Origin of the sequence: Parapusillimonas granuli, from assembly GCF_013416525.1 — a bacterium.
GTDB lineage: Bacteria > Pseudomonadota > Gammaproteobacteria > Burkholderiales > Burkholderiaceae_B > Parapusillimonas > Parapusillimonas granuli.
The window spans coordinates 455,986-512,550 of the sequence record NZ_JACCEM010000001.1 but is presented as its reverse complement, the minus strand read 5'-3'; the positions used below and the strand labels follow the sequence as shown (position 1 = coordinate 512,550).

The following is a 56,565-nucleotide window of genomic DNA, read 5'->3' as shown; positions in this document are numbered from 1 at the left end:
AACACCGCGGACGAAACCCGCGAGGCGGTCGAGGTCGCGCGCCGCGTCTTCGGCGCCGAGAACGTGCAGCCGGACACCGAGCCGCTGATGGGCAGCGAAGACTTCGCCTACATGCTGCGGGAAAGGCCGGGCTGCTACCTGCTGATCGGCAACGGCGTGATCGGCGCAACCGACCCGGGCACCGGACTCAGGCATTGCATGGTCCACAACCCCGGCTATGACTTCAACGACGCCTGCCTCGCCCCCGCCGCCACCTTCTGGGCGGCGCTGACGGAGTACAGGCTCGGCCCGCAATAACCCAACGCATCACAAGAAAACATCGGAGACACCATGCTCAAAAGCAAACTCATCCTGGGATCGGCCTGCGTCGCGCTGGCCTGCCTTGCCTTGCCCGCCGCCGGCCAGTCCAACGGCCAGATCAGCCTGGTCGTGCCCTATCCCGCCGGCGGCGGCTCGGACTTCATCGCCCGGACCATCGCACCCGCCCTGTCCAAGGCGCTGGACCGCATCATCATCATCGAAAACCTGAGCGGCGCCGGCGGCGCGGTGGGCAGCAACCGCGTCCTGCAGCGCCCGGCCGACGGCAGGACCCTGCTGCTGGGCTCCCCCAATGAAGTGATCCTGGCGCCCGCTGTCAACCCGGCGCTGGAATACAAGCCGGATGCCTTCCGCCTGGTCGGCCCCGCCACCCAGACCAGCCAGGTCCTGGTCGGCCGCCCCAACCTGGAAGCGGCGGACGTGCGCGCCCTCATCGCCCGCAGCAAGGCGCCGAACACGGACGCCGTCAGCTATGGCAGCGTCGGCATCGGCTCGCTTTACCACGTGACGGGCGCCGTGCTGGCGGCCGAGACCGGCGGCAACATGTTCCACGTGCCCTATCGCGGCGCCGCCCCCCTGGTGCAGGACCTGATGGGCGGGCAGGTGGATGTTTCCTTTCTGCCCCTGGCGGGCAACGTGCTGGGGCTGATCCGCGAAAAGAAGCTCAAGGCCTACGGCGTCGCCCAGGCCGAACGCAACCCGCTCGCGCCCGAGATCCCCACCCTGGGCGAAGTGGCGCCGGAACTGAAGAGCTTCCAGTACCCCACCTGGGCGGGGCTGCTGGTCAGGGCGGAAACGCCCGACGACGAAGTGCGCAAGCTGCAGGCGGCGCTCAAGCAGGCCTTGTCCGACCCGCAAGTGCGGTCCGCCATCGAGGCCAGCGGCTCGGCCGTGGCCGAACCGCTGAGCCTGGAACAGGCCAAGGACCAGTACCGGCGCGAGACCGAGCAATTCCTGAAGATCGTGGCGGACCGGGCGATTTCCGTGAACTGATCCACGGTTCGGGGCCCGGCCCCGGCCGCCGCCGGCCGAACACGGGAAACCCCGGGGATACGAAAGTGCCGCAAAACGTTAGCATGTCGGCTATTCTTTCAAGCTTGCTCGTTTTCCCGTATTCCAATGCCACATGCCCATGACAAGGCCGCCGACGATTCCGATTTCGTCGTGGCCGTGCCCAAAGATCCTCCCGTCAAAGTGCCGCTCAAGATCGAAGACTGGATCTCGGTGCTGATCATGGCGGCGCTCGCGCTCATCACCTTCGCCAACGTGCTCGTCCGCTACTTCACGGACGGCTCCTTCGCGTGGTCGGAGGAAATCTCCGTCTTCCTGCTCATCGTGCTGACCATGACCGCCAGCGCCACCGCCTTCGTGCGCAACCAGCACATCCGCATCGAAGCCTACGCCGACAGCGGCGCCGAATCCCGCCAGCGCAGGCTTGCCATCGTGGTCAACGCCCTGGTCCTGCTCTTCTTCCTGCTGCTCACCATTCTTTCGGGCCGCATGGTCTACGACGACTACACCTGGGGCGACACCTCGCCGGCCATCGGCATCCCCAACTGGTGGTATACGGTCTGGATGCCGGTGCTGGCCCTGGGCATCTCCCTGCGCATCGCGGGCATCCTGCGCCGCCTGCTGCATTCCCGCACCGGCGAGTCCCGCACATGATCGTCGCCACGCTGTTCGTCGTCTTCATCGTGCTGATGGTCGTCGGCATGCCGGTGGGCGTGGCCCTGGGCATCGCCGGCACACTGGCCATCGTGCTGTCCAACCTGGACACCCAGTGGTTCGGCCTGTTGGCGGTTCCGCAGAACTTCTACGCCGGGCTGGCCAAGTATCCGCTGCTGGCCATCCCCATGTTCGTGCTGGTCGGGTCCATTTTCGACCGCTCTGGCGTCGCCAGCCGCCTGGTCAACTTCGCCATTTCCATCGTGGGGCGCGGGCCGGGCATGCTGCCGCTGGTCGCCATCGCCGTCGCCATGTTCCTGGGCGGCATTTCGGGTTCGGGGCCGGCCTGCGCCGCCGCCGTGGGCGCCGTCATGATCAGCGCCATGAGCCGCGCGGGCTATCCGCGGCCTTTCTCCGCCAGCATCGTCGCGGCGGGGGCGGCCACCGACATCCTCATCCCGCCTTCCATCGCCTTCATCGTCTACTCCATCCTGGTGCCCCAGGCCTCGGTGCCGGCCCTGTTCGCGGCGGGCATGGTGCCCGGCATCCTGGCCGGCATCGCGCTCATCGTGCCGGCGGTGTGGCTGTCGCGCCGCCACGACATGGGCGGCCATGAAAGATCCCTGCCGCGCCCGCCGTTCTGGCGCAGCCTGTTCGAGGCATCCTGGGGCCTGGCCGCGCCGGTGCTGATCCTGGGCGGCATGCGCATCGGCCTGTTCACGCCCACCGAAGCCGCCGTCGTGGCCGTGTTCTACGGGCTGTTCGTCGGCATGGTGGTGCATCGCACCATCAAATTCCGCGACCTCTTCATCATCCTGCGCGAAGCCGCCGAGCTGTCCGCCGTCATCATGCTGGTGGTCACGCTGGCCGGCATCTTCGCCTGGGCGCTGTCCACGCTCAGCGTCATCGACCCCATCGCCCATGCCATCGTCAATTCCGGCCTGGGCGAGTACGGCGTGCTCACCCTGCTCATCGCGCTGATCATGATACTGGGCATGTTCCTGGACGGCATCTCCATTTTCCTGATCTTCGTGCCGCTGCTCATGCCCATCGTCAATGCGTACGGATGGGACCCGGTCTGGTTCGGCGTGCTGCTCACCCTGAAGGTCGCCCTGGGGCAGTTCACGCCGCCCCTGGCGGTCAACCTCATGGTGGCCTGCCGGATCGCCCAGGTGCCCATGGAAAGCACCGTGCGCTGGGTGGTCTGGCTGCTGTGCTCCATGTTCACCGTGCTGGTCCTGGTTATCATTTTCCCCGAGCTGGCCCTGTGGCTGCCTCGATACCTAGGGTACTGACCCGACGGCCGCCCGCGCGGCCATACTCACCACTGACGCATCCGCGAAAAGGAGACCCCATGAAAATCCGCACACTGCTCGGCGCCCTCGCCTGCTCCATCGCAGCGCTGGGCCTTGCCGGCACCGCCCAGGCGGCCAACTACAAGTCCGAATACAAGCTTTCGCTCGTCGTCGGCACGGCCTTCCCCTGGGGCCAGGGCGCCGAAATCTGGGCCAACAAGGTCCGCGAGCGCACCAACGGGCGCATCAACATCAAGCTGTATCCGGGCGTATCGCTGGTGCAGGGCGACCAGACCCGCGAGTTCACCGCCATCCGCCAGGGCCTGATCGACATGGCGCTGGGCTCCACCATCAACTGGTCGCCGCAAGTCAAGCAGCTCAATCTGTTCTCCCTACCCTTCCTGATGCCCGACTACGCCGCCATCGACGCCCTCATCCACGGCGAAGTCGGCAAGGTCTTGTTCAAAGACATCGAAAAAGCGGGCGTCGTGCCCTTGGCCTGGGGCGAGAACGGCTATCGCCAGATCAGCAACTCCAAGCACGAGATCAAGTCGCCCGACGACATGAAGGGCCTGAAGCTGCGCGTCGTCGGCTCGCCGCTCTTCATCGACACCTTCACCGCCCTGGGCGCCAACCCCACGCAAATGAGCTGGGCGGATGCACAGCCCGCGCTCGCCACCGGCGCCGTCGACGGCCAGGAGAACCCGCTGTCCATCTTCGCCGCCGCCAAGCTGCACGACGTCGCCCAGAAGAACCTGACCCTCTGGAACTACGTCGCCGACCCGCTGATCTTCGTGGTGAACAAGCAGGTGTGGGAATCCTGGACGGAAGAGGACCGCAAGATCGTCCGCGAGGCCGCGATCGAATCGGGCAAGGAACAGATCGTGCTGGCGCGCAAGGGCGTCACCCCCGAGGACCCGTCCCTGCTCAAGGCCATCGAAGGCCATGGCGTGAAAGTCACCTCCCTGACGCCTGAACAGCACGAGGCCTTCGTCAAGGCGACCAAGCCGGTCTTCGACAAATGGAAGAAGACTGTCGGCGAACAGCTCGTCGATCAGGCCCAGAAAGACATCGCCAATCGCAAGAAGTAAGCCAGTAAGCCGCGCGGCGGGGCGGGGCGGGCCGGCCGGGCCGCGCCTACTCCGCCAGTTCCGCCAGGCAGTCCTCGGCCGAGCCGATCACCACTTTCGCCGAGCAGGCGATCATGAGGTTCAGATTCAGGCCGAAATCCTCCACGGTATAGCCCTGCGCATCGATGTGGCAGCGCCCCGCCGGGGTGGGCATCACCGCCGTCGCCACCTGCTTGACCAGCGGCCGGGCTTCGCTGGTATAGACCCACACGGGCTTGCCCAGCGCGGCCGCGTAGCCCACTTCGAACACGGTGCCCGAATCGGGTTCGGCCCCGCGGAAGGGGTTGACGTTGGCCATCACGATATCGGCCCGCTGGATCAGGGCGATGTTCGCCTTGCAGATCCAGCGCGCCTGCTCGTGGCCCGACATGCCCGAGGGGGTCTCGTTGTCCAGCGGGTACAGGCCTTCGTAGCCGTATTTGCTGCAAAGCAGCTTCAGCGTCGAGCCCCAGGCGCGGGCATCCGGGCGGAATACGTCGAAGCCTGCGAGATAAATGGTTTTCACGTGCTGCTCCCGGGCGGGCGGCGCGGACCGGGCCCCGCCGCTCCATCCCTCGTCTTTATTTGAAAGCGGTTTCTATGAAGCTGCGCAGCTTGCGGGAATGCAGGCGCTCGCGCGGCATGTCCCGCAGCAATTCCAGCGCCCGGATCCCGATATGCAGATGCCGGTTGACCTGGGTGCGGTAGAAATCGCTGGCCATGCCGGGCAGCTTGAGTTCGCCGTGCAGCGGCTTGTCGGACACGCAGAGCAACGTGCCGTAGGGCACGCGGAAGCGGAAGCCGTTGGCCGCGATGGTGGCGGATTCCATGTCGAGCGCGATCGCCCGCGACTGGGACAGGCGCTGCACGGGTTCGTGATGGTCGCGCAATTCCCAGTTGCGGTTGTCGATCGAGGCGACCGTGCCGGTTCGCATGATGCGCTTCAAGTCCCAGCCTTCCAGGCCGGAGACGTCGGCCACGGCCTGTTCCAGCGCGATCTGGATCTCGGCCAGCGGCGGCACGGGCACCCACAGGGGCAGGTCGTCGTCGAGCACGTGGTCCTGGCGCACGTAGCCGTGGGCCAGCACATAGTCGCCCAGGCGCTGGGTGGTGCGCAGCCCCGCGCAATGGCCCAGCATGAGCCAGGCCGACGGCCGCAGCACCGCGACGTGGTCGGTGATCGTCTTGGCGTTGGACGGGCCCACGCCTATGTTGATCAGGGTGATGCCGTTGTGCTTGTCGCGCAGCAGGTGGTAGGAAGGCATCTGCGGGTTGCGCATCAGCGGCTGGCCTTCGCGCTCGGCGTCCGGCCCCGGCCGGGTGATGATGTTGCCCGGTTCGACCAGGGCGGTGTAGCCGCCCTCGGCCTGGGCCAGCGTCTCCTTGGCCCATTGGTAGAACTCGTCGACGTAGAACTGATAATTGGTGAACAGCACGAAGTTCTGGAAATACGCCGGCGCCGTGGCCGTGTAATGCTGCAGGCGGTGCAGGGAATAATCCACTCGCGGCGCCGTGAACGGGGCCAGCGGCAATGGGTCTTCGCGCCTGCCCTTCCAGGTGCCGTTGACGATGGCGTCGTCGGTCACGGCCAGGTCGGGCACGTCGAAGTGGTCGCGCAGCGCGTCGCCCAGCAGGGATTCGGAATACACGCCCTCGACGTTCTGGCCGTCCACATAGGAAAAATGCAGAGGGATGGGCATGTCGGACTCGCCCACTTCGACCGGCACGCCGTGGTTCTTGATCAGCAGGCCGATCTGCTCCAGCAGATAATCGAAATACAGGGCGGGCTGGGTGACGGTCGTCATGTACACGCCCGGCTCGACCACGTGCCCATATGACAGCCGGCTGTCGACTTCCTGGTAGGTGGCGACCTTGATCCGGATGGCCGGATAGCAGGCGCGGATGCGCCGCTTGCCCGGTATGCCGCTTTTCACGTATGCCGCGAAGCCGTCGCGGATGAAAGCGGTGTTCCGGTCATAGATTTCCACCAGGCGCTCCACCGCCGCCCGGGCATCGGTATAGCTGGTGAACGGCATGACCGGTGGGAGCGCGATCGGGTTGACCGCATCCTGTGAATCAAACATGTCTGTTACCTGAAAGAGAGTTCGGCTGCCCTGCCGCCACAGTATATAAAGCAACCATGACAAAAAGGGCGGATATTGGTTTAATACCCCCGAACCCGAAAACGACGGGCCGTGGCCCGCCAACTTAAAAGGCCGTATCGAGCGTGATCATCAACGCCGTCTTCCCGCTGTTTGCGCTCATTCTGCTCGGCTACCTCAGCGCCCGCAACCGCCTGCTGGGGCCCGCGGCCGTCGAAACCCTGAACAAATTCGTGGTCTGGATGGCCTTGCCCGCGCTGCTGTTCCAGGCCATGGCGAAGATCAGCTGGGAACAGATCAACCAGCCCGGGTACCTGGCCGCCACCGCCCTGGGCATCGCCATCGTGTTCGCGGTCTCGTACTTCACCGATCGCCAACGCCGGGGGCGCCTGGCCGACGCCAGCATAGAAGGCCTGGCCGCCTCGTATTCCAATGCCGGGTTCATGGGCATTCCGCTGTGCCTGATGCTGTTCGGCGAAGCGGGGCTGCCCGCCGTCGTGCTCGCCACGCTGCTGACGGCCTGCGTGCTGTTCGCCTTCGCCATCGTCCTGATCGAAATCGACCTGCAGGGTTCGCCCAATCTGCTCCATACCCTGGCCAAGGTGAGCCGGTCGCTGAGCCGCAACCCGCTGGTCGTGTCGCCGCTGCTGGGCCTGATCGTGGCCGCGCTGGAATGGCCGCTGCCCTACGCCCTGGAGCAGTTCACCGCCCTGCTGGGCGCGGCGGCCAGCCCCTGCGCCCTGATCACCATAGGCCTGTTCCTGGCGCAGGACCAGCCCCGGGCCCGCCACGGCGCCGTCTGGCGCATCGTCGGGCTGAAGCTCGTCCTGCACCCGCTGGTCACTTTCATTCTGGCGTACTGGGTCTTCAGCATGCCGCCGCTATGGGCCGGCACCGCCGTGCTGCTCGCGGCGCTGCCGGTGGGCACCGGCCCCTTCATGCTGGCGCAGCTGTACCAGCGCGAACCCGCCGTCACCTCGCGGGCGATACTGATTTCCACCGTGCTGTCGCTGGCGACCGTTTCGGTGCTGGTCGCGCTGCTGGAAGGCGCCTGACGGCATCCTGGACGACGGCGATCGGCTCGCGCGTCAGGCCAGCTGGTCCATGAACAGGGCCAGCGCCACGTCGCGCTCGGTCACGCCCTTGGCGTCGTGCGTGGTCAGCGTCACGCTGACCCGGTTGTACACGTTCGACCATTCCGGGTGGTGGTCCAGCTTCTCGGCCTGCATCGCCACCTGCGCCATGAAGCCGAACGCCTCATTGAAATTCTTGAAGATGAAGGTTTTGTGAATGGCGTCGCGCCCTTCGACGGCGGCCCAGCCTTCGAGCAGCAAAAGGGCCGAGGGCGCTCCTATCAGTTTCAGTTGGCTTTTCATCGCGATGTCCTTGTCCTTGAGTCCGGTAGGAACTTTAAGTTGCAAGTCCTTTGACTGGGGCGCGGTTGAGGTCTTGCTCCCCGCAGTCCATACTACCTTGTATTATCAACCTCTTACCATGGAAGCGTGATGACGGAAAGAACCTCATGCAAGCGGCTTCAAGTTGCTACGGAGCTTTATCAATTTGTCGAGCGCGAAGCGCTGCCCGGCACAGGCGTCGCCCCTGAAGCGTTCTGGTCCGGCCTCGACGAACTCGTACACGACCTCGCGCCGCGCAACCGCGAACTCCTGGCGGAACGCGACCGCCTCCAGGCCGAAATCGACGACTGGCATCGCCGCAACCCGGGCCCCATCCGGGACCAGGCCGCCTACCAGGCTTTTCTGCGCCAAATCGGCTACCTGCAAGACGCCCCCGAGCACGTGGCCGTCAAGACCACCCACGTCGACGCCGAAATCACCCAGCAGGCGGGGCCGCAGCTGGTCGTGCCCATCACCAACGCGCGCTACGCCCTGAACGCGGCCAACGCGCGCTGGGGCAGCCTGTACGACGCGCTGTACGGCACCGACGCCATCCCCGAAGACGACGGCGCCACCCGTGCCGGCGGCTACAACCCCGTGCGCGGCGCGAAAGTCATCGCCTACGCGCGCCGCTTCATGGACGACAGCATACCGCTGGCACAGGGCTCGCACGCCGACGCCACGGCCTACGCGGTCGCCGACGGCGGGCTCCGGGTCGCCTTGCGCAATGGGCAGGACACCACGCTGGCCGATCCCGCCTCGTTCGTGGGCTATCGCGGGCAGCCCTCCGCGCCCGAGGCCCTCGTGTTCCGGCACCACGGGCTGCACTTCGAAGTCCAGATCGACGCCACCCACCCGATCGGGAGGCAGGACGCCGCCGGCATCAAGGACCTGGTGCTGGAATCGGCCGTCACCACCATCATGGATTGCGAAGACTCCATCGCCGCCGTCGACGCCGAAGACAAGGTGGCCGCCTACCGCAACTGGCTGGGCCTGATGGACGGCAGCCTCACGGAAGAAGTCTCCAAGGGCGGGAAATCCTTCACGCGGGCCCTGAACCCCGACCGCGAATACACCGACCTGAAGGGCGACAAGCGCACCTTGCACGGCCGCTCGCTGATGTTCATCCGCAACGTGGGCCATCTCATGACCAATCCCGCCGTGCTCGACGAAGCCGGCCGGGAAGTCCCCGAAGGCATACTCGACGCGGTCTTCACCTCGCTCATCGCCATGCACGACCTCGCGCGCAAGGGCAATTCGCGCGCAGGCTCCATCTACATCGTCAAGCCCAAGATGCACGGCCCGGCGGAGGTCGCCTTCGCCAATGAATTGTTCGCGCGCACCGAAGCCCTGCTCGGCCTGGCGCCCAACACCCTGAAAATGGGCATCATGGACGAAGAACGCCGCACCAGCGCCAATCTCAAGGCCTGCATCGCGGCGGCCAGCCAGCGCGTGGCCTTCATCAACACCGGCTTCCTGGACCGCACCGGGGACGAAATGCATACCTCCATGGAGGCCGGCGCCATGGTGCGCAAGGGCGACATGAAGCGCAGCGTCTGGATCGACGCCTACGAGCGCAACAACGTGCAGACCGGCCTGGAATGCGGGCTGCGCGGCCAGGCGCAAATCGGCAAGGGCATGTGGGCCATGCCCGACCTGATGGCCGACATGCTGGTCCAGAAGATCGGCCACCTGAAGGCCGGCGGCAACACCGCCTGGGTGCCCTCGCCCACCGCGGCCACGCTGCACGCCCTGCACTATCACCAGGTCGACGTCCAGGAAATCCAGCGCGGCATGGAAGGCAAGTCCGAACCCCTGCTGGAAAAAATCCTCACGATTCCCGTCGCCGCCGACACCAGCTGGTCGGCCCGGGAAATCCAGGAAGAGCTCGACAACAACGCCCAAGGCATCCTGGGCTATGTCGTGCGCTGGATCGACCAGGGCATAGGCTGCTCCAAGGTGCCCGACATCCATAACGTCGGCCTCATGGAAGACCGCGCCACCCTGCGCATCTCCAGCCAGCACATGGCCAACTGGCTGCGCCACGGGGTCGTCAGCAAGGAACAGGTCATGGAAACCATGCAGCGCATGGCCGCCGTGGTCGATTCCCAAAACGCGGGCGACCCGGCTTACCGGCCCATGGCGGGCAATTTTGACACCTCGGCCGCGTTCAAGGCGGCCTGCGACCTGGTCTTCAAGGGCCTGGAACAGCCCAACGGCTACACCGAGCCGCTGCTGCACCAGTGGCGGCAAGTGGTCAAGGCGCAAGCCCGCGCCTAGCCGCGCTCCGCTTCGGGCCCGCACGCGCAAGCGCTGCGGGCCGGCAGGCGCCCGGCTACCCCGGAAACGGCCCGCGCAACGTGGAACCGCGCATTCTGACGCCCAGGTCCCTCGCCACGCTGCGCAAGGCATCCACCATCAAATCCAGGCGCTGCTCCACGCGGGGCGTCAGCGTGGATACGCTCAGCGCGCAGATGCCGTGCCCGTATGCATCGCCGAGCGCGACCCCCAAGGACCGCACGGGAAGATCGGGCGCGTCCTTGGTGGAATAACCGTCTTCCCGCGCGCGCCGCACCATCTCCATGAAGCGCGCGGTGCAAGGTTCGTCGCGCGCCCGCAGCCTGGCGGCATTGCGCTCCAGCAATTCCTCCACTTGCTGGTCCGGCATCAGGCTCATCAACGCAATGCTGCCCGCACCGCAGCCCAGCGGCCGGCGCTGGCCGACGCCAAGCACCAGCACCTTGATCGGAAAATGCCCTTCCTGGCGATCCATGCACACGGCGTCCAGGCCGCTGCGCACCGTCAGGAACGCGCTGTCGCCCGTGATTCTCGACAAATCCCGCAGGGCTTCCGAGCACCATTGCAAAGCCGGCACCGAAGGCTGGGCCGCCAGGCCCAGCTCGTATAGCAAGGGCCCCAGCCGATAGACGCGGCTCGACGGGTCCTGGACCAGCAAGGATTCGTCCACCAGACGCCGCAAGATGCGATGCGCGGTGGGCCGTTCGATGCCGACGTGGGCGGCCACGTCCGCCAGGCCATAGCCCGCCTGGCCCGCCGCTGCGACGGCGCGCAGCACGGCGGCCGCCCGCCCGATGCTCTGCGTGCCTCCCGTCTCGGTTTTTTTCATTGTTAAGTCCATATCGTGGAATTTGACCAATATTAAGTCCAATATTTGACAGGATAATACCTCGGCTCGCTCGAGCTGGCGAGCGCGCACCCACATTCCTCTGGAGACAACGAACAATGCAAGCAAAAGCATGGCGCAGCGCGGCCGTCGGCTTGGCCGGACTGTGCACCTCTTTCTCGATCGCAGCCGCCGCGTATCCCGCCGGCCCGGTCTCGACCGTGATCTCGTTTCCGCCCGGCAATTCGGCCGACCTGGTCGGGCGCACCATCGCACAGAAGCTGCAGGACGCGCTGGGGCAACCCTTCGTTGTCGACAACAAGGGCGGCGCGGGCGGCATCATAGGCATCGAATACGTCACGCGCGCCAAGCCCGACGGCTACACCATCACCGTGACGTCCCTGTCGCCGGTCAGCGTCATACCCGCCGTCAAGAAAGTCCCCTACGATCCCGTCAAGCAGCTCGCCCCCATTTCCCTGCTGGCCCAGGGGCCGATGGTGATCGTGGTACGCAAGGATTCCCCGTTCAACACCCTGCAGGAGCTCATCGACCATGCCAGGGCGAATCCGGGCAAGCTCAATTACGGCTCGCTCGGCCCCGGCACCATCAGCCAGATGACCACCGAACTGTTCAAGTCGGCCGCGGGCATAGAACTGACCGAAATCCCCTACAAGGGCAGCGCCCAGGCCCTGACCGACCTCATCGGCGGCCAGATCCAGGTGCTGTTCGACGGCATGGCGTCGGCCATGCGCCAGATCGACGCCGGCACCGTGAAAGGCCTGGCGGTCACCATTCCCCAGCGTTCCCCCATGATGCCCGACACGCCTTCGATCGCGGAAACCGGCATTCCCGGCCTCAAGGATTTCCAATCGCAAGGATGGATGGGCGCTTTCGCGCCGGCGGGGACGCCGCCCGAGGTCATCGCCCGGCTGCACAAGGAAATGCAGGACGCGCTCAAGAGTCCGGACGTCATCGAGCGCTTCGCCGCATCCGGACTGCTGGCCGTGGGCTCGGACACGCCCGCCGACTTCGCCCGTTTCGTGGAGGCCGACTTCAATCGCTGGTCGTCCGCCGCTCAAATGCTGGGCCTGCGGCCCACTGAGAAATAACCGTCAGGAAGGTATGCACGTGAGCCAATTCGAAACCCTGCTGGTCGACGAGCCCATCCCGGGCGTTCTGCTGGTCACCCTCAATCGCCCCGAATTCTCCAATGCCTTCAATACCCAGACGGGCCGGGACCTGTACGAGGTTTTCCACCCGCTGGAGCTCGAACACCGCAAGTATCGCTGCGTCGTCCTCACCGGCGCGGGGAACAAGGCGTTCTGCGCGGGCGGCGACCTGAAAGAGCGCAAGACGCTGACCGAAGAACAATGGGTGCTGCAGCATGAGCTGTTCGAGCGCACCTTCCGGCATATCCTCAATTGCCCCTTGCCGGTGCTGGCGGCCGTCAATGGCGCCGCATACGGCGGCGGGCTGGAATTGCTGCTGCAGTGCGACTTCGCCTATGCCTCGCACGATGCCCGCTTCGCCCTGACCGAGGTTTCGCTGGGCATCATGCCGGGCGGAGGCGGCACGCAATCGCTGCCGCGCGCCGTCGGCGAGCGGCGCGCCAAGGAACTCATCCTGACCGCCGCCCCCTTCAGCGCCCGGGAAGCGCTGGAATGGGGTGTCGTCAATCGCCTGTTCGCGCCCGAAGACGTGCTGCCCAAGACACTGGAGGCGGCGCAGCGCATCGCCGGCAACGCTCCGCTTTCGGTGCGCCAGGCCAAGCATTCCATCCATTATGGCCTGCAGATGGACCTGAACTCCGGAATGATGTTCGAGCTGGAGGCCTACCAAAGAATGGTCCACAGCGAGGACCGCCGGGAAGGCATTCTGGCCTTCAACGAAAAGCGGAAACCCGTTTTCAAAGGAAGATAGCACCATGTCCGGCAGCTCGAACCGCCATTTGCCCCTGGACGGCCATACGGTCTTCGAAATAGGGCAGAATGTCGCCGCGCCGTTCGCCGGCCAGATTCTGGCCGACCTTGGCGCTGAAGTCATCAAGATCGAGAAACCCCGAGGCGACGACGCCCGCCACTGGGGGCCTCCCGACTGGGAAGGCGCGTCCGCCATGTTCCAGACGCTGAATCGCAACAAGACGTCGCAAGTGTGCGACTTCCGGGATGCGGCGCAGGTGGCGCGATTGCGCGACCAGATCCTGCGCGACGCCGACGTCGTGATTCAGAACTTCCGGCCCGGCGTCCTGGAATCGCTGGGGCTGGACGCCGGGACGCTGCAAGCCCGCAAGCCCGAGCTGGTGTATTGCGACATGGGCGCATTCGGGCGCGGCGGCCCGCTGTCCGGCCTGCCCGGCTACGATCCGCTGATGCAGGCCTATGGCGGCCTCATGAGCGTCACCGGCGAACCCGGCCAGGCTCCGGTGCGCACCGGCTATTCCGTCATCGATTGCGCGACCGGCATGTGGGCCGCGATCGGCATTCTTTCAGCTCTGCTGCAGCGCCGGCAAGACCGGAAGGGCACGCGGGTCGAGGTCTCCCTGTTCGAGACGGCCCTGGGCTGGATGCAGGTCGCCGGCGCGCAGCATCTCGCCAGCGGAGAAATCCCCGGCCGCCACGGATCCGGAGCGGCGACCATCGTTCCCTACGGCGCCTATCTCGCCTCCGACGGGCATCTGGTCATCGCCGCCGGCAACGATGCGCTGTTCGGCAAGCTCAGCGCCTTGCTGGGCCATCCAGAATGGGCCGACGATCCGCGTTTCCGCTCCAACCCGGCGCGGGTCGTGCACCGCAAGGAGATCGACCGGCTCATCCAGGCCGAAGTCGCCCTGCAAACGCGCGACCACTGGATCATGGCCTTGCGCGACGCCCAGGTGCCTTGCGCGCCCGTCCAGGACACCGCGGAAGCCTTCGGCTGCGAACAGGCCCGGGCGCTGGGCGTGCTGCAGGACGTTCCCGGCAGCGCGATGAAGTTCATGGGCCTTCCGCTGAGGCTGGACGGCAGGCGTCCGGAAATACGCAAGGCGCCGCCCGCCCTGAACACGCCGAAACAGGAGGCCACCGCATGAGCCCGCATCCGAACGCCCCCGAAGTGCTGGTGCGGGAGGTCGGCCTGCGCGATGGCATACAAGGGCTGGCGACCATCGGCACCGAAGACAAGCTGGCCTGGCTGGCGCGGGAAGCCGACGCCGGCATTCCGGCCTTCGAACTCACCTCCTTCGTGCCCGCGCACGTGCTGCCGCAATTCTTCGACGCCGAAGACCTCGTTGCGCGCGGCAAGCGGCAATGCAAGGCGGCGCTCTCGGCCCTGGTCCTGAACGACAAAGGCGCCCGGCGCGCGCTCGCTTCCGGCGTCGACGGCATCGTCTTCGTGATTTCGGCCAGCGCCGCGCATTCCGCCAAGAACGCCCGGACGACGCCCGAAGACGCGCTGGCGGCCGTCAGGCAGCTGATCGCTTCGCTGCGCTCGCTGCCCGGCAGGCCCCGGATAACCGGAGCGATCGCCACCGCCTTCGGCTGCACTTACCAGGGTGCGATCTCCCCTGAGCTGGTGCTGTCGCTGGCGGAAGGGCTGGCGGCGGCGGGCGTGGACGAACTCTCGCTGGGCGACACCGTCGGTTTCGCCGGCCCCCGCCAAGTCCGCGAATTGTTCACCCGGCTGCGCAATGAGTTGGGCGGCCTTCCCCTGGGCGCGCATTTCCACGATACGCGCGGCATGGGCATGGCCAATGTCCTGGCCGCGCTGGACGCCGGCGCGACCCGCTTCGATGCGTCGCTGGGCGGCCTGGGCGGCTGCCCTTTCGCCCCGGGCGCAACCGGCAACATCGCCACGGAAGACCTGTGCTTCCTGCTCGACGAATACGGGGTGGACACCGGCGTCGACCTGGAAAAGCTCCTGGCCGTGCGCCGCTGGCTGGCGCAATTGCTGCCGCACGAGCCGCTGCATGGCGCATTGTCGCGCGCGGGCCTGCCGCGCGCCGTTCATTCTTGATACCGGAAAGGCTGATCATGAGCACACCACACACCGAAGCGCCGCGCGAGGTCTCCATCGAGCTCGGCATGGACTACGACGACATCCGCGCGAGCGTGCGGCGGATCTGCGCCGATTTCCCCGGCGCCTACTGGCGCGACCTGGATGAACGCCAGGGCTATCCATCGGAATTCGTCGCGGCCCTGACCGAGGCCGGCTACCTGGGCGCCCTGATCCCCGAGGAATACGGAGGCAGCGGGCTGCCCCTGCGCGCCGCCTCGGTGATCCTGGAAGAAATACACGCGGCCGGATGCAACGCCGGCGCCTGCCACGCGCAGATGTACATCATGGGCACGCTGCTGCGCCATGGCAGCGAGGAACAGAAAAGAAAATACCTGCCGGACATCGCAAGCGGCAAGCTGCGCCTGCAGGCCTTCGGCATCACCGAGCCCACCACGGGGTCGGACACCACCCAGATCAAGACCCGCGCGGTGCGCGACGGCGACAACTACATCATCAACGGCCAGAAAGTCTGGACGTCGCGCGCGCGCCATTCAGACCTGATGCTTTTGTTGGCGCGCACCACGCCCGCCGAACAGGTCTCGAAGAAGACCGACGGCATCTCGGTGTTCCTGGTGGACCTCCGGACGGCGCAAGGCAGCGGCGTCGAGATCCGGCCGATCCGGGCGATGATCAACCACAACACCACCGAGGTCTTCATCGACAACCTGGTGGTGCCGGCCGCCAATCTCGTGGGCAGCGAAGGCAAGGGTTTCCGCTACATCCTGGACGGCATGAACGCGGAACGGATACTGTGCGCATCGGAAGCCATAGGCGACGCGCGCTGGTTCATCAAGACCGCCGCCGCCTACGGCAATGAACGGATCGTGTTCGGCCGCCCCATCGGCCAGAACCAGGGCGTGCAGTTTCCCATTGCCCGCGCCTATGCGGAAACCGAGGCGGCTGAAATGATGGTGCGCAAGGCAACCGCCCGTTTCGCCGCCGGCCTGGACTGCGGCGAGGACGCCAATATCGCCAAACTGCTGGCGTCGGAAGCCGCCTGGCATGCCGCCGAAGCCTGCATGCAAACCCACGGGGGCTTCGGCTATGCCGCCGAATACGACGTGGAACGGAAATGGCGCGAATGCCGCGTCATGCAGATCGCGCCCGTTTCCTCCAACCTGATACTGTCTTACATCGGGCAGCATGTATTGGGCATGCCCCGTTCCTTCTAAGGTCCGACATGGCGACCCTGGCTCAGCAAATGGCGCGATTCATCGCATTGGACATCCATGCGGGCATCGGCGCGAGCTTGCGCGACACCGTGCTCGTCGCGTTCCTGGACACGGCGGGCTGCATATTGTCGGGCCGCAATGAGGCCGTCACGCGGCAACTGTCAGCCTGGCTGGATCAGCGCTATCGAAACGACCGGGCGGCGCGCCTGCTGTTTTCCGAGGAGCGGCACAGCGTCGCGGCCGCCGCCATGCTGAATGCCGTGTCGGGCCATGCGCTCGACCTGGACGATGTCGCGCTGGCCGGGCACCCCAGTGTGGTGCTGGTGCCGGCGCTGCTCGCCGAATCGGACCACACGGGCGCCCGCGGCCCCGCCCTGGTGAGCGCCTATATAAAGGGCTACCAGGTCTGGGCCGACTTGCTGCGGCGGCTGCCCGACCCCCTGCACGTGAAAGGGTGGCATCCGACCGCCGTCCTGGGGACGATGGGCGCCGCCGCCGCGCTATGCGCCCTGCGCAATACCGCGCCCGACGTAACCGCCCATGCCCTGGGCATCGCCGCCAGCCGCGCGTCCGGCCTGGTCGCCAACTTCGGCTCCATGACCAAGCCCCTGCATGCAGGCTGGGCCGCCGAACAAGCCATTAGCGCCGTCGACCTCGCCCTGCTGGGCATGACGGCGTCCATGGACGCCCTGGACGGCCCCACCGGCTTGCTGACCGCTCTTTCATCGGAGCGGCCGCCCGATCGGCAAACGCCCTTCTTCGAAACCGGCGAACTCGCCATCAGCCAAGTGCGCCCGAGCGTAAAGAAATACCCCGTCTGCTATGCCATGCACCGGGTCATAGACGGCGTGATCGGCCTCAGGAACCGGCACGGGCTGCGGCCCGCAGACGTCGAGCGCATCGACGCCCACGTCAGCGTCACCAACGCGCGGGTATTGAAATACGAACGTCCGGCGGGCCCGCTGGAAGCCAAGTTCAGCATGCCCTTCGCTTGCGCCTGCGCCCTGGCCTTCGGCGAGGTCGGCTTGCGGCATCTGAGCGCGGAGACCTTGTCCGACCCCGCCGTGCGAGGCCTGATGCCCAGGGTGCGCATGCAGGAGCTGGACTCGCAATGCCCCATCGAGCCCAGCTTCGCCTATACCGACCGCGTGTGCATCACCCTGAAGAATCAGACCGTGCTCGATAGCGGGCCCATTCGTTTCGCCGTCGGGCACGCCCAGTTGCCCCTGGCGCCCGAACAGATCGAAGCCAAGGTGCTGGGCTGCGCCGACCCGGCCGAAGAGGCCGAGGTCCGCGCCCTGATCGCCCGGCTGCGCGGCCTGCTGGGCGATCGCCCCTGAACGATTCAGGCGGCGATTCCCTGTATCCGGTCGGACAGCCGCCGCGCCGCGGCCATGGCCAGCTTTGCGAACTCGGCTTCCTCGGCTTCGGCCATGCCCGCCCGGCCATGCACGATCACCAGGCTGCCCAGGATCTCGCCGTCGCCGAACACCGGCGCGGCGATGCCGGTGACGCCCGGGTCCAGCTCGCCCCGCGAGACGTAATGGCCTTGCTTGCGCACCTGGCGCAGCCGGCGGGAAAACGCGGCCCAGTCGGCGCCCATGCGCAATGCGTCGTCCCGGCTAGCGGGGTCCTGCAGCGCCGCCTCGTAGAGGCGCTTCAGCCGGCGCCGCTCCATGAAGGCCAGCACCACATGGGCTTGCGAACCCCTGAACAGCGGCATGGGCAGACCCTTGCTGTAGCGCAAAGGGATGGGCTTGCCGGCCGCGACATGCGCCACGTTGACCAGCGTCCGGTCGTACATGTTGCACAGCAGGACGTCGCCCCCGGTGCCGCGCGCCAGGTCCGCCATCAGGCCGCCCGCGGCGGCGATGATGGGATCGCCCGTGCTGATCAGGTATTCCAGCTCGATGATCTTCATGCCCAGGCGATAGCGCCCCGCCAGGCGCGACAGCAGGCCGGCCTCGACCATGTCCGCCGCATAGCGGTACGCCGACGCCGCGCTGATGTCCAGCGCCTGGACGATGTCGTCGATGCCGATCAGCGCGCGTTCCGGGCCGAACAGGCACAGGATGGCGGAGACGCGGTGGATGACGGATTTGTCCTTGGAAATGGCGGTGCCCTCCTGGAAAACGACAATTATCTCATTTAAAAAGAAAATTGACTTAAATCAGATTTGGAAATAGACTTGATTATCGAATAACAATAAATCGGTCCAATCTCATATCCATCTGTCAGCGACGAGGGCAAGACATGCATACCGCGCTCAAAGCGTATCCCTTCGATTTCAAACAGCGCAGCGCCCCGCCGCGCGGCGGCGCCGCGCGCGAATCCCACCCCGTCGTGGTCGTGGGCGGCGGCGTCGCCGGCCTGACCGCGGCGCTCGCCCTGGCCGCGCAAGGCGTCAAGACCGTCGTCATCGAGGCCGACGACACCGTCTGCTACGGCAGCCGCGCCATCTGCATATCGCGGCGCAGCCTGGAAATCTACGACCGCCTGGGCGTCGCCGAGGCCTTGCTGGCCGTCGGGCTGCCATGGACGGGCGGCCGGTCCTACTACCGCGACCGCGAGGTGCTGCATTTCACCATGCCGCACGATCAAAACCAGAAGCTGCCGCCCATGGTCAACATGCAGCAGTACTATCTGGAAGAAGCGCTCGTGCAGGCTTGCGAAAAAGCGGCCGGCACCATAGACCTGCGCTGGAACTCACGGGTCACGGCCGTGCCGTCCAACGATGAACAGGGCGCGCTGCTGCAGGTCGAAAGCGGCCGGGACCGGTACGAAATCCAGGCCGACTGGGTCATCGCCGCCGACGGCGGGCGCAGTTTCATGCGTGAGGCCCTGGGCCTGCAACTGAAGGGCACGGCCTATGAAGGCCGCTATGTGGTCGCCGACATCGAACTGGAAACCGACCTGCCCACGGAACGCCTGGCCTGGTTCGACCCGCCCTCGAATCCCGGCTCCACCATATTGATGCACAAGCAGCCCGACAATGTCTGGCGCATAGACTATCAGCTGCGCGAAGGCGAAGACCCCGAAGAAGCCGTCAAGCCCGAGAACGTGCTGCCCCGCGTCAAGGCCCACCTGGACATGATCGGCCAGACGGGCGAATGGTCGCCGCTGTGGATCACCATCTACAAGGCCAACGCCCTGACGCTCGAGCGCTATCTGCACGGCAGCGTGCTGTTCGCCGGCGACGCCGCCCATCTCGTTCCCATATTCGGCGTGCGCGGCGCCAATTCCGCCATCGACGACGTCGACAACCTGGCCTGGAAGCTCGCGGCCGTGCTGCACGGCAAGGCCGACCGCGCGCTGCTGGACAGCTATTCCGAAGAACGCGTGTTCGCCGCCCACGAGAACCTGAAAAGCGGCATGAAAAGCACCGAGTTCATGGCGCCGCCCACCTTCGCCTTCAAGCTCATGCGCGAAGCCGTGCTCAGCCTGGCGGGCGATACCCCGGGCGTGCGCAGCCTGATCAACCCGCGCCAGACCAGCGCCATCGCCTATGCGGATTCCAGCCTCAACGCCCCCGACAGCGAAGACGCCGCCTTCCGCGGCGGCCCGGCCGCCGGCACCGTGCTGCCCAACGCGCCCGTCGTCCTGCATGCCCCGCCCCGCGCGCCGCTCGACGGCCATCTGTGCGACCATGTGCCGCCGGGCCGCTTCCTGATCCTTCATTTCGACGCGGGCCAGGGCGCGCCGGCCGACGTCGCCGACGCCCATGCCCGGCTCCAGCGCGAGGGCGTGGACGTCGACCTCCTGCCGGTCGTCCGCGGCGCCGGCGCGGCTCCCCAGGGCGTCCATCTGCTCGACCCGACCGGCGCGGCCTTCCGGCTGTACGACGCCGAAGCCGGCGCCACCTACCTGGTCCGTCCCGACGGCCACGTCGCCGGCCGCTGGCGCTCGGCGCGGCCGGACGGCATCGTACGGGCCGCGACACGCATCCTGCATCCATCCAACAGCCGTACCGGAGGCCAACCATGACCGAACTCGACCTGGACCGAGTCTACACGAAGCTGTGCCACACCCTGGGCGAACTGGGGGAAGGCGCCGCCGCGGGGATGCTCAGCCGCTTCGCGCTGCTGGCCATGCTGGAAATCGGCGATGCCGACAAAATCGAAGCGCTGATAGAACGCGCCGCGCTCAGCACGTAAAAGAAAGCCGCCTTGCGGCGGCTTGCTTGCGCGCGGAAACCCGGATCAGGAACGGACCTTGGCGATGACCTCGTCCAGCCTGGCCAGCAGCAGATCGACTTCCTGTTCGGTGATGTTCAGCGCCGGCATGAAACGCAACAGGTTCGGGCGCGGCGCATTCAGCAGCATGCCTTCCGGCGACCAATCGCGCGCGGCATCGACGATGGCCGGGCCGTCGTCGCGATCCAGCATCAGCGCGCGCAGCAGCCCTTCGCCGCGCTCGCCCTTCATGCCCCATTTGCCGGACAGCGCGTTCAGGCCCTGCGCCAGCTGCGCGGCGCGCGCATTGACGGCATCCAGGAAGCCAGGCGCCGCCAGCGCGTCGAACACCGCCACGCCGGCCGCCGTCATGAGCGGGTTGCCGTTGTACGTGCCGCCCTGATCCCCATGGGCGAACACCGAAACCTCTGCACGCGCGCACAGGGCCGCCAGCGGCACCCCGCCGCCTATGCCCTTGCCCAGCGTCATGATGTCGGGCGTGATGTCCGAGAGCTGGTAGGCGAACATCTTGCCCGTGCGGCCCATGCCGGTCTGCACTTCGTCCACGATCAAAAGCAGGCCGTTGTCGTCGGCCAGCTTGCGCAGCGCGCGCATGAAGTCGCGCGTGGCGGGAATGACGCCGGCCTCGCCTTGCACGGGCTCCAGCATGATCGCCACGGTCTGGTCGTCGATGAGCGCGCGCACCGACTCCAGGTCATTCAGATTGGCCTTGGGGAAGCCTTCGACCTGCGGCGCGAAAATGCGGTCCCAGCCCGGCTTGCCCGATGCCGACATGGTCGCCAGCGTGCGGCCATGGAAGCTGTGGTCGAAGGTGATGATCTTGTATGCCCCGTTGCGCTTGAGCTGCCCCCACTTGCGCGCCAGCTTGATGGCGCCTTCGTTGGCTTCGGCGCCGCTGTTGGCGAAGAAGATGCGATCGAAGCAGGATGCCCCGGTGAGGCGCTTGGCCAGTTCCATGGACGGCTGGTTGTAGAACGCGGGCGACGGGTTGATCAGCAAAGCCGCCTGGTCGGTCACCGCCTTGACCAGCTCGGGCGGGCAATGGCCCAGGCTGTTCACCGCCCAGCCCTGCACGATGTCGAGGTATCGCTTGCCATTGTGGTCTTCCAGCCACGAGCCCTGTCCGCGCACGAAAACCAGTTCGGGACGCGAGGTGATTTCCATGAGCGCGTCCACGCCCGACCGATCAAATTTCATTTTTGCATCCTGTAGTCAAAAGTAGCGGTAATGGCAGCAAGCCCTGCGCGGGGATTTTAACGCAGTAGCGTTCCCCCGGCCTCGCGCCGCCGGCGGCGGATGAGGCCGTCCGTGACGCGGGGGCCGAATATATTGACGGCGAGGCCCAGCATGACCACCCCGCCGCCCAGCCATTGAATGACCCCCAGCCGCTCGTCCAGGAAGACGGACGCCGACACCAGGCCGACCAGCGGCACCAGCAGGCTCAGGGGCGCGACCTTGCTCGCGGGATGCCGGGCCAGCAGCCTGCCCCACAGCACGTAGCCGACGATGGTCGCGGCCAGCGACAAATACAGTACCGCGAATATACCGACCGGGCTGACGTGGGCCAGGCTATGCCGGATGGCCTCCGGCCCTTCGAACACCAGCGACAGGACGAAGAAAGGCAAGGGCGGCACCAGCGCGCCCCACACCACCAGGCCGAGCACGTCGGCCTTGCCGGCTTTTTTGGCGACCATGTTTCCCATGGCCCAGCTAAAAGCCGCCAGCAGCGTCAGGAAGAACCCCAGCAGCGGCATGTCGCCGCTCTGGGCGCCCTGCTCGATGAGGACGAGGCCGGCGACTGCCACCGCGACGCCCAGCACATTGTTCCAGCGCACGCTTTCCTTCATGAACACGGCCGCCAGCAGCACGGTGAAGAATGCCTGCGACTGCAGCACGACCGAGGCCAGCCCGGCCGGCATGCCGACGTGCATGGCCGTGAACAGGAAGACGAATTGGCCCAGGCTGATCGTCAGGCCATACGCCACGATGAGCCGCCAGGGCAGCGGCGGGCACTTGATGAAGAATATGGCGGGAAAGATCACCAGGACGAACCGCAAGGCGCCCAGCAGCAGGGGCGGAATCTCGCTGAGGCCAAGCTTGATGACCACGAAATTCAGGCCCCAGGCGGTAATGAGCACCAACGCCGCCAGCCAGTCCATCAGGGGCATGAAACGTCCTTTGCAGTATGTTTTGTGTAGCGGGTATTATCGCCGGATACGCCGGAATTTCGGCCCCCACTTCACCACAACCATGACCGCCACGATACTCAGCCTGCATTCCTATCCGGTCAAATCATGCGCCGGCATCGATCACGCACACTCCCCCGTCAGCCAGGGCGGCCTGTTCCGCGACCGCCAATGGGTGGTCGTGGACGCGCAGGGCATTTTCATGACCCAGCGCGGCCACGCCCGCATGGCGCTGATACGGCCAAGCTTCTCGGGCGACGACCTGGTGCTCGCGGCGCCCGGCATGCCGGCGCACACCGTGCCCTGGCTGACCGACACCGATGACCCCGCCCAGGTTCCCGTCAAAATCTGGCGCAGCGACACCCTGGGCTTCGACGAGGGCGACGGCGCGGCGGAATGGCTGAGCCGTTTCCTGGGCACGCCCTGCCGGCTGCTGCGCGTACACCCGCTGGCCATGCGCATCGCCAGCCCGGAACACGTCCACAATTGGCGGCTGCACAATTATGACCTGGTGCCCGAGTTCCCCGAAAAGCATCATTTCGGCTTCGCCGACGGCTTCCCTTTTCTGGTGGCGAACCAGGCTTCGCTGGACGAGCTCAACCGGCAGCTGGCCGCCAAGGGCGAGCCGCCCGTGCCGATGAATCGGTTCAGGCCGAACATCGTGCTGCAGGGCCTGGAACCCTACGAGGAGGACTATCTGTCCGCGGTCCGCATCGGCCCCATGACGCTGGCCTTCGTGAAGCGCTGTGCGCGCTGCCCGATTCCGAATATCGATCAGGCCACGGCGCAGTCGCGTCCCGAGCCCGGCCTGACACTGGCGCAACACCGCCGGTTCGAGGAAGGCGTGCTGTTTGGCGTCAATGCGGTGGTGGCGGGCGCGGGGCCGGGTGCGCGGCTCGCGGTGGGGGACGAGGCCGCGCTGGAGTATGCGATCTGAACCCTAATACAAGCTGAGCTGGACCGGCGCCCCGCTCTCCGGCGCATCCGCCCCGCCCCCGGGCGCCAGGCTGCTCACCCGCACCCCCAGCAATCGCAGGCGATGATCGAAACTCACCCGCTTCAGGCATAAGCCCGCCGCCCGGTGAATCACCCCCGCGTCCCACGTCGCCGCCGTCAGCGTCGTATCGCGCGTCACCGTCCTGAAATCATCGAAGCGCAGCTTGATGCCTATCGTCCGGCCCACATAACCCTTGCGCCGCAGATCGCCCGCCAGATCCTCGCATAGTTCCAGAAAAATCCGCGACAGCAGCTCCCGGTCATGCTTCACGTGCAAATCCCGTTCGAACGTGGTTTCCCGGCTGATGGACTTGGGCGTCGAGTGCGTGACCACCGGCCTGTCGTCCACGCCATGCGCCACGTCCACCAGCCAGCGCGCGTAGGTCAGGCCGAAATGCCGCTGCAGCAGATCCGGGCGCGCATGCGCGAGGTCGCGGATGGTGCTGATGCCCAGCGCCGCCAGGCGGGCGTTCGCCTTGGGGCCTATGCCGTTCACCTTGCCGACCGGCAGGGGCCATATGCGTTTTTCCAGGTCGCCCGGACCGATGATGGTCAGCCCGTCGGGCTTGTCCAGATCCGAGGCGATCTTGGACAACAGCTTGTTGGGCGAAACGCCGATCGAACACGACAGGCCCGTGGCCGACTTGACCGCCTGCTTGATCCGCTGCGCCAACGCCACCGTTTCCTCCGGATGCCCGGTAAGATCGATGTAGATCTCGTCTATGCCGCGATTCTCGATGTGTCCGGCCACACCGGCGACGGCGGTTTTGAACAGCCGGGAATAATGGCGGTAGGCGGTGAAGTCCACCGGCAGCAGCACCGCCTCGGGCGCAAGCTGCGCGGCCTTCATCATGCCCATGGCCGAGAACACGCCCAGCGCGCGGGCCTCGTAGGTGGAAGTGGTCACCACGCCCCGGCCGACGTAAGCGCCCAGGCGCGTGAATACCCTGGAGCCGTCGGGCAGCGTGCGGGGCTGCGAGGCGCCGCCCCCGCCTATGACCACCGGCAGGCCGCGCAATTCGGGGTAGCGCAGCAGCTCCACCGACGCATAGAAGGCGTCCATGTCCAGGTGCGCGATGCGGCGTGGGCTTTCGGTATCCATGATAGATACCGGATTATAGAGGGGCGCGCGCAGTGCTACATTTACGCCATGGACGCCCACTACAAGCGATGCCGCTGGTGCAGCGGCGACCCCGACTACATCGCCTACCACGACCACGAGTGGGGTGTGCCCAGCCGCGACCCCCGGCATCTTTTCGAGATGCTGCTGCTCGAAGGCTTCCAGGCGGGGCTGTCGTGGATCACCATCCTGAAAAAGCGGCCGCGCTATCGCGAAGTGCTCTACGGCTTCGACCCGGAAAAGCTGGCCGGCATGCGCGACGCCGACATCGAAGCCCTGCTCCGGGATCCCGGCATCGTCCGCAATCGCCTCAAGCTGAACGCCGCCCGCCGGAATGCGCGGGCCTGGCTGGCGCTGCGCGACCCCGTCGAGCTGGTCTGGTCGTTCACGGGCGGGCGCCCCATCGTCAACCACTACCCAAACCATCAGAGCGTGCCCGTGGTCACGCCCCAGGCGGAGCGGATGAGCCGCACGCTGAAACGGGCCGGCTTCAACTTCGTGGGGCCCACCATCTGCCAATCCTATCTGCAGGCGGTGGGCTGCTTCATGGACCACACCACCGACTGCTTCCGCCACGGCATGCTGGCGGGCCCGGGTTGATGCCGGTCAGACGACGGTCAGGGTGACGTCGATATTGCCCCGCGTGGCGTTGGAATACGGGCAAACGATGTGGGCCTTGTCGACCAGCGCCTTGGCCTGGGCCTTGTCCAGGCCGGGCACCGAGATCTTCAGTTCCACCTCGATGCCGAAACCCGTGGGGATGGGGCCGATGCCCACCGTGCCTTGTATGTTCGTATCGGCGGGCAGCTCCACCTTTTCCCGCGAGGCGACCAGCTTCAGCGCCCCCAGGAAGCATGCCGAATACCCGGCGGCGAACAGCTGTTCGGGATTGGTACCCGAGCCGCCCGCGCCGCCCAGTTCGGCGGGGGTCGTCAGCTTGACGTCCAGCACGCCGTCCGACGACACCGCGCGGCCGTCACGCCCGCCGGTGGCGGTTGCCTGGGCGCGATAGAGAACTTTTTCGATAGACATACGACTCTCCTTGAGTGAAAGAATTGGCGAACTGCCAGGGATACCGGCTCTTGGAGCCAGATTTTGTTACACGATTAAATCGCACACGATACATATTGCAAGACGCTGCAGCAAACCCCATCATTTCATTCATGCTCCAGAAAATGCCCCCGCAGCCTTTCCAGCGCCAGCTTGGTGGCGGCCAGTTCTTCGGCCGAGCATTGCGTGGCGCAGGTAACCGCCACCGGCACCATCCGGGCCTTGGCATGCAGCGCCCTGCCGGCCGTCGTCAGGGAAACGATCACCTGCCGCTCGTCGTTCTGCGCGCGGTCGCGCCGGACCAGGCCGGCCAGTTCCAGCCGCTTGAGCAGAGGCGTCAGCGTGGCGGAATCCAGGAACAGCCGCTCGCCGATTTCCGAGACGGTCAGCTCGTCGCCTTCCCATAGCACCAGCATGACGAGATACTGCGGATAAGTGATGCCCAGCGAACGCAGCAACTTGCGATAAACTTTGTTCATCGCAAGACTGGTGGAATAAAGCGCAAAGCAAAGCTGGTCGTCCAGCAATAGGCTTGCCGCAGGGTTATGCGTGTCTTTCTGCTTCATGAGTGCAATATTAAATCGCGCGCAATATAAATACAAGCAGCCAGTGAGTCCGCCATCATGCATGGAACTTCCCTACCCCGGCGACATGCCTTCCAATGGACGAATCGCTATGCGCCTTGGGCGATGCTGTCGCTGGCGCTCGTCCTGCTCGCCTTGCTGCTGGCGCATTACCAGTATTCCACCTATCGCGCCCTGAAGCGGCAAAACGCCGAACACCTCACCACCATGGCGCGCATCGCGGGCCGGACCCTGGAGCTCCAGCTCACCGGCCTGCCCGGCCGCATGCAGGCCGGGCAGGCGCCGGCGGCCGACGAGGCGCGCCCGGACGGCTTCAACGAAAGCGAGGTCCGAGGCGTGCTGGAATCCGTGCGCTACGCGCCGGACGTCTGGAGCGCGCTGATCCGCGAAGACGGACGCATCCTCCTGATGCAAGCCGGCTCGTCCGTCCCGGCCGCCGCCGATCCCGGCACGGCCGGCGAGTTCTTTCGCCGGCATCAGCGCGGCGGGCAGCGGCACAGCTTCGCTGAAGGCAAGGTGCCGCGCATCGGCGGCATGCAGACCATGTCGCTGTTCACGCTGGGGGCGGGTGCGGGGGTCGCGGGCCAAGCCTTGACGGTCGTGGTGGGGCGCGACGCCGGCGGCGTCCTCGCCACCTGGTATCGCACGGCCTGGCTGCACGGAAGCATTTTCCTGCTCATCTGCCTGGGAGCGGTTTTCGGCTTGCGCGCCTACCGCCGGCGCCAGGCCGAATATGCGGCCACGGCCGCCCAGGCCCAGGCCGACCTGCGCAGGAACGCGCAGGACTACGGCCTGATCGTCGAACACACCACCGACATGGTGGCGCGCCTGGACGCGCAAGGCCGCATCGTGCATGCCAACCCCGCCTTGTGCGAGCTGCTGGGCAAGAGCTGCGACGCGCTCGCCGGGAGCACGCTCGCCGGCTGCCTGCCGGAAGACGAAAAAACGGACGCCGCCGCCGCGATCGCCGCGCTCAGGCACCCGCCCCATACCGCCGGCTTCAGGCACAGCCACCCCACGGCGAAAGGCATACGGCAGCTTTATTGGTCCTGCCAAGGGCTGGCCGGGCAGGACGGGCAGCTGCAAGAGATCATCGCCATCGGGCGCGACGTCACCGACCATGCAAACCAGTTGAACAAGCTCGAACTGCTGGCACGGCAGGACTTCCTGACCCGCTTGCCGAACCGCCGCCATTTCTTCGAACAATGCAAGATCGAAGTCGAGCGCGCGCGGCGCTTCAAGTCGCACACTTCCTTGCTGCTGATCGACCTGGACCACTTCAAGTCCATCAACGACGCCCATGGGTACAAGGTCGGCGACCGGGTGCTGGCCGCGCTGGGCGAAACCCTGCGCGCCTCTCTGCGCAAGATCGACGTCGCCGGGCGAGTGGGCGGCGACGAATTCGCGGCCGTCCTGGCCGCCACGAACGCGGATGGGGCGCTCAGGGTGGCGCAACGCCTCGCCGCCGCCTTTCGCGCCCAAGAGATCGCGACGGACGGCGGCGCGGCCGTCCGCGTCACCATGTCCATCGGCATCGCCACGGCCGACTACCAGGACTGTTCACTGGAAACGCTGCTGAAAGAGGCCGATCACGCGCTCCAGCAGGCCAAGCGGACCGGCCGCGACAAAATCTGCGTCGCCGACGCGGCGCGGTCCCCGCGCCGGCAAGCCGACCGCGCCACCTGAGGCGGCCCGGGGGGCGCTACAGCAGGCGGCAGGCCTCGTCGAACGCCAGGCGCGGCAGGCGCTGGTGCAGGACGGCGTGGTCCCCGTACCCGATATTGCAGATGAAATTGGTCCGCACGGACGTGCCTTGCCAGAACTCGGCATCCACCGCCGCCGCATCGAAGCCCGACATCGGCCCGCAATCCAGGCCGAGCGCCCTGGCGGCGAGAATCAGGTAGCCGCCCTGCAGGCTGCCGTTGCGAAAGGCGGTCTCTTGCGCATGCGCCTGCCGGCCCTCGGCCGCAAAGCCGTCCCGCGCCTCGGGGCGGTGCGGAAACAGCTTGGGCAGATGCTCGTAGAACTCGAGGTCATAGCCGACGATGACGGTCACCGGGGCCTGGCGCGTTTTCTCGCGGTTGCCCGGACTCATCAAGGGCAGCAGTCTTTGCTTGGCTTCCGGCGAGCGGATGAAAAGAAAACGGGCGGGCCCGCAATTCATGCTGGTGGGCGCCCACTTCAGCAAATCGTACAGTTCTTGCAGCGTCTCGTCGCCAACAGGGGTATCGCGCCATGCGTTCTGCGTGCGCGCCTCACGGAAAATCCGGTCGAGCATATTCCTTCTCACTTTGCCGCGCCCCGGCTGCGGGGGCGGCCACGATGGTTACAGGTGGCGGCATCCTAACCCATCGCCGGCCGGGACGTGCGCAAATGTTCCCTATATGGAAATGGCTTGCATTTTTTCCTCTATCTGTTTAAATAAGAATCATTATCGATATCGAGTAAACTGGGCGCCGACGCCCTCATCCCGTTTTTGCCTCGCACAAGCCCTGCCATGGAAGCCCGCCCCGCTCACGCAGCCGATCCCGCATCGCCGCCGACGCCCGCCAAGGGAAAACGTCCCTGGCGGGCGCTGGGCATGGTGCGCAGCCTGGAATTCGACGTGCCGGGATACCGCTTCGTGTCCGCGCCCTTTGCGGGCAACGAACCGGTGCTGGAAGGCCGGCTGCGGGAGATCCAGCTGCAGCCGGGGCTGTGGATGCACTGCGCCGAAGTCGCGGACCTGCACAACATGGTGTCGCGGGTGGGCTTCAGCGCGGGCCTGCGCATCGTGGTGGTACTGGGCGGCCAGATCGACGTGCGCATCGGCGGCCGCCGGCTGCATTTGCGGGCGGGCGACCATGCCCGCCACGCCAGCGCCGCCGTCATCAGCATGCCGCAAGACGCAATATTCGAGCGCCAATGGGAACGCGGCAAATGGGAGCGCAAGCTTTCTCTCTATCTTTCTCCGGAATGGCTGGAAAGCCAGGGCTGGCTGAGCGACGCCCGGGAATTGACGGCCTTGTCCAGGCGGCATGAAACCGGCGCCCCCGAACCGCTGGCCCTGAAATTCCCCGATCAGCTGTGCATCACGACCTGGCGCCCGTCCCCCCACGCCCTGGCGCTGGCGGAGCAGCTGATCTGCCAGTCGGACGAGTCCGCCCCCAGCCTGGTACGCATCCGCCTTGCCGGCCGGGCGATGGAGCTCCTGTACGAAGCGCTTGCCAGCCAGCACAAGGAAGCCGCCCCGGGCGCCGCGCCGGCCGGCGCGCTGCGGCCCCGCGACCAGGACCGCATGCTGCGCCTGCGCAGCTTTCTCGACGCCGAGGTCCAGCAGCCCCTCGTCCCGCCGCTCAAGATCGAAGAACTGGGGCGCCGCTTCGGCCTCAGCGCCAGCGCGCTGCAAAGGCAGTTCCGCCATGCATTCGGCAGCTCGGTCAACGAGTACCGCCGCCTCATGCGGCTGCATCAGGCGCGCACCGACCTGGAGCACGGCCTGAGCATCACCGAGGCCGCCTACCGCGCGGGCTACACCAGCGCCGCCAATTTCGCCACGGCCTTCCGGCGCCAGTTCGGCCTGAGCCCCAAGAGCCTGCGCTCCCGCCTCTGACTTTCCCGCGGGCGAGACTTGACCCGGACGCAAAGAAGTTTGCGCGTCCCTCAAACCAATTCCGTAAATGAGAATGATTCAATGTTGCTTTGCCGCCTTGCCGCAGGAGGGGGCAGGACAAGCCGTATCCGAAACGGCCACCTTACAGCACTGAAATACGAGGAAAGAAATGACGAATATGCCTGGAAGGGAAGGGATCGCCGCAACGCCCCGCGCAAGCCTGGCGCTTGCCCCCTTGACGCTGGCCTTGCTGTGCGCATGCGGAGTGGGCGTCGCGCAGGCCCAGAGCAACAAGACGCCGACGACTCTGGACACCGTGGTGGTCACCGCCAGCGGCGTGCAGCAGAAGGCCAAGGATGCGCCCGCCTCGATGACCGTCATCACGCAGGAGGACATCAAGAAAAACGGCTACACCTCCGTAGCGGAAGCCGTGGGCCGCGCCGAAGGCGTGACGTTCATCGGCGGCGACCCCAACACCAAGGACATCGTCATCCGCGGCCTGCCGGGGGAATACACTCTGCTCCTGGTGGACGGCAAGCGGCAGAACACCCGTGAAACCATGAATCGCGGCACGAACGGGGTGCAATACGAATTCATGCCGCCCCTGGCCGCCATCGAGCGGATCGAGGTGGTGCGCGGCCCCATGTCGTCGCTCTACGGCTCGGAGGCCATGGGCGGCGTGGTCAACGTCATCACCAAGAAGGTTCCCGAGCGCTGGTCCGCGGCGCTGGACAGCTCCGTGACGCTGCAGACGGATGACGACTACGGCAACGCCAGGCAATCGCAGTTCTGGATCGGCGGCCCCATCAAGGACGACGTCCTGGGCCTGCAGGTCTATGGGTCCTATGACGACCAGAGCGAAGGCAACACCTATTTCCCCAGCGCGGACGGCGCCAATGCCAGGAACAACCGCAGCCTCGGCCTGAAGCTGGCGGCGCGGCCGGCCGACAACCAGGACCTGGTCCTGGACGTGGTGTCCCAGCGCCTGACGACCGAGGCCACGCCCGGACGATCCATCCTGCCCTCCCTCGCCTGGAACAAGGACCAGTTCCGCCGCACGTCTTACGGCCTGACCCACACGGGACGCTGGCGCCTGGGCGAATCCAAGATCTCGCTGTACCGGGAAGACAGCGTGCAGGAGAACTGGCCCAAGACGGGCGAGTACGTCGACAACCGGCGCCTGGTGAACACCGCGCTGGACGCCAGCTTCAGCATGCCTTTCGCCTCCCATACCCTGCGCTTCGGCGGCCAGTACCTGCACAGCCGCCTGAACGGCATCCAGAACGAGGCCAAGTTCGCGAATTACCCGACCAACACCGACGTCGTCTCGCTGACCAACTACGCGCTCTTCATCGAAGACGACTACTACGTGACGGACGACTTCACCGTGACGGGCGGCGTGCGCATGGACCATGACGAACGCTTCGGCAAGCGCTGGTCGCCCCGCCTTTACGGCGTCTACCACCTGACGGACGCCCTGACCCTGAAGGGCGGCGTGGCGACCGGCTTCAAGGCGCCCACGATACGGCAGAGCAATCCGGGATACTGCATGTCGACGGGCGGCAACTCGGGCTTCCGCGGTCCTTTGTGCGGCAATCCGGACCTGGAACCCGAAACCAGCGTCACCCAGGAGCTGGGCCTGATCTACGATTGGGCGCCGGGCAGCAATGTGTCCGCGACCCTGTTCAACACCAACTTCAAGAACAAGGTGGCCAGCTACGACACCGGCATGCAGGACCCGCTCAACCCCGGCACGGCGAACCACCTGTATGTGTACGACAACATCGACAAGGTGCAGATCTACGGCCTGGAACTGGCGCTGAAGCTGCCGCTGACCGATACGGTGAACCTGTCGTCCAACTACACCTACACGAAATCCAAGCGCAAAGGCGGCGGGGAAGTCTCGTTCAACGGCCTCACCCTGGACGGCGAACCGCTGGACAAGACGCCGGAGCACGTCCTGAACACCCGCCTGGACTGGCAGGTGAATGAACGGCTCGGCACCTATCTGCGCTGGAACCTGAGCGGCAAGGCGCGCTATGCGGCCTACCGCAACGGCGCGATGGGCGTGCGCACCCGGCCCGGCGGCTCCACCTTCGACCTGGGCGGCAACTATGCGGTCACCAAGCATCTGTCCCTGCGCCTGGCCGTGCTGAACCTGACCGACCACAAGACGCCGGTTGACCTGCGCACGCGCTATGCGGGCCTGGACGGCAACTGGATGGTGGACGAAGGCCGCCGCTTCTGGCTGGGCGCCAGCCTCAGCTTCTGATGCGGGCCGCCGGCGTGATCCTGAAACCGTGGTGGCGGGCGGCGTGGCTGTGGTGCCTGCTGCTGGTCAGCCTGCCCGCCGCCGCCCAGATAGAAATCGTCGACCAGGCCGGGCGGACGGTCCGGCTGGCCGAACCCGCGCGCCGCATCATCTTCTCGGAACCGGGCGACTTCACCATGCTCGCCATGCTCGACGAGAATCCGGCCCGCCGGATCGTCGCATGGAACCGATGGCGCCTGGACCAGCACACGCTGAATCAATGGCGCAGCATAGACCCGGAAGCCTTCGACCGGATCACGCAGATGTCGCTCGACGGCCCGCAGAACCTGAATGCCGAAGCGCTGATCGCCCATGCGCCCGACCTGGTCGTGCTGGATCATTTCTTCGGCAGCGCGAAACAGGCGGTGTCCCAGCTGGAGCAGGCCGGCATTCCGGTGGCCATCCTCACGCTGGAAGCCAATCTGCGGTTGCGGCATCCGACGGAAGGCATAGAAAAACTGGCGGTCCTCATCGGCCGCGAGGAGCGCGGTAAAGAAGTGGGCGCGTTCATACGCGAGCGCCTGGACCGCGTCGCCCGGCGCGTCGCCCGCATCAAGGCGGAAGGCGGTCCATTGCCGACCGTGCTGATGGAACCGCATGCGGGCAGCGGCCCCTGTTGCATGTCCATGGGCGAGGGCCGCAGCATGGGCGACCTGGTGGTGCTGGCGGGCGGACGCCTGATCGGCAGCGAAATCGTCGACGGCATGGCGGGCCAGCTCAGCGCGGAATACGTGATCGCGAGCGACCCGGCCGTCTACATCGGCACCGGCGGACAGCACATGAAGGCCCGGGGCGGCCTACTCCTGGGCCCCGACGTCGACGCCGCCACGAGCCGCGCCAGCCTGGAACGCGTCCTGCGGCGCGTGGGACTCGCGCAGACCCGCGCCGTCAAGGAAAAGCGGGCCCACGGCATATGGCACAGCGGCTTTTCCATCGTGAACCTGGAGCTGATCGCCACCTGGCTGCACCCCGCGGAATTCCAGGACGTGGACCCGGCCGCCACGCTGGCGGAGATCGATCGGCGCTTCATGGCGAAGAGCCTGACCGGAACGTTCTGGACCTCGCTGGCTCCAGCGAAAGATTGAGACCATGCAAGCTTATCGTGGCATAGCGCCCGCCCCGCGGGCCGACAATGCAGTCATACAAGCGCGCTGGGCGCTGCATCGGCGCATCGTGAGGCGGCGCTGGCTCATCGTGGCCGGCCTGGCCGTGCTGACGGTCGCCGCCGGGCTCGCCGACCTGCTCACCGGCCCCGCCGCCCTGCGGCCCGCGCAAGTCATCCAGGGACTGCTGAATCCCGACACGCTCACGGTCCCCATGCAAGTGGTGCTGTGGCAGGTCCGGATGCCGGTCGCCCTGATGGCGCTGCTGGTCGGCGCCGCCCTGGCGCTGGCGGGCGCGGAGATGCAGACCATCTTGAACAATCCGCTGGCCGAACCCTTCACTCTGGGCGTTTCTTCATCGGCGGCGCTGGGCGCCGCCCTGGCCATCGTGCTGGGCTGGGGCGTGCCGGGCACCGACGCCGCCTGGCTGGTGCCCGCCAACGCCTTCGTCTTCGCCCTGGCTTCCCTGCTGCTCCTGCAGGTCATGGCGCAATGGCGCGGCGCCCAGGCGCAGACCCTGGTGCTCTTCGGCATCGCCATCGGCTTTGCCGCGGGCGCCGTACTGTCGCTGCTGCAATTCATCGCCAGCGAAGACGCGCTTCAACAGCTGGTTTTCTGGAGCATGGGCAGCCTGGCCCGGGCCGACTGGCACAGCATCGCCATCCTGTCCGCGGTCCTGGCCCTGACCGCGCCCTTCTCCTGGCGCGCCGCCCGCCGGCTCACCGCGCTGCGGCTGGGCGAAGACCGCGCCCGCAGCTTCGGCATCAATGTGCCCTCCCTCAGGCGCTGGGCCTTGGTGCGCATCAGCCTGCTGGCGGCGACGGCCGTCGCCTTCGTCGGCACGGTGGGATTCGTCGGCCTGGTGGGCCCGCACGTCGCGCGGATGATCGTCGGCGACGGCCACCGCCACCTGCTGCCGGCCAGCGTCCTGATCGGCGCGGCCATGATGGCGCTGGCCTCGGTCGCCGGCAAAATGCTGGTGCCCGGCGTCATGCTGCCCATAGGCATCGTGACCGCGCTGGTCGGCCTGCCCGTCTTCATGGGCCTGATGATGCGCCGCCGAGGGGGCCGGACATGAATGCCGCCCAGTCGCTGGACGTCAAGAACCTGAACGTGCATTACCGCCGGCACGAAGTGCTCGCCGGCGTCGAACTGGCCGGCATCCGTCCCGGCGAAATGATCGCCCTGGCCGGACCGAACGCCGCGGGCAAGTCGACGCTGCTCAAGGCGATTGCCGGGCTGGTTCCGGCCCGCGGCCACGTGCTCTACGGAGGCAGCGACTGGCTGGCGTGGACCATGCGCAAGCGCATGGAATTCATCGGCTTCATGCCGCAGTCCATTCCCGAAGACAACGACCTGACCGTCCTGGAGGCGGCTCTGACGGCTCTGCAAAGCGGCGGCATCGGCCCCCGGCGCAAAGACGAGCTCGATGCCTTGCGCGTCATCGAGCATCTGGGCATAGGCCCGCTCGCCCTGCGGCCGCTGTGCCGGCTGTCAGGCGGCCAGCGGCAGCTTGCCGCGCTGGCGCAGGCCGTCGTGCGCGGCAGCCCCGTCCTGCTGCTGGACGAGCCCGTCAGCGCGCTGGACCTCGCGCACCAGTGGCAGGTCATGCGGGTCGCGCGGCGCCTGGCCGACGAAGGCCGGATAGTCATCGTGGTGCTGCATGACCTGGCCCTGGCCGCGCAATGGGCCGACCGGGTCGCCATCCTGCACGACCGTCGCATCCATTCTTTCGGGCGCCCCAGCGACGTCATCACCGATGCCGCCCTGCGGGAAGTCTGGGGCGTGGAGGCACGCGTCCGGACCTGCGAGCGGGGCCGCGCCTTCGTGCTCATAGACGCTCTGGCCGGGGATCCGGCCGCCACACAACAGGAACACCTGCAATGACTCCTCTACGAATCAGCACCGCCGTGCGCGGCATAGACGCCCGGAATGTCCTGGACGCCGTGCTGGAACACCTGCGCGAGCACGACCTGGCCGCCATGCCTTCGGAAGACGGCTGGGCCATCGATTACAGCGGCGCGCGGATATCGCTGGCGGCCGAATCCGGCGCCTTGCACGCGCGCATCGCGGCGCCCACGCAGGAAGCGCTGTACGACGCGAAAATGCTGGTCTTCCACCACATCGTCGAATTCAGCGCCTGCGCGCCCGAGGCGATCCAATGGAGCGGGGACAGCATCACGTTCGAACGCCCGCCCGCCTTCCGCCTGCTGACCGTCGACGCGGTCCGCGACATCGGCCCCCACATGCGCCGCGTCCGGTTCCGTGCGGCCGACTTGGCCCGGTACCAGCGCGACGAGGACATCCACTGCAAACTGATCTTCCCCCAGCCCGGCGTCCGCGATCCCGAATGGCCCACGCTGGCCGCCAACGGCACGCCGCAATTCCCCAGTGGTGAAAAACGCCTGGACATCCGCACCTACACGATCCGGCGCATCGATGCCGCGCAAGGCTGGATGGAGGTGGACTTCGTGCTGCATGACGATGCCGGCCCGGGCTCGGCCTGGGCCGCCCAGGCCGCCGGCGGGCAGCAGATCGGCCTTTCCGGGCCGGGCGGGCGCAGCGCGCTGCCCGCGGACTGGATGCTGCTGGCCGGCGACGAAACCGCCCTGCCCGCCATCGCGCGCATCGGAGAATCCCTGCCGGCGGAAACGCAAGGCTTTGCGCTGATCGAAGTCCAGACCCCGGCCGACGAGATCGAACTGCGCCTGCCCCCGGGCATGGCTTTGCGCTGGCTGCATCGCGGCGACACCCCCGCGGGCGCCGGCACGCTCTTGCGGGACGCCATTCAGGCCTGCGCCATTCCCGATGGCCCCAGCCGCCACGTCTGGGTGGGGGCCGAGTTCGCGACCGCGCAAAGCGTGCGGTCCTGGCTGCGCGACACGGTCGGGCTCGGCGGCAAAGAGCAGCTCGTCGTGGCGTACTGGCGCCGCGGCATGGACGAAACCCAAATGAAAGGCGGCGCGGCACGCAGCGCCGCCGGCGGCGCCGGGCCCAAGGCGTCCTCATGAAGCCGGGACCGGGAGCATCCGAACAAGCATACGCAGCGGGCGACGAGGCACGATCGGGCGCCGCGCCCAGGCAGCGATGGTGGGCGCGCCTTGCGCTCGACCTGGGCCCCCTGCGCCAGAGCCCGGCCTTCAGAAGCCTGTATCTCGCCCGCTCCGTCTCGATGCTGTCCGTCGCCATCCTGGCGGTCGCGGTGGCCTGGCAGGTGTACGGGATCAGCGCATCGTCCATCCACGTGGCGGGCGTCGGCATCGGCCTGGCGCTGGGGTCGCTCATCGGCATCGTCTGGGGCGGAACCCTGGCGGATCGCGCCGACCGGCGGCGCATCATGATTCTGGGCCGCGCGGCCTACGTGACCGTGGTCGCCATCTTGTGGGCCAACAGCCTGCGCACGGAACCCGGCCTGCCGGAAATCTACCTGGCCACGCTGCTCAGCGGCCTGACCGGAGGCATCAGCGCGCCCGCGCTCATGGCGGCCATGCCCAGGCTGATTCCGCCGCAGCACCTGGCCGCGGCGGGCGCGCTCAATGCGCTGTCCATGGAGCTCAGCCGGCTCGTCGGCCCGCTGATCGCCGGCGCGCTGCTCGCCCGCTACAGCATCGCCCTTTGCTATGCCGTCGTACTGATCGGCGCGGCGCTGGTGCCGCTGCTGCTGGCCCGGCTCCCCAGGGACTTGCTGCTGCCCGATGCCGGCGCCGGACCGGAACCGACGCAGCGCCCGTCCATGCTCGCGCAGTGGCGGGACGGGCTGAAGCATGTCCGGCACAACGGCGTCATCGCCTGTCTGCTTGCCCTGGACCTGGCCATGATGCTGTTCGCCGGCGTGCATGCCCTGATGCCCCAGTTGGGCCAGGCCGTGCTGCAGGGCGGCCCCGAGATGGTCGGCTATCTTTACGCCGCGCCGGCCTTCGGCGCCCTCGTCGTCGCCCTCACGTCGGGCTGGACCCGCCGGCTGGCCCGCCCCGGGCGCCTGGTGATCGCCTGTGCGCTGCTGTGGGGCATCGCCATCGCGCTGTGCGGCGTGGCGGCGGGCGGCATTTCGGCCGGGCTTCCTTGGGGCGTATGGGCGGTGCCGGTCTTGCTTGCCGTCACGGGCATGGCGGACACCGCGTCGGACATCGTCCGCGGCGCCCTGCTGCAGATACATACGCCGGACGCCTTGCGCGGCCGCGTATCGGGCTTGTGGCTGCTCCAGGGGTACATGGGCCCTGCGCTGGGCGGTCTGCAGGCCGGCGTGCTGGCGACCTGGTGGTCGCCGGGCCGCGCGCTGCTTGCCGGCGGCACGGCCTGTACGGCGCTGATCGCCATGCTGCTGGCGATGCCCGGCGGTTCGCTGCGCAAAAACCTCTGGCGCCTGGGGCCGGGCAACGGCCCGGGGCCCGGCGCCTTAAAATAAGGGCATGGACGACACCACGCCGAACGAATCGAACCGCCCGAACTGGTCGGACGCCCCCGAAGGCTGGAACTGGCTGGCGCAAGACGAAGACGGCCGCTGGTTCTGGTATGCCGTCCGGCCGCAGCTGGGGGTGGCCGGCGGGGTCTGGCGCTCGCCCCGGCGCGCGCAGCAGTTCGCGGCCCAGGGCGCGCCCAACCCCCGTTGGCATGAAAGCTGCCTGGAAAGGCCGCCGGGGGGCCGGCCCCCCTGACGGCCCCTCGAGGCGCTCAGCCCCCTTTCAACAGCTCGCGGGCGATGATCAGCTTTTGCACTTCGGTCGCGCCTTCATAGATGCGCAGCGCGCGAATGTCGCGATACAGCCGCTCGATGGGCCGGTTCTTCACCACCCCTTGTCCGCCGAACATCTGCAGGACGCGGTCGATCACCCATTGGGCCGACTCGGTCGAGATCATCTTGGCCATGGCCGTTTCCGACGTGGACGACCGCCCCGCCACGTCGCGCACCCAGGCGGCGCGATAGGTGAGCAGCGCGCTCTGGTCGATTTCCGCGGCGATGTCGCCGAACGCCGCCTGCGTCAGCTGGAAGTCGGCCAGGGTCTGGCCGAACATCTTGCGCCCGCGCGCATGCGCAAGGCCTTCGGCCAATGCGCGCCGCGCAAAACCCAGCGCGGCCGCGGCCACCGAGCAGCGGAAGACGTCGAGCGTGCGCATCGCCAGCTTGAAGCCCTGGTTGAGCTCGCCCAGCATATTCGCCGCGGGAACGCGGCATTCATCGAAGCGCAGCAAGGCCAGCGGGTGGGGCGACATGACGTCGATCTTTTCCTGGATCTCCAGCCCCGGCGTGCCGGCGTCCACCACGAAGGCGGTGATGCCGCGCGACCCGGCGTGTTCATCGGTGCGCGCGAACACGCAGTAGAAATCGGCCAGGCCGCCGTTGGAAATCCAGGTCTTGCTGCCGTTCAGGACGTAGTGATCGCCGTCCGGGCGGGCGGCGCAGGCCAGCGCCGCCACATCGGAGCCGGCCTCGGGTTCGGACAGGGCGAAGGCCGCGATGCGTTCGCCCGCGGCGACCGGCGGCAGGTAGCGCCGCTGGAGCGCATCGTTGCCGCCCAGCGATATCGCGCCCGAGCCCAGCCCCTGCATGGCGAACGCGAAATCGGCCAGGGTGTGGTAACGGCCGAGCGTCTCGCGGATGAGGCAGAGCGAACGCGAATCCAGCCGGGGGGACCGGCCGCCCAGGCGGCCGCCGTCCCCGGCGGGCACGCAATGGCGCAGCCACCCCCCCGCGCCCAGGTCGCGCACGAGGCCGCGGCACGCCTCGTAGACGTCGGCGTCGTCCAGATCGGACAGGTTCCGGTCCCGGCACCATTGGTCCAGTTCGCGCGCCAGGCCGCGGTGCGCGTCGTCGAAGAATGGCCATTCAAGATGGCTGAGTTCTCGGGTGATCATTCGCGCCGGCCGCCTATTTGGTGTCCATGTTCTTGATGACGGGCGCCCATTTGCCTATGGTTTGCTGGATGTGCTGCGTGAAGGCGGCGGCATCCTTGTAGTCGGTCTTCAAGCCGAACTGGTCCGTGCAATTGCGGAACTGTTCCGTATCGATGGCGGCCTTGAAGGCCTTGTCTATCTTGGCCACGACGGCGGGATCCATGCCCTTGGGGCCGACGATGCCGAGAATGCTGGGCGCCACCAGGTCGTAGCCGGCTTCCACCAGGGTCGGCGCGTCTTCGAAGCCGGCCATGCGCGATTCCGTGAACACGTTGAGCAGACGCAGGCGGCCGTCGCGCACGAAGGGCACCCATTCGGCGGTCTGCGCCATGACCTCGACGTCGCCGCGCACCAGGGCCGTGGAAGCCTCTATGCCGCTCTTGTAGGCGACGTGGGTCCATTTCACGCCGGTCTGCTCGCCCAGCTTGACCATGGTCAGGTGCTGCGGCGTGCCCACGCCCGCAGTGCTGAATGCGATGGTGTCGGGCGCCTGCTTGGCTTTCTTGATGACGTCGTCCAGCGTTTTCAAGGGCGAGTCGGCGCGCACCAGCAGGCCGACCTGGTACTGCGCGACCATGGCGATGGGCGTCAAGTCCTTCATGACGTCATAGTCGATGCTGGGAACGAGGAACTGGTTGAGCACCGCGCCCGTGGACAAGGCCGCGATGTTGTAGCCGTCGGGTTTCTGGCGCGCGATGTAGCCGATGGAAAGAGACGAGCCGGCGCCCGGCTTGTTCTCGACCACGACCGATTGGCCGAGTTCCTTGCTGGCGGTAAGGGCCAGGGCGCGGAAGCACATGTCGGTGCCGCCGCCGGCGCCATAGCCCACGACCAGCTGGATGGGCCGCGTGGGGTAGGCCTGAGCGCCCGCCTGCGCCGACGCCACGGCGAAACCGACGCCCAAGAGGCCCAGCACCAGTTTGCGGGCGAACGTGAAATTGAGCTGCTTCATTATTTGTCTCCTTTCGATTGAGCGACACAAGAACTTATAATAAACTAAAAGTCTAGCTTTGTAGAACAATAACCCTGACGCGAATACATGGAAACTCAACTGAACGTGCTCGTCACCGGCGCCAGCCGCGGCATCGGTCGCAGCATCTGCGACCGCCTGGCCCAAGACGGCTACACCGTCACCGGCATCGCGCGTACACGGCCCGCCGACTGGCCCGACGCCATGCCGTTCTACACCGTCGACCTGGCCGAACGCGACGCCGTCAAGAAGACGCTGGCCGAAATCGCCGCGCGGGCGCCCTATTACGGCCTGGTCAACAACGTGGGCTTCGTTCCCACCGGCCGCCTCGAAGACGTGGACACCACCGAACTCTACAAGGCCGTCGCCCTGAACCTGGAAGTGAACATCCTGTGCGCGCAAGCCCTGCTGCCCGGCATGCGCGCGCTGGGCCGCGGCCGCATCATCAACATCGGCTCGCGCGCCGCGCTGGGCAAGCCGGCGCGCACGCTGTACAGCACCACCAAGGCCGGCATCAACGGCATGACGCGCACCTGGGCGCTGGAACTGGCGGCCGACGGCATCACCGTCAACGCCATCGCCCCCGGGCCCATCGCCACGGAATTCTTCCGCGACGCCAACGACGCGCAAAACGAGGCCACCCGCAAGCTGCTGGCGGGCATTCCCGTCGGCCGCATCGGGCAGCCCGAAGACGTGGCCCACGCCGTGGCCTACTTCATGGACGAACGCTGCGGCTTCGTCACCGGGCAAACGCATTACGTATGCGGCGGCATCACCATAGGCGCCGCCTGAACACATTCCCGCCATTCCATCCATTCCATTTTCTAGAGACGACGGAGACACGCATGACACGCTGGACACAACGCCCCGAGGGCTCGAACTGGGGGGACTTCGGCCCCGACGATCAACTCGGGCGCGTCAACTTGCTGACCCAGGAACAAGTGCTGAAAGGGGTGCGCGAAGTGCGTGAAGGCAAGGTCTTCTGCCTGTCCCTGCCCCTGGACCTGCCCGGCGGCATGGTGCTGAACCCGCGCCGCAAGCCGCCGCGCCTGGCGGCCACCGAGCGCGACGGCGTGCCGTACATGAACTTCCCCATGGAAAACCTCGATGCCGCGTCCATCGACGTGCTCAGCGACGACCAGGTCACGCTGTCCCTGCAGTACTCGACCCAGTGGGACGCCCTGGCCCACATCGGCGCCCAGTTCGACGTCGACGGCAGCGGCACGCCGCGCAAGGTCTACTACAACGGCTACCAGGCCGGCGCCGACATCCCCGACGCGCCCGAGCGGCACGAAGGCGAGGGCTGCTGCGGCCATGGCGGCGCCGCCTTCGGCGCCAAGAAGCTGAGCATCGACAACTTCGCCGTCAAAGGCATGCAGGGCCGCGGCGTCATGGTCGATTTCGTGCGCCACTTCGGCCACGGGCGCACGCTGATCGGCTACAAGGAACTTGCCGCCATCCTGGAATCGGACGGCATCGAGGTCGAAAAAGGCGATATGCTGGTGCTGCGCACGGGTTTTGCGGAAACCGTCCTGGAAATGGCCGGCAAGCCCGACGGCGACAAGCTGCACGAATCCGGCGCCGTGCTCGACGGCGCGGACACCCAGCTGCTGAACTGGATCACCGAAAGCGGCATCGCCGCGATCTGCGCCGACAACTACGCGGTGGAAGCCTACCCGGCCCGTACCGAAGGCGCCAAAAAATCGCTGCTGCCCCTGCACCACCATTGCCTGTTCAAGCTGGGCCTGCCTTTGGCCGAGCTCTGGTATCTGCGCGATCTGGCCGAGTGGCTGCACGCCCACCAGCGCAACCGCTTCTTGCTGACCGCCCCGCCCCTGCGCCTGCCCGGCGCCGTCGGCTCGCCGGTCACTCCCATCGCCACCGTCTGAACCCGTTTCCATCACGCACCGCCACGCCATGAACTTCGCCACGCTACTCGAACGCCACGCCACCCAGCGCCCGGACGCCGTCGCCTTCTACGACGCCGACCAGCCGGTCCAATACAGCGAACTGCTGGCCGAGTCCATCCGCGTCGCCGGCCTGCTGCATGCGCAGGGCGCGCGCCAAGGCGACCGGCTGGCGCTGTGGCTGCCGAACTGCACCGCCTGGCTGGCGACCTTCATGGCCTGCGCCCGCCTGGGCATCACCGTCGTCTCCATGAACACGCGCTTCCGCAGCCGCGAAGTGGGCGACCTGATCTCCCGGGGCAAATGCCGGTGGCTGGCCATGTGGCCGTCCTTCAAGGGCCTGCCCTTCCGGCAGATCCTCGGCGACGTGGATCCCGGGCAGCTGCGGGGCCTGAAGGCCGTCATGGTCGTGGGCGAAGCGAGCGAAGAACCGCTGGTCGCGGGGGCCGGCTCATTCCACTATTCGGATGCCGCGCCGGCCGATGCCCTGGACGGCGTGCCCCAGGCGCCGGGCAGCGCCCACGCCCTGGTCTACACGACCTCGGGCACCACATCGCAGTCCAAGCTGGTCGTCCACGACCAGCAAACCCTCATCAGCCATGGGCATAACGTCGCGCGCTATTTCGGCATGGGGCCGAGCGACGCCGTGCTGCTGGGCGCGCCGCTATGCGGGGCGTTCGGATTCTCGTCCGCGCTGGGCGGCCTGGCGGCCGGCGCCGCGCTGGTTTCGTCGCCCGTATTGAATCCGGCCGAATGCGCCGCGCAAATCCAGCAAAGGCGGGTCACGCACACCTTCGCCAACAATGAATTGCTCGACCGCATCCTCGACGCGGCCGGCGCCCAGGACCAGCCCTTCCCTTCGCTGCGGGTGGCGGGCTTCGCCAGCTTCGCCCCGTCCCTGGAAGACCTGCCCGAACGCATGGAACAGGCCGGCATCAAGCTGGTCGGCCTGTATGGCTCCAGCGAACTGCAGGCGCTGACGGCCGGCCAGTCCCCGGATGCGCCGCTGTCCGAACGCCAGCGGGCGGGCGGGCATCTGGTCGCGCCCGAGGCCCGCGTACGGGCGCGCGACATCGAAACCAACGAGATCCTGCCCCATGGCGAAGTGGGCGAAATCGAAATCCGCACGCCCAGCCTGATGAAAGGCTATCTGGACAACGAAGCCGCCACGGCGAAAGCCATCGATGCCGAAGGCTATTTCCGCACGGGCGACCTGGGCCATACGGTCGACGACCGCAGCTTCGTCTTCCATGCCCGGCGCGGCGACTTCCTGCGGCTCAGCGGCTTCCTGGTCAACCCGCTGGAAATCGAAAACTACATCGAAAGCCTGGACGGCGTGAACAACTGCCAGGTGGTCGGCGTGGCGCATCAGGGCAAGACGGTGCCGGTGGCCTTCGTCATCGCCAAGCCCGGCCATGCCGTGCAGGAAAGCGGCATCATCGCCGCCTGCAAAGCGCAATTGGCGGGCTTCAAGGTTCCCCTGCGGGTCGGCGTCGTGGCGTCCTTCCCGGTCGTGGAAAGCGCCAACTCGAATAAAATCCAGCGGGGCAAGCTGCAGGAAATGGCGCTGGAGCTCTTGAACGCAGGTTGACCCGCCCGCGGCGCCGGGTTGCGCGCCTCCATTCTGAAATCAGCCATGTCCGACCTTAGTCCCAACCAAGCGGCCATGAGCCGCAGCCGGCAGCCGCTATACCTGCAGCTGGCCACCGAGTTCAAGCGCTGCCTGGACTCGGGCGCATGGCCGGTCGGCCACCAGATCCCGCCGCTCCAGGAGCTCATGCAAACCTACCAGGTATCGCGCATGACGCTGCGCAATGCGCTGGGCGTCCTGGAAGCGGACGGCCTGATCTCCCGGCGCCGGGGGAAGGGAACGTTCGTCGAGCGGCGCAGCAGCGCGGCCTATTCGCTGTCGCTGCCCACCAGCTGGCAGGAGGCGGTCGCGCTCAGCGACGTGCTGGGCACCCATCGTTACGTTGAATCGGAGGGCGGCGCCAGGCAGCTGCCGCCCTTCAACATGGCGTGCAACGGCAAGCCGGCGCCTTCTTATCAGCATCTGTGCCGGCTGCACAGCAGCGATGGGGTGCCCTATTGCTACAGCGAGGTCTACATTGCGGAGCCGCTGTTCCGCAAGCACCGGAAGGCGTTTCTTGCGCAGGCGGCCGCTTCGGTCATTGCGCGCATTCCGGGGCTGACGATATCGGAATCGCGTCAGCGCCTGACGATCATCGACGCCAGCTTCCAGTCGGCCAATGCCTTGCTGCTGCAGCCGGGCGAGAGCGTGGCGGAGGTGACGCGCTTTGCGTGTTCGGAGGGCGTGATCATTTATTATGCGCGGCTGGAGTTTCCGACGAAGTTCGTCAAGCTGGAACTGGACATGCTGGCGCGCTAGCGTGCAGCGCAGGAAAGCCCGGCCCCTTTCTAAGCCACAACCTGGCCCGCCTCCACCCCGAACTGCCTGACCGCATGGCGCGCCGCCGACGTCAACACGCGGCCGACCGAAGGATCGCAGCCGCTGCGGTGCCACAACAGCATGTTGCCGTCATGGCGCGCGATATTGGCCAGCACGGCGGCGCTTACGTCCACCTTCTGGCCGATCTCGCCCGTTTCCTTGCCCGCCGTGAACACCTCCGTCAGCAGCGCCTCCATGTGGCGGTAGTAGTCCCGGATCGCCTCGCGCACCGGCGTGTCGGCGTCATGGAATTCCAGGCTGGTCAGCACCAGGATCACCAGGTCGTTCGGGTAGGTGGCCGCCCACTGGGCCTGCAGCTGCACGAACGCCTCCAGCTTCTGGATCGCCCCGCCCGGCATCTCGCGGACGCGCGCGGCGGTCGCCAGGATGGAGCGTTCCTGGATGCGCGCCAGCAAATGCAGCAGCAGCGTTTCCTTGGTCTTGAAGTAGTAGTAGACAGCCCCCTTGGTGAAGCCGGCCATCGCCGCCACCTGCTCCAGGCTGGTATTCGAATAGCCCTTTTTTGCAAAAAGCTGCAAAGCCGCGCTTTCGATTTTTTCTATGCTTACCTCGCTGTCGCCTCTCTTGCTCGCCATTACAACGTCATTCCTTTTGATTCGTGCCCGCCCTCAGGCAATCAGGCCGCGCAACGCCACGTCGGCGCGCTTTCTGTCCCAGACCTCTGGCCTGGCGACCACGTCGCTCAGCATGGCGCGCTGCAGCTTGCCGGTCGGCGTCCGGGGCAGGACGTCCAGTTGGCATAAATAGCGCGGCACCATGAAGTGCGGCAGTTCGCCAAGCAGGAAGCGCAGGAGCTCCACGTGATCCAGCTCGGCTCCAGGCTTCATGACCAAGCATAACAAGATATCGTCATCGCCTTCGAATCCGGAGGGCACGCCCAGCGCCGCCGCTTCCTTGACCAGCGGGTGGGCAAGCGCGGCGGCCTCGATGTCGCCCGCGGAAATGTTTTCGGCGCGCCGCCGGATGCGCTCTTTGACGCGGTCGATGAAATACACGTAGCCGTCGGCGTCGACATAGCCGCAATCGCCCGTATGGAACCAGAAATTCCTCCAGGCGTCCAGCGTCTTTTCCGGCATGCCCAGATAGCCCTGCATCATGGTCCAGGGCATTCTGGGCCGCAGCACGAACTCTCCGACCGTTCCGGCGGGCAGCTTCATGTCCGTGGCGGGGTCCACCACCGCGAACTCATACCAGCTTTCGTCCACCCGGCCGCAGCAACCCACCCGCAAGGGTTCGTCGGGATCCACCCAGCATGCCACGCCGGTCTCGGTCATGCCCCAGACTTCCTGCCCTCGGACGCCGAACCGCTCTTCGAAGGCCGCGGCGATGCGTTTCGGAAACGGCGCCGTGCGCAGCAGGCGCAAGCGGTGGTCTTTGTCGGCGGGGGAAGGCGGCTGGGCAAACACCATTTCGAGCATGGGGCCGTGCGCCGCGGTGATGGTGGCGCCGTAGGCCCGGATCCGGTTCAGCCATTCGCCGGGCGTGAAGCCCGTGTCCAGGATGAGCTTGCCGCCGACGGACAAAGTGGCCAGCACCGACATGAACTTGCCCGCCATGTGGTACATGGGATAGAACGAAAAAAAGACGTCGTCGGCAGACAGGCGGGTCTTGGCGGCCGACAGCCTGGACAGCAGGGCGATCTGGCCGTGAGGCATCATCACGCCCTTGGCCGGCCCGCTGGTCCCGGAGGTGTAGATCACCGAGCCGATGTCCCAGGGCATGGCGGGCGGGCCGTTCAGGCAGTCGGCCGGCGCCGCCTCGAGATCGCGGAAGCGCAGGATGTTCAAGGGGGCGCCGGCGGGCCGGTCGCCGGCATCGGCATCGTCCATCAGGATGATGGTGCGCAGGCAAGCCAACCGCGGCTGCGAGCGCAAGATCACCGGCAGGTGGTCGGACGTGGTCATCAGGATTTGCGCCGCGCTGAGGTTGGCCGCGTGCTCCAGGCTCTGGCCCTTGTAGCCCGTGTTGATGCTGACGTCCACCGCATTGAGCAGATTCACGGCCAGCCACCCGTGCACGGCAAGATGGGTATTGGCCAGCATGATCAGCACCCGCTGCTGCGGCCGCACGCCCTGGCGGTACAGGCACCTGGCCAGATGCGAAACGTTTTCCCAGGTCTGGTCGTAGGTTTCCGACACGCCGCCCACGACCTCGAGCGAAGGCCGGGAACCATGCCGCCGCACCGACTCCCGAAGTATCCCCGGCACCGTCCAGCCCGCATCGAGCGCGTCGGGCACCGCCAGGGCCCCCGTTCCGGCTGCCTGGCCGCCCTGTTCCTGCGTCGCTTTCATGTCCTGCACCTTGATCGGCTCCGTGCTCGTTGAATCGGATCAATTATCGAGTATTTCGTCCCGATGAGCACCAAGCGCGGGCGGACCGCGCCGAACCGTGGCCGGCGTCCTGGAAAGCCTGAGTGGATTGGCCACCAGGCGCATGTCTTCCTGGCCGTCGACCGGAACCGCGGCGATCAGGCCGTTCTCGCGGGTCTGCGCATGGGCCAGCGCTTCGTCCAGCCCCAATATCGGCGCCGCCAGCACCCCTTGCCCCTGCAGCCTGCCCACGCTTTCCTCGACCGTCATCGCCTTGAACAGCGGCCTGAGCATGGCCGCGATCTCTTCCTTGTGGCGCGCCTGCGCGTGCTTGTCCCGCCATTCGGGCTTGAGGGATAGGTCTTCGATGCCCAGGGCCCGGCAGATCAGTTGCAAGGGATTGTCGCGGAAGAAGCCGATCACGCTCAGCCAGCCGTCGCTCGCCGCCGCGGTGAAGTTCAGCGCCCGCTCGTACCATCGGGTTTCGTAGTCGTAATTCAGCAGGGTCGCCGCCTCGAGGCTCTGCATGGCGATCAGCGCGCTGAACAGGGAAACGTTCACCTGCTGGCCCCGCCCCGACCGGTTGCGCTCCAGCAGCGCCAGCAGTATGCCCTGCGCCAGCAGCACGCCCGAGGTGTAGTCGGCGATCGGCACGTTGATGAAGGTGGGGTGGTCGCCGCCGGCGGTCGTCTTCTTGCCCAGGCCGCTGATGGACTGGATCAGGAAGTCCTGGCCCGCCATGCCGGACAGCGGGCCGGTCTCGCCGAAGCCGCTGGCCGCGGCATAGATCAGGCCCGGGTTCAGGGGCTCCAGCCTGTCGTAGCCGAACCCGAGTTTTTCCAGCACCCCCGGCCGGTAATTGTGCATGAGGACGTCGGCCTCCTTCACCAGCTCGAGGAAGGCGGCGCGATCGCCGTCGTCCTTCAGGTTCAGGCAGATGGAGCGCTTGTTGCGGTTCACGGCCGCAAAATAGCCGCCCATTTTCCCCAGGGCCGTGGCGACCGTGTCGCTGTGGCGCAGGGAATCCCCCTTGCCCGGCTTCTCGATCTTGATCACATCGGCGCCGAAGTCGCCCAATATCTGCCCGGCCAGCGGCCCCTGGAACACTTCGCAGAGCTCCAGGACCTTGATTCCTTCCAATACCGATGACATGTCGCGCTCCGTTCAACCCGCATAGACGTCTTTGGCGATCATCAGGCGCTGGATCTGGTTCGTGCCTTCCCAGATCTGGGTGACCTTGGCGTCGCGCAGCATGCGCTCCACCGGATAATCCTTCAGGTACCCATAGCCGCCGTGCAGCTGCACCGCATCGGTCGCCACCGACATGGCGGCGTCGGTGCACATGACCTTGGCCATGGATGCGTACTTCTTGGCGCCCGGATCGTTGTTCATCACCAGCGTGGCGGCATGCAGCAGCAGCGCGCGCCCGGCCTCGACCCGCATGGCCATGTCCGCCACCATGCCCTTCACCATCTGGAAGTCGGACACCGGCCGGCCGAACTGCTCGCGGCTCTTGGTGTAGGCGACGGCCTCGTCGAGCGCGCCTTGCGCAATGCCCAGGCCATGGGCGGCGTACTTCAGCCTGGAGGCCAGGAGCCCGGCGCGGATGTATTCGCCGCCGCGCACCGGGTCGCCCACGACGCGGTCCAGCGGGATCAGGCAGTCTTCCAGGATGACATCCGACGTGGGGCTGCCGCGCAGGCCCATCTTGCGCTCCGGCGCGCCGAACGACACGCCCGGGTCCTGCTTGCTGACCAGGAAGATGCCGAACTTGTCGGCCTCGGTGCGCGCGAAGATCAGGTACCAATCGGCCCAGCCGCCATTGGTGATGAAGCGCTTCGTGCCGTTCAGCAGCCAGCCGCCGGCCGTCTTCTTCGCCGAGGTCACCACCCCCATGAGGTCCGAACCGCCCTTGGGTTCCGTCAACCCCCAGGCGGAACGCTGTTCGCCGCGGACCACCGGCGGAATGATGGCGCGCTTCTGCTCGTCCGAACCGAAGCGCTGCACCAGCATCATGATCCAGCAGGTGGAGACGGTCGTCGCCGACGACGCGCAAGCGCGCGCCAGCTCTTCCACGGTAATGATTTGCGACAGCACGTCGCCTTCCTGCCCGCCGAATTCCTCGGCAAACGGCAGGCCGGGCAAGCCGAGCGCACGGCTGGCCTCGTAGGCCTCCATGGGCGGCCGTTCTTCTTCGTCGACTTTGGCCGCGTAGGGCGCGACTTTCTCTTTCGCGAACCGGCGCAGCTGGTCGCGAAACGAGTCGTACATCTCATCGTAGTGGGTAATCTTCACGCGTTTCTCCTGAGGATCCGATAGGGAGTGTTCATGGGTCAGAACGAGGTCATCTTGGGCGGCCAGGTCCGGGAGGGAATCCGGTTGCGCTCCGATTCGGGGCTGGCCAGCGCGATCTGCTCCGGCGTCAGGCCGGCGCTTGCCAGGATTTCATCGGAACGGTCGGTGGTGTCGGTCGCGGGCGGCTGGAAAGGCGCGCCGCCGAAGCGGGGCACGACGGGTACGTTGTCCGGCGAGCTGTCGGCATGGCGCTGGGCGATGTGCGGGTGCGACCAGACCTCGTCCGGCGCCAGCACGGGCATGACGCAGGCGTCCTTGCCTTCGAAGAGGCGGGTCCATTCGTCGCGCGGCTTCAGGATGAAGGTGTCCTCAAAGGCCTTGCGGATGTCGGGCCAGACACGCATGTCCATGTGGTCGGGCGTCGGCGTGCCCATCATGACGGCCCACAGGTTGGTGAAGAACTGGGTTTCCAGCGCCCCCACGGAAATGTACTTGCCGTCCGCGCAGCGGTAGCAGCGGTAATAGGGCGCCCCGCCCGCCAGCAGGCCATCGCCCCGCTCCGGCAGGATGGGCGTCTTCCAGACCGGCCAATGCATGGCCATCAGCGACAGGCAGCCGTCTATCATGGCGGTATCGATGTACTGGCCCGTTCCGGTGCGCGTGCGGTCGAACAGGGCGGTCACGATGCCCAGCGCGGCGATGAAGCTGCCCGAAGCGAAGTCGGCCAGCAGGTTCAGGGGCGCCGACGGAGGCCCGTCCTTCGGACCGATGGCGCCCATCACGCCCGTCAAGGCCAGGTAGCTCAGGTCGTGGCCGGCTTCCTGCGCCAGCGGCCCCTCCTGGCCGTAGCCCGTCAAGGAACAATAGATGAGCCGCGGATTGATTTCCTTCAGCGCCTCGTAGCCGGCGCCCAGCCGGTCGGATACGCCCGGCCGGAAGCTTTCCAGGAATACGTCCGCCGTGCGGCACAGGCGCTGCAAGGCCTCGCGGCCCTCAGGCGCCTTCAGGTCGAGCTTGATGAAATGCTTCCCGCGCGAGAACGTGACGATGGGGTTGCCCGCCCGGCCGCCGCCCACCACGATCACTTCCGCCCCGAGGTCCGCCAGCAGCATGCTGCAGTACGGGCCCGGCGCCAGCCGCGACATATCGATGACCCGGATCCCTTCCAGGGGCCGGCGCGCGCGCGCGCCCTTGCCTTCAGGTGTCGTTGCGCTCATGTTCAAGCCTCCAGGTCGGCCAGGTGGGGACGCAGCACGTGGGCCGCCAGCAGGAAGAAGCCCTGGCCGAACAAGGTCCAGTCGAAGGGCACGCCGGGGCCGCCGGGCACCATGGCCACGCCGGGCACCTTGCCCGAGTCTTCCACGCCGCCCGCCACCACCTTGAACGCGCGCAGCGCCTTGTCGCGCAATTCGGCGTGCGAATAGCCCGGCACCTCTATGCCCAGCTGCACCGCCTCTTCCGCGGCGTAGGCATACATGAGCGTCGACGACGCCTCCAGGTTGGAGAGCGGGTCGTCCAGCACGTGAAAGAAATACCCCGACGCGTCCTGCATGGCGGACATGGCGCCCAGGGTGTCGGCGTAGGTCTCGCGCACGAAAGCCGCCCCGGGGTGATCCGGCGCGATGCGCAGCAGCTCGGCGCAGCAGGCCAGCAGCCAGCCATTGCCGCGCGCCCAGAACGTGGACTGCGGGAAATGGTTGGGCTTTTCGCACCAGGCATGCCGCGCCAGCTTGAACTCGGCGTCCACCAGCCTGCGCACGTGCACCTCGAACTGCTTGAACGCTTCGTCCGTGGCGCCCCGGTCGCCGGCCAGCTTGCCGTACTTGGCCATGAACGGGCACATCAGGTAGGTGAAGTCTATCCACAGCTCGGGGCCCTCGCCCCGCGACCAGATGCCGCCTTCGGACGTGCGGGGCGCGTCCAGCAGCGCCTGGTACTGGCGGGCCGCGCTGTCGAGGTAGCGGCGATCGCCATTGCGCGCATACAGATCCAGCATGGGCGCGCCCACCGCGGACGTCTCGCTGGCCAGCGGCGTGAAAGAACGGATATGCCCGCCGCTGGACGTATGCCAGTCGCCGTAGCTCAGGTTGCCGTCGGACTTCTGCGTGGCCACGGCGCGGTCTATCCATTTGCGGACCATGGGCCTGAACTCTTCCATGTCCCATGCCAGCAAACCCGTGAGCGCCGGGCCCTTCTGCCAGCAGTCGCGTTCATTCGGATTGGCCCTGATGTACCCACTGACCCGGCTCACCAACTCTTCCAAATACATCTTGACTTCCCCTTTCATGATGAATACTATGTGGCTAGTATGTTATTTGCGCAGGATGGGAACTGTCAAGCAAATGCAGGCGCCCAGGCGGTGCATGTCATGGCCAAGCGGCACGATCATCAATAAGGGAACATAGAAGGAACACAAGGAATGAACGGCTCAGAATCCATGGTGCATACCCTGCTCAACAATGACGTCTCGGTATGCTTCGCCAACCCTGGAACGTCGGAAATGCACTTCGTCTCGGCGCTGGACCGCCTTCCGCAAATGCGCTGCGTGCTGGGCCTGTTCGAAGGCGTGGTCACCGGCGCGGCCGACGGCTATTTCCGCATGGCCCAGAAACCGGCCGCCACCCTGCTGCACCTGGGCCCGGGGCTGGGCAACGGCTTCGCCAACCTGCACAACGCCAGGCGCGCCCGCTCGGGCATCGTGAACATCATCGGGCAGCATGCGCACGACCACATCGCCCACGACGCCCCGCTCACCTCGGACATCGAAGGCATCGCCCGCCCGGTGTCGCACTGGGTGCGCACTTGCGCCTCGTCCATGACCGCGCCGGACGACACCGCGGCGGCCGTCCAGGCCGCCTCCGGCCCGCCCGCGCGCGTCGCCTCGCTCATCCTGCCGGCGGACGCCGCCTGGGGCCCCAGCACGGCGGGCGGCGTCCAAAAACTGCCGCAGCGGCCCGCGCCCTGCCCGGCCGACACGGTCATCGACGCCATCGCGCAGCTGCTGCGGTCCAAAGACCATGCGCCCGGTTCCGTCGCCCTGCTGCTGGGCGGGCGCGCCATGCGCGGCCTGTCGCCACGCCTGGCCGGCCAGATCGCGGCCCGCACCGGCTGCAAGCTGCTGGCCGAAACCAAGAATGCGCGTTCCGAACGGGGCAGCGGCCGGGTCAACATCCCGCAGATCCCCTACCCGATCAACGGCGCGCTGGAAACGCTGAAGGACATCCGCCTGCTCGTCCTGGTGGACGCCATCAAGCCCGTGGCGTTCTTCGCCTATCCCGACAAGCCGCGTTTCCTGGTCCATCCCGATTGCCGGGTCGAAACCCTGGCGACCGGCGACGAAGACGTGGAAACGGCCCTGGCCAAATTGAACGACGCCCTGGGCGGCGTGCCAAGCCAGGTGGCCTATGTCAGCGACGGCGTGTCGCCGGCCTGGAGCGACGGCATGCCCAATTCCCTGGACATGGGGCGCGCGCTGGCGGCCCTGCTGCCCGAAAACGCCATCGTGGTCGACGAAGCCATCACCACCGGCAGGCAGCTGCAGTCGTCCGCCGCCGCCGCAAAGCCGCATGACTGGCTGGAAATCACGGGGGGCTCCATCGGCTACGGGCTGCCTTGCGCCACCGGCGCCGCCGTCGCCTGCCCCGACCGCAAGGTGGTCGCCATCATCGGCGACGGCAGTGCCATGTACACGGTGCAGTCGCTCTGGACCATGGCCCGCGAAGGCCTGGACGTCACCGTGGTCATCTGCGCCAACCGGAAGTATCAAATCCTGAGCGGCGAACTCGACGCCATGGGCGGGCCGCCGGCGTCCACCAATGCCCAGCGCATGCTGTCCATCGGCGCGCCCGCCCTCGACTGGGTCCATCTCGCCCAGGGGCACGGCGTGTCCGCGACACGCGTCGACACCATGGCCGGTTTTGCGAAGGCGCTCGAAAACGGCCTGCGCAGCGGCGGGCCGAATCTGATCGAAGTATTGCTGTAGCGGCCGGCAACCGCCCGCAGTGCATGACACTATATAAACCCTTCTCGAAGGAGACACCCATGCAACAAAAAAAGAGCGCCAATTTTCTGAAAAAACTATTGCTGGCCGGCTTGGCCGGCGGCCTGGCGGCCATGGCGGCCGGCCCCGCCCATGCCGCGTATCCGGACAAGCCCATCGTCATCGTGGTTCCGTTCGCGCCGGGCGGCTCCACCGACCAGATCGGCCGGATGATCGCCCAGCATTTCAACAAGGACTTCGGCATGTCCGTCGTGGTCGAGAACAAGCCCGGCGCCAACGGCACGGTGGGCAATTCCTATGTGGCGCGCGCCAAGCCCGACGGCTACACCTTGCTGATCGGCGGCACGGACATCGCCGCCAGCCAGTTCCTGTACAAAGACCTGCCGTATGACGCCGAAAAGGCCTTCACGCCCATCGGCATCGTGTCGGAGTTCCCCTTCCTCATGCTCGTGGACAAGAACCGCGGCATCACGACGGTAAAGGAATTCGTCGACTACGCGAAGAAGAATCCGGACAAGATCAGCTTCTCTTCGGCCGGCACGGGCAACTCCACCCACCTGGCCGGTGAAACCTTCAAGCGCGCCGCCAAGCTGGACACCATGGTCCACGTGCCCTACAACGGCAGCTCGCCGGCCCTGACGGCCGTCATCAGCGGCCAGGTCGATACCGTGTTCGACACCGCCATCACCGCCGCCCCCCTGGTGACCGGCGGCAAGGCGAACGCGCTGGGCGTGGTGGCGCAGAAGCGCCTTCCGCTCCTGCCCGACGTGCCCACCATGTCCGAGCTCGGCTACAAAGAGTTCGACCAGCTCGCGCCGTGGTCCTGGAAAGGCCTGTTCGCGCCCAGCGGCACGCCGCAAGACGTGCTCGACAAGCTCCAGCGGTCTCTTGCAACCTTGCTCGAGGACCCGGAGTTCAAGAAGCGCATCGAGGCGACCGCATCGCTGGTGGTGCCGCCGCGCACGACCGCGCAAGCCCAGCAGTTCCTGGTCGACCAGCGCAAGGGGTGGAGCAAACTGATCCGCGAGGCAAACATCCAGGCCATGTAAAAGGGCCGGCACGGGGCGCGGGCACGCAGCGAATCAACGCGCCATGCCCGCGCCGCATGCCTTTCAAAAAGAAAATTCGATAACCACACAACCAAAGGACGCAGCATATGAGACATGCTCACTTCATCGGCAAAACGCTATCGGCGCTCGCCTTCGCCACCTGCATGATCGCGCCCGGCATCGCCCAGGCGGCCGACTATCCGACCAGGCCCGTGCGCCTGGTCGTCGCCTATCCGCCCGGCGGCACCACCGACACGCAGGCGCGCATCCTGGCCCAGAAGCTCAGCGAACGCTGGAAACAGCAAGTCGTCGTGGAGAACAAGCCGGGCGGCAATACCGTCATCGCCACCTTGCAGGTCGCGAACTCAGCGCCCGACGGCTACACGCTGCTGATGACGGCGATGCCTTTCGCCCTGAACCCGCTGGTCATGGACTCCCTGCCGTACGACACGAAGAAAGACCTGGCGCCCGTCACGCTGCTCACCTCGGTGCCCAGCGTATTCATCGCCCATCCCGACATGAAGGTGAAGACGGTCGACGAGTTCATCAAGAAATACAAGGGCGGCGCCGAAGAGCCCATTCCCTTCGGGTCCGCCGGCACGCTGACTTTCACCCACCTGGGCGGTGAATTGTTCGCCAGCCAGTCGGGGGTGAAGTTCCAGCACGTCCCGTACAAAGGCAGCTCGCCCGCCCACCAGGACCTGGTTGCGGGCCGCATCAAAGTCATGTTCGACAATGGGGCGCTCGAGCTCATCAAGAGCGGCCGCGTCGTGGCGCTGGGCGTGACGTCGGACAAGCGCCTGCCTTGGCTGCCGGACGTCCCCACCATCGCCGAGCAAGGCTTCCCGGGCTTCCAGGCGGCCGCATGGTTCGGCATCTTCACCAAGGGCGGCACACCCAAGGAAGTGATCGAAAAGATTTCCCAGGACATCACCTGGGCGATCCGGTCCCCCGAGGTCGTCGAGAAGCTGACGGCTTCCGGCGTTTTCCCCGGCGGCGGCACGCCGCAAGAGTTCCAGGCGTTCCTCGACTCCGAGGTCAAGCGCTGGGGTCCCATCATCAAGGAAAAGGGTATCAAGATCCAGTAGTTGCGCGGCCTGGGCCCGGCTCAAAGGAATGCGCGCACGGCGGGCATCCAGAGCTCGGGCTCGAGCACGGGGGAACTATGGCCGAAACGGCCATGCACCGTGCCGCACTGCAGCCGGGCCTGCGGCGGCGCCCCGAATTCATTGGTGGGGAACAGGTGGTCGCCGCGGTTCACCAGCCATAGAATGGGAATGCCGCCCATCTTCCCGCGCAGGCGATCGCGCACGTCGAAGCGCACGGCGGCCCGCCTGAGGCAGGCCAGCGACCATGCCGAAAACTCGGCGAGCCAAAGGTCGGCGGCGGCGTCCAGCCGCGCCGCCACCGGCTCGCCCGTCTCGGCCAGCCAGTCGGCATAGCCGTAGTGCCTCAAGGTATCCAGCCGCTGCGCGCGCCATGCCTGCCGGGCCTGCGGATCGTTCGCGTCCAGCCTCGCGGCAAGGCCGCGCAGCGCGTCCACGTCCGCCTCGGAGCCGTTGCCCTTGGGCGCGGACGCCAGCACGACCACCTTTGCCGTGGGCACGGGGGGCGCCACGGCCCACTGGAATGCCTGGTAGCCGCCGTAGGAATAGCCGATCACGCCGTCCAGCGCCGGCACGGCAAGCGCGCGCAGCCATTGCGCATAGAAGGCAACGGTATCCTCGATGGTGAACGCGGGGAATCCGGCCGGATCCGGATAATGCAGCGGGGAGCTGGACCCGAAGCACGACCCCAGTGCATTCGGCATCAGGATGCAGTCGTGCTCGGCGTCGAACACGCCGCCCGCCCACGCCTGGAACCAGCCCGCATCGAACGCCGGCTTGGGATCGCCCAGGAACGCCTGCGGGCTGCTGGTAATGCCGTGCAGCAGCAAGTACACCCTGCGCGCGCGGGCAAGGGGCGCCCCGTGCTGCGCCCAAGCGATGCGGACCGGCGCGATCTCCTGGCCGGATGCGAGCGCAAGGCTCGCGAAAGTCTCGTGGAACAAGCGTTTCCCCTGGGCTTGACGGCGCGGCTAGAAGGGCCGGTCTCCCATGATGGTCGTACGGAAGATCGTGCGCGGTTCGGAGACGGCGGCGATGCCCGTCGTGGCCTTGTGCATCACGCAGCGATTGTCCCACATGACGACGTCGCCGGGGCGCCATTGATAGGCATACTGGTATTTTTCCTGGGTGCAATGATCGAACACCCGCCCCAGCAAGGCATCGCTGGATTCGTCGTCCATGTCCAGAATCTTGACCGTGATGCCGGGGTGCGCAAACAAG

At 66.7% G+C, this 56,565-nt stretch carries 54 protein-coding genes (2 of these 54 cut by a window edge); 33 read left to right on the top strand and 21 right to left on the bottom strand.

The window, feature by feature from the left end; translation table 11 throughout:
* From H0A72_RS02410 to H0A72_RS02390, 5 genes are all read left to right on the top strand, one after another.
* Positions 1-297 carry the final stretch of a M20 aminoacylase family protein gene (locus H0A72_RS02410; RefSeq protein ID WP_180153445.1) on the top strand. 903 nt of this gene lie to the left of the window's left edge, so 297 of the gene's 1,200 nt are visible here — the last part of the coding sequence; its start codon lies beyond the left edge, outside the window; it ends in the stop codon at positions 295-297.
* A 33-nt stretch (positions 298-330) separates the two neighbouring features.
* Complete coding sequence (locus H0A72_RS02405; RefSeq protein ID WP_180153444.1) at positions 331-1,311, top strand: tripartite tricarboxylate transporter substrate binding protein; 981 nt, start codon at positions 331-333, stop codon at positions 1,309-1,311.
* A 126-nt stretch (positions 1,312-1,437) separates the two neighbouring features.
* Positions 1,438-1,983 carry a TRAP transporter small permease gene (locus H0A72_RS02400; RefSeq protein WP_180153443.1) on the top strand — a complete coding sequence of 182 codons (546 nt, stop codon included), beginning with the start codon at positions 1,438-1,440 and terminating at the stop codon, positions 1,981-1,983.
* Complete coding sequence (locus H0A72_RS02395; RefSeq protein ID WP_180153442.1) at positions 1,980-3,278, top strand: TRAP transporter large permease; 1,299 nt, start codon at positions 1,980-1,982, stop codon at positions 3,276-3,278. Before H0A72_RS02400 ends, H0A72_RS02395 begins: the two co-directional genes overlap by 4 nt.
* A 59-nt stretch (positions 3,279-3,337) precedes the next feature.
* Complete coding sequence (locus tag H0A72_RS02390) at positions 3,338-4,369, top strand: DctP family TRAP transporter solute-binding subunit (protein ID WP_180153441.1); 1,032 nt, start codon at positions 3,338-3,340, stop codon at positions 4,367-4,369.
* 46 nt (positions 4,370-4,415) lie between these two features.
* Here H0A72_RS02390 and H0A72_RS02385 read toward each other — a convergent pair whose 3' ends face one another.
* The gene (locus H0A72_RS02385) at positions 4,416-4,913 is read right to left on the bottom strand and encodes a nucleoside 2-deoxyribosyltransferase (protein WP_180153440.1); all 498 of its coding nucleotides are present in this window, start codon (positions 4,911-4,913) and stop codon (positions 4,416-4,418) included.
* Between the two features lie 55 nt (positions 4,914-4,968).
* Positions 4,969-6,423 carry an AMP nucleosidase gene (locus H0A72_RS02380; RefSeq protein WP_425502534.1) on the bottom strand — a complete coding sequence of 485 codons (1,455 nt, stop codon included), beginning with the start codon at positions 6,421-6,423 and terminating at the stop codon, positions 4,969-4,971.
* Between the two features lie 191 nt (positions 6,424-6,614).
* On the opposite strand from H0A72_RS02380, the gene H0A72_RS02375 reads away from it, so the two are divergent.
* Positions 6,615-7,544: an AEC family transporter gene (locus H0A72_RS02375; protein ID WP_180153438.1), complete on the top strand. Its 930-nt coding sequence runs from the start codon at positions 6,615-6,617 to the stop codon at positions 7,542-7,544.
* Positions 7,545-7,577: 33 nt separating this feature from the next.
* Here the strand turns inward: H0A72_RS02375 and H0A72_RS02370 are convergent, their stop codons facing one another.
* The gene (locus H0A72_RS02370) at positions 7,578-7,865 is read right to left on the bottom strand and encodes a 4a-hydroxytetrahydrobiopterin dehydratase (RefSeq protein WP_180153437.1); all 288 of its coding nucleotides are present in this window, start codon (positions 7,863-7,865) and stop codon (positions 7,578-7,580) included.
* A 129-nt stretch (positions 7,866-7,994) separates the two neighbouring features.
* Here H0A72_RS02370 and H0A72_RS02365 point away from each other — a divergent pair, with 129 nt between their 5' ends.
* Positions 7,995-10,163, top strand: a complete 2,169-nt coding sequence (locus H0A72_RS02365) for a malate synthase G (protein ID WP_180153436.1) — start codon at positions 7,995-7,997, stop codon at positions 10,161-10,163.
* A gap of 55 nt (positions 10,164-10,218) precedes the next feature.
* Here H0A72_RS02365 and H0A72_RS02360 read toward each other — a convergent pair whose 3' ends face one another.
* On the bottom strand, positions 10,219-11,010 hold the full coding sequence (locus H0A72_RS02360; RefSeq protein ID WP_180153435.1) for an IclR family transcriptional regulator: 792 nt from the start codon (positions 11,008-11,010) through the stop codon (positions 10,219-10,221).
* A 116-nt stretch (positions 11,011-11,126) separates the two neighbouring features.
* Here H0A72_RS02360 and H0A72_RS02355 point away from each other — a divergent pair, with 116 nt between their 5' ends.
* The 6 genes from H0A72_RS02355 to H0A72_RS02330 are packed head-to-tail and all read left to right on the top strand — an operon-like array spanning position 11,127 to position 17,551.
* Positions 11,127-12,116 carry a Bug family tripartite tricarboxylate transporter substrate binding protein gene (locus H0A72_RS02355; RefSeq protein WP_180153434.1) on the top strand — a complete coding sequence of 330 codons (990 nt, stop codon included), beginning with the start codon at positions 11,127-11,129 and terminating at the stop codon, positions 12,114-12,116.
* Positions 12,117-12,129: 13 nt separating this feature from the next.
* A complete protein-coding gene (locus H0A72_RS02350) occupies positions 12,130-12,927 on the top strand; it encodes an enoyl-CoA hydratase/isomerase family protein (protein WP_180153433.1) in 798 nt (265 codons plus the stop codon).
* Positions 12,928-12,931: 4 nt separating this feature from the next.
* Entirely contained in the window at positions 12,932-14,074 is a 1,143-nt protein-coding gene (locus tag H0A72_RS02345) for a CaiB/BaiF CoA transferase family protein (RefSeq protein ID WP_180153432.1), read from the top strand.
* A complete protein-coding gene (locus tag H0A72_RS02340) occupies positions 14,071-14,997 on the top strand; it encodes a hydroxymethylglutaryl-CoA lyase (RefSeq protein ID WP_180153431.1) in 927 nt (308 codons plus the stop codon). The genes H0A72_RS02345 and H0A72_RS02340 overlap by 4 nt, the downstream gene beginning before the upstream one ends.
* A gap of 17 nt (positions 14,998-15,014) precedes the next feature.
* Complete coding sequence (locus H0A72_RS02335; protein WP_180153430.1) at positions 15,015-16,211, top strand: acyl-CoA dehydrogenase family protein; 1,197 nt, start codon at positions 15,015-15,017, stop codon at positions 16,209-16,211.
* Between the two features lie 29 nt (positions 16,212-16,240).
* Positions 16,241-17,551, top strand: a complete 1,311-nt coding sequence (locus H0A72_RS02330; protein ID WP_180153429.1) for an MmgE/PrpD family protein — start codon at positions 16,241-16,243, stop codon at positions 17,549-17,551.
* A 5-nt stretch (positions 17,552-17,556) separates the two neighbouring features.
* Here H0A72_RS02330 and H0A72_RS22400 read toward each other — a convergent pair whose 3' ends face one another.
* Entirely contained in the window at positions 17,557-18,303 is a 747-nt protein-coding gene (locus H0A72_RS22400) for an IclR family transcriptional regulator (protein WP_343287140.1), read from the bottom strand.
* A gap of 161 nt (positions 18,304-18,464) precedes the next feature.
* Here H0A72_RS22400 and H0A72_RS02315 point away from each other — a divergent pair, with 161 nt between their 5' ends.
* Both H0A72_RS02315 and H0A72_RS02310 read left to right on the top strand, forming a co-directional pair.
* Positions 18,465-20,195, top strand: coding sequence for an FAD-dependent oxidoreductase (locus tag H0A72_RS02315; protein ID WP_180153427.1), 1,731 nt, complete (start codon positions 18,465-18,467; stop codon positions 20,193-20,195).
* Positions 20,192-20,365 (top strand): hypothetical protein, encoded by a 174-nt coding sequence (locus H0A72_RS02310; protein ID WP_180153425.1) that lies wholly within the window; start codon positions 20,192-20,194, stop codon positions 20,363-20,365. Before H0A72_RS02315 ends, H0A72_RS02310 begins: the two co-directional genes overlap by 4 nt.
* 45 nt (positions 20,366-20,410) lie before the next feature.
* On the opposite strand, the gene H0A72_RS02305 is transcribed toward H0A72_RS02310, so the two are convergent.
* Together H0A72_RS02305 and H0A72_RS02300 are read right to left on the bottom strand one after the other, a co-directional pair.
* Positions 20,411-21,601: an acetylornithine transaminase gene (locus H0A72_RS02305; protein WP_180153423.1), complete on the bottom strand. Its 1,191-nt coding sequence runs from the start codon at positions 21,599-21,601 to the stop codon at positions 20,411-20,413.
* A 56-nt stretch (positions 21,602-21,657) separates the two neighbouring features.
* Positions 21,658-22,572: an EamA family transporter gene (locus tag H0A72_RS02300; RefSeq protein WP_180153421.1), complete on the bottom strand. Its 915-nt coding sequence runs from the start codon at positions 22,570-22,572 to the stop codon at positions 21,658-21,660.
* A gap of 82 nt (positions 22,573-22,654) precedes the next feature.
* On the opposite strand from H0A72_RS02300, the gene H0A72_RS02295 reads away from it, so the two are divergent.
* On the top strand, positions 22,655-23,527 hold the full coding sequence (locus H0A72_RS02295) for an MOSC domain-containing protein (protein WP_180153419.1): 873 nt from the start codon (positions 22,655-22,657) through the stop codon (positions 23,525-23,527).
* 3 nt (positions 23,528-23,530) lie between these two features.
* Here H0A72_RS02295 and dinB read toward each other — a convergent pair whose 3' ends face one another.
* Complete coding sequence (gene dinB, locus H0A72_RS02290; protein ID WP_180153417.1) at positions 23,531-24,688, bottom strand: DNA polymerase IV; 1,158 nt, start codon at positions 24,686-24,688, stop codon at positions 23,531-23,533.
* A gap of 48 nt (positions 24,689-24,736) precedes the next feature.
* Between dinB and H0A72_RS02285 the strand changes: the two genes are divergently transcribed.
* Complete coding sequence (locus H0A72_RS02285; protein ID WP_180153415.1) at positions 24,737-25,306, top strand: DNA-3-methyladenine glycosylase I; 570 nt, start codon at positions 24,737-24,739, stop codon at positions 25,304-25,306.
* A 6-nt stretch (positions 25,307-25,312) separates the two neighbouring features.
* On the opposite strand, the gene H0A72_RS02280 is transcribed toward H0A72_RS02285, so the two are convergent.
* Together H0A72_RS02280 and H0A72_RS02275 are read right to left on the bottom strand one after the other, a co-directional pair.
* Positions 25,313-25,738, bottom strand: a complete 426-nt coding sequence (locus tag H0A72_RS02280; protein ID WP_180153413.1) for an organic hydroperoxide resistance protein — start codon at positions 25,736-25,738, stop codon at positions 25,313-25,315.
* A 125-nt stretch (positions 25,739-25,863) separates the two neighbouring features.
* Complete coding sequence (locus H0A72_RS02275; RefSeq protein WP_180153411.1) at positions 25,864-26,322, bottom strand: MarR family winged helix-turn-helix transcriptional regulator; 459 nt, start codon at positions 26,320-26,322, stop codon at positions 25,864-25,866.
* 57 nt (positions 26,323-26,379) lie between these two features.
* On the opposite strand from H0A72_RS02275, the gene H0A72_RS02270 reads away from it, so the two are divergent.
* The gene (locus H0A72_RS02270) at positions 26,380-28,026 is read left to right on the top strand and encodes a GGDEF domain-containing protein (protein ID WP_180153409.1); all 1,647 of its coding nucleotides are present in this window, start codon (positions 26,380-26,382) and stop codon (positions 28,024-28,026) included.
* Between the two features lie 16 nt (positions 28,027-28,042).
* Here the strand turns inward: H0A72_RS02270 and H0A72_RS02265 are convergent, their stop codons facing one another.
* Positions 28,043-28,630 carry a malonic semialdehyde reductase gene (locus tag H0A72_RS02265; protein ID WP_343060223.1) on the bottom strand — a complete coding sequence of 196 codons (588 nt, stop codon included), beginning with the start codon at positions 28,628-28,630 and terminating at the stop codon, positions 28,043-28,045.
* A 207-nt stretch (positions 28,631-28,837) separates the two neighbouring features.
* Here H0A72_RS02265 and H0A72_RS02260 point away from each other — a divergent pair, with 207 nt between their 5' ends.
* The 8 genes from H0A72_RS02260 (at position 28,838) to H0A72_RS02225 (ending at position 38,001) form a co-directional block, all read left to right on the top strand.
* Complete coding sequence (locus tag H0A72_RS02260) at positions 28,838-29,932, top strand: helix-turn-helix transcriptional regulator (RefSeq protein WP_180153405.1); 1,095 nt, start codon at positions 28,838-28,840, stop codon at positions 29,930-29,932.
* A gap of 169 nt (positions 29,933-30,101) precedes the next feature.
* A complete protein-coding gene (locus tag H0A72_RS02255) occupies positions 30,102-32,204 on the top strand; it encodes a TonB-dependent receptor domain-containing protein (RefSeq protein WP_246437021.1) in 2,103 nt (700 codons plus the stop codon).
* Positions 32,204-33,328: an ABC transporter substrate-binding protein gene (locus H0A72_RS02250; protein ID WP_180153403.1), complete on the top strand. Its 1,125-nt coding sequence runs from the start codon at positions 32,204-32,206 to the stop codon at positions 33,326-33,328. The genes H0A72_RS02255 and H0A72_RS02250 overlap by 1 nt, the downstream gene beginning before the upstream one ends.
* 4 nt (positions 33,329-33,332) lie before the next feature.
* Positions 33,333-34,424, top strand: coding sequence for a FecCD family ABC transporter permease (locus H0A72_RS02245; RefSeq protein WP_180153401.1), 1,092 nt, complete (start codon positions 33,333-33,335; stop codon positions 34,422-34,424).
* A complete protein-coding gene (locus tag H0A72_RS02240; protein ID WP_180153399.1) occupies positions 34,421-35,233 on the top strand; it encodes an ABC transporter ATP-binding protein in 813 nt (270 codons plus the stop codon). Before H0A72_RS02245 ends, H0A72_RS02240 begins: the two co-directional genes overlap by 4 nt.
* Positions 35,230-36,357, top strand: coding sequence for a siderophore-interacting protein (locus tag H0A72_RS02235; RefSeq protein ID WP_180153397.1), 1,128 nt, complete (start codon positions 35,230-35,232; stop codon positions 36,355-36,357). Before H0A72_RS02240 ends, H0A72_RS02235 begins: the two co-directional genes overlap by 4 nt.
* Positions 36,354-37,751: an MFS transporter gene (locus H0A72_RS02230; protein WP_180153396.1), complete on the top strand. Its 1,398-nt coding sequence runs from the start codon at positions 36,354-36,356 to the stop codon at positions 37,749-37,751. Before H0A72_RS02235 ends, H0A72_RS02230 begins: the two co-directional genes overlap by 4 nt.
* Positions 37,752-37,755: 4 nt before the next feature.
* Positions 37,756-38,001: a hypothetical protein gene (locus tag H0A72_RS02225; protein WP_180153394.1), complete on the top strand. Its 246-nt coding sequence runs from the start codon at positions 37,756-37,758 to the stop codon at positions 37,999-38,001.
* Positions 38,002-38,017: 16 nt separating this feature from the next.
* Here H0A72_RS02225 and H0A72_RS02220 read toward each other — a convergent pair whose 3' ends face one another.
* On the bottom strand, positions 38,018-39,199 hold the full coding sequence (locus tag H0A72_RS02220) for an acyl-CoA dehydrogenase family protein (RefSeq protein ID WP_180153392.1): 1,182 nt from the start codon (positions 39,197-39,199) through the stop codon (positions 38,018-38,020).
* Between the two features lie 13 nt (positions 39,200-39,212).
* Positions 39,213-40,190, bottom strand: coding sequence for a Bug family tripartite tricarboxylate transporter substrate binding protein (locus tag H0A72_RS02215; protein ID WP_180153390.1), 978 nt, complete (start codon positions 40,188-40,190; stop codon positions 39,213-39,215).
* Between the two features lie 87 nt (positions 40,191-40,277).
* On the opposite strand from H0A72_RS02215, the gene H0A72_RS02210 reads away from it, so the two are divergent.
* From H0A72_RS02210 to H0A72_RS02195, 4 genes are read left to right on the top strand one after another with little or no spacing between them, the layout of a single operon-like run.
* Positions 40,278-41,000: an SDR family oxidoreductase gene (locus tag H0A72_RS02210; RefSeq protein ID WP_180153388.1), complete on the top strand. Its 723-nt coding sequence runs from the start codon at positions 40,278-40,280 to the stop codon at positions 40,998-41,000.
* 53 nt (positions 41,001-41,053) lie between these two features.
* Positions 41,054-42,097, top strand: a complete 1,044-nt coding sequence (locus H0A72_RS02205; RefSeq protein WP_180153386.1) for a cyclase family protein — start codon at positions 41,054-41,056, stop codon at positions 42,095-42,097.
* A 28-nt stretch (positions 42,098-42,125) separates the two neighbouring features.
* Positions 42,126-43,706, top strand: coding sequence for an AMP-binding protein (locus H0A72_RS02200; protein WP_180153384.1), 1,581 nt, complete (start codon positions 42,126-42,128; stop codon positions 43,704-43,706).
* A 45-nt stretch (positions 43,707-43,751) separates the two neighbouring features.
* A complete protein-coding gene (locus tag H0A72_RS02195) occupies positions 43,752-44,504 on the top strand; it encodes a GntR family transcriptional regulator (RefSeq protein WP_180153382.1) in 753 nt (250 codons plus the stop codon).
* A 29-nt stretch (positions 44,505-44,533) separates the two neighbouring features.
* Here the strand turns inward: H0A72_RS02195 and H0A72_RS02190 are convergent, their stop codons facing one another.
* From H0A72_RS02190 to H0A72_RS02165, 6 genes are read right to left on the bottom strand one after another with little or no spacing between them, the layout of a single operon-like run.
* A complete protein-coding gene (locus tag H0A72_RS02190; RefSeq protein WP_180153380.1) occupies positions 44,534-45,160 on the bottom strand; it encodes a TetR/AcrR family transcriptional regulator in 627 nt (208 codons plus the stop codon).
* A 33-nt stretch (positions 45,161-45,193) separates the two neighbouring features.
* Entirely contained in the window at positions 45,194-46,876 is a 1,683-nt protein-coding gene (locus H0A72_RS02185) for an AMP-binding protein (RefSeq protein WP_180153378.1), read from the bottom strand.
* A 39-nt stretch (positions 46,877-46,915) separates the two neighbouring features.
* Entirely contained in the window at positions 46,916-48,046 is a 1,131-nt protein-coding gene (locus tag H0A72_RS02180; protein WP_180153376.1) for a CaiB/BaiF CoA transferase family protein, read from the bottom strand.
* Positions 48,047-48,058: 12 nt separating this feature from the next.
* Positions 48,059-49,189: an acyl-CoA dehydrogenase family protein gene (locus H0A72_RS02175; protein ID WP_343060224.1), complete on the bottom strand. Its 1,131-nt coding sequence runs from the start codon at positions 49,187-49,189 to the stop codon at positions 48,059-48,061.
* A gap of 38 nt (positions 49,190-49,227) precedes the next feature.
* A complete protein-coding gene (locus tag H0A72_RS02170; protein WP_180153374.1) occupies positions 49,228-50,406 on the bottom strand; it encodes a CaiB/BaiF CoA transferase family protein in 1,179 nt (392 codons plus the stop codon).
* A 2-nt stretch (positions 50,407-50,408) separates the two neighbouring features.
* Positions 50,409-51,440: a glycoside hydrolase family 88 protein gene (locus tag H0A72_RS02165; protein WP_343060225.1), complete on the bottom strand. Its 1,032-nt coding sequence runs from the start codon at positions 51,438-51,440 to the stop codon at positions 50,409-50,411.
* A 168-nt stretch (positions 51,441-51,608) separates the two neighbouring features.
* Here H0A72_RS02165 and H0A72_RS02160 point away from each other — a divergent pair, with 168 nt between their 5' ends.
* The 3 genes from H0A72_RS02160 (at position 51,609) to H0A72_RS02150 (ending at position 55,326) form a co-directional block, all read left to right on the top strand.
* Positions 51,609-53,171, top strand: a complete 1,563-nt coding sequence (locus H0A72_RS02160) for an acetolactate synthase large subunit (protein WP_180153372.1) — start codon at positions 51,609-51,611, stop codon at positions 53,169-53,171.
* 59 nt (positions 53,172-53,230) lie between these two features.
* Positions 53,231-54,238, top strand: coding sequence for a Bug family tripartite tricarboxylate transporter substrate binding protein (locus H0A72_RS02155; RefSeq protein WP_180153370.1), 1,008 nt, complete (start codon positions 53,231-53,233; stop codon positions 54,236-54,238).
* Positions 54,239-54,345: 107 nt separating this feature from the next.
* On the top strand, positions 54,346-55,326 hold the full coding sequence (locus tag H0A72_RS02150; RefSeq protein WP_180153367.1) for a Bug family tripartite tricarboxylate transporter substrate binding protein: 981 nt from the start codon (positions 54,346-54,348) through the stop codon (positions 55,324-55,326).
* A gap of 20 nt (positions 55,327-55,346) precedes the next feature.
* Here H0A72_RS02150 and H0A72_RS02145 read toward each other — a convergent pair whose 3' ends face one another.
* Complete coding sequence (locus H0A72_RS02145; RefSeq protein ID WP_180153366.1) at positions 55,347-56,288, bottom strand: alpha/beta fold hydrolase; 942 nt, start codon at positions 56,286-56,288, stop codon at positions 55,347-55,349.
* Between the two features lie 27 nt (positions 56,289-56,315).
* Positions 56,316-56,565 carry the end of a TauD/TfdA dioxygenase family protein gene (locus H0A72_RS02140; protein ID WP_180153364.1) on the bottom strand. The gene runs 593 nt beyond the window's last position, so 250 of the gene's 843 nt are visible here — the last part of the coding sequence; its start codon lies beyond the right edge, outside the window; the stop codon is at positions 56,316-56,318.

Coding starts and splice junctions, on each gene's coding strand:
- H0A72_RS02400 (WP_180153443.1), top strand. CDS start 1,438: ATGCCACATGCCCATGACAAGGCCGCCGACGATTCCGATTTCGTCGTG.
- H0A72_RS02355 (WP_180153434.1), top strand. CDS start 11,127: ATGCAAGCAAAAGCATGGCGCAGCGCGGCCGTCGGCTTGGCCGGACTG.
- H0A72_RS02225 (WP_180153394.1), top strand. CDS start 37,756: ATGGACGACACCACGCCGAACGAATCGAACCGCCCGAACTGGTCGGAC.
- H0A72_RS02365 (WP_180153436.1), top strand. CDS start 7,995: ATGACGGAAAGAACCTCATGCAAGCGGCTTCAAGTTGCTACGGAGCTT.
- H0A72_RS02310 (WP_180153425.1), top strand. CDS start 20,192: ATGACCGAACTCGACCTGGACCGAGTCTACACGAAGCTGTGCCACACC.
- H0A72_RS02395 (WP_180153442.1), top strand. CDS start 1,980: ATGATCGTCGCCACGCTGTTCGTCGTCTTCATCGTGCTGATGGTCGTC.
- H0A72_RS02300 (WP_180153421.1), bottom strand. CDS start 22,572: ATGCCCCTGATGGACTGGCTGGCGGCGTTGGTGCTCATTACCGCCTGG.
- H0A72_RS02170 (WP_180153374.1), bottom strand. CDS start 50,406: ATGAGCGCAACGACACCTGAAGGCAAGGGCGCGCGCGCGCGCCGGCCC.
- H0A72_RS02370 (WP_180153437.1), bottom strand. CDS start 7,865: ATGAAAAGCCAACTGAAACTGATAGGAGCGCCCTCGGCCCTTTTGCTG.
- H0A72_RS02240 (WP_180153399.1), top strand. CDS start 34,421: ATGAATGCCGCCCAGTCGCTGGACGTCAAGAACCTGAACGTGCATTAC.
- H0A72_RS02260 (WP_180153405.1), top strand. CDS start 28,838: ATGGAAGCCCGCCCCGCTCACGCAGCCGATCCCGCATCGCCGCCGACG.
- H0A72_RS02335 (WP_180153430.1), top strand. CDS start 15,015: ATGAGCACACCACACACCGAAGCGCCGCGCGAGGTCTCCATCGAGCTC.
- H0A72_RS02285 (WP_180153415.1), top strand. CDS start 24,737: ATGGACGCCCACTACAAGCGATGCCGCTGGTGCAGCGGCGACCCCGAC.
- H0A72_RS02205 (WP_180153386.1), top strand. CDS start 41,054: ATGACACGCTGGACACAACGCCCCGAGGGCTCGAACTGGGGGGACTTC.
- H0A72_RS02195 (WP_180153382.1), top strand. CDS start 43,752: ATGTCCGACCTTAGTCCCAACCAAGCGGCCATGAGCCGCAGCCGGCAG.
- H0A72_RS02330 (WP_180153429.1), top strand. CDS start 16,241: ATGGCGCGATTCATCGCATTGGACATCCATGCGGGCATCGGCGCGAGC.
- H0A72_RS02235 (WP_180153397.1), top strand. CDS start 35,230: ATGACTCCTCTACGAATCAGCACCGCCGTGCGCGGCATAGACGCCCGG.
- H0A72_RS02185 (WP_180153378.1), bottom strand. CDS start 46,876: ATGAAAGCGACGCAGGAACAGGGCGGCCAGGCAGCCGGAACGGGGGCC.
- H0A72_RS02360 (WP_180153435.1), bottom strand. CDS start 11,010: ATGAAAAAAACCGAGACGGGAGGCACGCAGAGCATCGGGCGGGCGGCC.
- H0A72_RS02215 (WP_180153390.1), bottom strand. CDS start 40,190: ATGAAGCAGCTCAATTTCACGTTCGCCCGCAAACTGGTGCTGGGCCTC.
- H0A72_RS02180 (WP_180153376.1), bottom strand. CDS start 48,046: ATGTCATCGGTATTGGAAGGAATCAAGGTCCTGGAGCTCTGCGAAGTG.
- H0A72_RS02245 (WP_180153401.1), top strand. CDS start 33,333: ATGCAAGCTTATCGTGGCATAGCGCCCGCCCCGCGGGCCGACAATGCA.
- dinB (WP_180153417.1), bottom strand. CDS start 24,688: ATGGATACCGAAAGCCCACGCCGCATCGCGCACCTGGACATGGACGCC.
- H0A72_RS02275 (WP_180153411.1), bottom strand. CDS start 26,322: ATGAAGCAGAAAGACACGCATAACCCTGCGGCAAGCCTATTGCTGGAC.
- H0A72_RS02315 (WP_180153427.1), top strand. CDS start 18,465: ATGCATACCGCGCTCAAAGCGTATCCCTTCGATTTCAAACAGCGCAGC.
- H0A72_RS02250 (WP_180153403.1), top strand. CDS start 32,204: ATGCGGGCCGCCGGCGTGATCCTGAAACCGTGGTGGCGGGCGGCGTGG.
- H0A72_RS02200 (WP_180153384.1), top strand. CDS start 42,126: ATGAACTTCGCCACGCTACTCGAACGCCACGCCACCCAGCGCCCGGAC.
- H0A72_RS02305 (WP_180153423.1), bottom strand. CDS start 21,601: ATGAAATTTGATCGGTCGGGCGTGGACGCGCTCATGGAAATCACCTCG.
- H0A72_RS02380 (WP_425502534.1), bottom strand. CDS start 6,423: ATGCCGTTCACCAGCTATACCGATGCCCGGGCGGCGGTGGAGCGCCTG.
- H0A72_RS02220 (WP_180153392.1), bottom strand. CDS start 39,199: ATGATCACCCGAGAACTCAGCCATCTTGAATGGCCATTCTTCGACGAC.
- H0A72_RS02345 (WP_180153432.1), top strand. CDS start 12,932: ATGTCCGGCAGCTCGAACCGCCATTTGCCCCTGGACGGCCATACGGTC.
- H0A72_RS02210 (WP_180153388.1), top strand. CDS start 40,278: ATGGAAACTCAACTGAACGTGCTCGTCACCGGCGCCAGCCGCGGCATC.
- H0A72_RS02280 (WP_180153413.1), bottom strand. CDS start 25,738: ATGTCTATCGAAAAAGTTCTCTATCGCGCCCAGGCAACCGCCACCGGC.
- H0A72_RS02190 (WP_180153380.1), bottom strand. CDS start 45,160: ATGGCGAGCAAGAGAGGCGACAGCGAGGTAAGCATAGAAAAAATCGAA.
- H0A72_RS02160 (WP_180153372.1), top strand. CDS start 51,609: ATGAACGGCTCAGAATCCATGGTGCATACCCTGCTCAACAATGACGTC.
- H0A72_RS02270 (WP_180153409.1), top strand. CDS start 26,380: ATGCATGGAACTTCCCTACCCCGGCGACATGCCTTCCAATGGACGAAT.
- H0A72_RS02230 (WP_180153396.1), top strand. CDS start 36,354: ATGAAGCCGGGACCGGGAGCATCCGAACAAGCATACGCAGCGGGCGAC.
- H0A72_RS02350 (WP_180153433.1), top strand. CDS start 12,130: ATGCACGTGAGCCAATTCGAAACCCTGCTGGTCGACGAGCCCATCCCG.
- H0A72_RS02405 (WP_180153444.1), top strand. CDS start 331: ATGCTCAAAAGCAAACTCATCCTGGGATCGGCCTGCGTCGCGCTGGCC.
- H0A72_RS02390 (WP_180153441.1), top strand. CDS start 3,338: ATGAAAATCCGCACACTGCTCGGCGCCCTCGCCTGCTCCATCGCAGCG.
- H0A72_RS02340 (WP_180153431.1), top strand. CDS start 14,071: ATGAGCCCGCATCCGAACGCCCCCGAAGTGCTGGTGCGGGAGGTCGGC.
- H0A72_RS02295 (WP_180153419.1), top strand. CDS start 22,655: ATGACCGCCACGATACTCAGCCTGCATTCCTATCCGGTCAAATCATGC.
- H0A72_RS02255 (WP_246437021.1), top strand. CDS start 30,102: ATGACGAATATGCCTGGAAGGGAAGGGATCGCCGCAACGCCCCGCGCA.
- H0A72_RS02150 (WP_180153367.1), top strand. CDS start 54,346: ATGAGACATGCTCACTTCATCGGCAAAACGCTATCGGCGCTCGCCTTC.
- H0A72_RS02155 (WP_180153370.1), top strand. CDS start 53,231: ATGCAACAAAAAAAGAGCGCCAATTTTCTGAAAAAACTATTGCTGGCC.